General features: G+C 43.3%; 62 protein-coding genes and 2 tRNA genes (2 of these 64 cut by a window edge). 8 read left to right on the top strand and 56 right to left on the bottom strand.

Annotated features, from left to right (window positions below; translation table 11 throughout):
* The 17 genes from ACWPVL_RS08860 to rsgA form a co-directional block, all read right to left on the bottom strand.
* Positions 1–2,967 carry the 5' portion of a phosphoribosylformylglycinamidine synthase gene (locus ACWPVL_RS08860; RefSeq protein ID WP_454388362.1) on the bottom strand. 759 nt of this gene lie to the left of the window's left edge, so the window shows 2,967 of its 3,726 coding nt (coding positions 1–2,967); the start codon lies at positions 2,965–2,967; the stop codon falls past the left edge of the window.
* Positions 2,968–3,012: 45 nt separating this feature from the next.
* A complete protein-coding gene (purC, locus tag ACWPVL_RS08855) occupies positions 3,013–3,720 on the bottom strand; it encodes a phosphoribosylaminoimidazolesuccinocarboxamide synthase (RefSeq protein ID WP_454388360.1) in 708 nt (235 codons plus the stop codon).
* Positions 3,721–3,905: 185 nt separating this feature from the next.
* Positions 3,906–5,252 (bottom strand): type I glutamate--ammonia ligase, encoded by a 1,347-nt coding sequence (gene glnA / locus ACWPVL_RS08850; RefSeq protein ID WP_001122884.1) that lies wholly within the window; start codon positions 5,250–5,252, stop codon positions 3,906–3,908.
* Between the two features lie 30 nt (positions 5,253–5,282).
* Complete coding sequence (locus ACWPVL_RS08845) at positions 5,283–5,648, bottom strand: MerR family transcriptional regulator (RefSeq protein WP_061908710.1); 366 nt, start codon at positions 5,646–5,648, stop codon at positions 5,283–5,285.
* 76 nt (positions 5,649–5,724) lie between these two features.
* Positions 5,725–6,249 (bottom strand): FUSC family protein, encoded by a 525-nt coding sequence (locus ACWPVL_RS08840; RefSeq protein ID WP_005591664.1) that lies wholly within the window; start codon positions 6,247–6,249, stop codon positions 5,725–5,727.
* A 431-nt stretch (positions 6,250–6,680) separates the two neighbouring features.
* Positions 6,681–7,880 carry a phosphoglycerate kinase gene (locus ACWPVL_RS08835; RefSeq protein ID WP_038805785.1) on the bottom strand — a complete coding sequence of 400 codons (1,200 nt, stop codon included), beginning with the start codon at positions 7,878–7,880 and terminating at the stop codon, positions 6,681–6,683.
* Positions 7,881–8,125: 245 nt separating this feature from the next.
* Complete coding sequence (gene gap / locus ACWPVL_RS08830) at positions 8,126–9,133, bottom strand: type I glyceraldehyde-3-phosphate dehydrogenase (protein ID WP_005591661.1); 1,008 nt, start codon at positions 9,131–9,133, stop codon at positions 8,126–8,128.
* A gap of 239 nt (positions 9,134–9,372) precedes the next feature.
* The gene (fusA, locus tag ACWPVL_RS08825) at positions 9,373–11,451 is read right to left on the bottom strand and encodes an elongation factor G (protein WP_454388356.1); all 2,079 of its coding nucleotides are present in this window, start codon (positions 11,449–11,451) and stop codon (positions 9,373–9,375) included.
* Between the two features lie 277 nt (positions 11,452–11,728).
* The gene (gene rpsG, locus ACWPVL_RS08820) at positions 11,729–12,199 is read right to left on the bottom strand and encodes a 30S ribosomal protein S7 (protein WP_005591659.1); all 471 of its coding nucleotides are present in this window, start codon (positions 12,197–12,199) and stop codon (positions 11,729–11,731) included.
* A gap of 19 nt (positions 12,200–12,218) precedes the next feature.
* A complete protein-coding gene (gene rpsL, locus ACWPVL_RS08815) occupies positions 12,219–12,632 on the bottom strand; it encodes a 30S ribosomal protein S12 (RefSeq protein WP_005591658.1) in 414 nt (137 codons plus the stop codon).
* Positions 12,633–12,935: 303 nt separating this feature from the next.
* On the bottom strand, positions 12,936–13,553 hold the full coding sequence (locus ACWPVL_RS08810; protein ID WP_454388354.1) for a hypothetical protein: 618 nt from the start codon (positions 13,551–13,553) through the stop codon (positions 12,936–12,938).
* 15 nt (positions 13,554–13,568) lie between these two features.
* Positions 13,569–14,384 (bottom strand): pur operon repressor, encoded by an 816-nt coding sequence (gene purR / locus ACWPVL_RS08805; protein ID WP_005591656.1) that lies wholly within the window; start codon positions 14,382–14,384, stop codon positions 13,569–13,571.
* 200 nt (positions 14,385–14,584) lie between these two features.
* The gene (locus ACWPVL_RS08800; protein WP_045500508.1) at positions 14,585–15,529 is read right to left on the bottom strand and encodes a 3'-5' exoribonuclease YhaM family protein; all 945 of its coding nucleotides are present in this window, start codon (positions 15,527–15,529) and stop codon (positions 14,585–14,587) included.
* On the bottom strand, positions 15,519–16,775 hold the full coding sequence (locus ACWPVL_RS08795; protein WP_454388351.1) for a DNA recombination protein RmuC: 1,257 nt from the start codon (positions 16,773–16,775) through the stop codon (positions 15,519–15,521). The genes ACWPVL_RS08800 and ACWPVL_RS08795 overlap by 11 nt, the downstream gene beginning before the upstream one ends.
* Before the next feature lies 1 nt (position 16,776).
* Positions 16,777–17,409, bottom strand: coding sequence for a thiamine diphosphokinase (locus ACWPVL_RS08790; RefSeq protein ID WP_454388349.1), 633 nt, complete (start codon positions 17,407–17,409; stop codon positions 16,777–16,779).
* On the bottom strand, positions 17,402–18,061 hold the full coding sequence (rpe, locus tag ACWPVL_RS08785; protein ID WP_045500502.1) for a ribulose-phosphate 3-epimerase: 660 nt from the start codon (positions 18,059–18,061) through the stop codon (positions 17,402–17,404). Before rpe ends, ACWPVL_RS08790 begins: the two co-directional genes overlap by 8 nt.
* Positions 18,062–18,075: 14 nt before the next feature.
* Positions 18,076–18,954: a ribosome small subunit-dependent GTPase A gene (rsgA, locus tag ACWPVL_RS08780; protein WP_454388347.1), complete on the bottom strand. Its 879-nt coding sequence runs from the start codon at positions 18,952–18,954 to the stop codon at positions 18,076–18,078.
* A gap of 99 nt (positions 18,955–19,053) precedes the next feature.
* On the opposite strand from rsgA, the gene ACWPVL_RS08775 reads away from it, so the two are divergent.
* A tRNA-Leu gene (locus ACWPVL_RS08775) sits at positions 19,054–19,136 on the top strand.
* A gap of 117 nt (positions 19,137–19,253) precedes the next feature.
* Here the strand turns inward: ACWPVL_RS08775 and rsmA are convergent.
* The 6 genes from rsmA to ACWPVL_RS08745 form a co-directional block, all read right to left on the bottom strand.
* Entirely contained in the window at positions 19,254–20,126 is an 873-nt protein-coding gene (gene rsmA / locus ACWPVL_RS08770) for a 16S rRNA (adenine(1518)-N(6)/adenine(1519)-N(6))-dimethyltransferase RsmA (RefSeq protein WP_454388345.1), read from the bottom strand.
* Positions 20,123–20,458 carry a hypothetical protein gene (locus tag ACWPVL_RS08765; RefSeq protein WP_454388343.1) on the bottom strand — a complete coding sequence of 112 codons (336 nt, stop codon included), beginning with the start codon at positions 20,456–20,458 and terminating at the stop codon, positions 20,123–20,125. Before ACWPVL_RS08765 ends, rsmA begins: the two co-directional genes overlap by 4 nt.
* A 217-nt stretch (positions 20,459–20,675) precedes the next feature.
* Positions 20,676–21,530 carry an SDR family NAD(P)-dependent oxidoreductase gene (locus ACWPVL_RS08760; protein WP_454388341.1) on the bottom strand — a complete coding sequence of 285 codons (855 nt, stop codon included), beginning with the start codon at positions 21,528–21,530 and terminating at the stop codon, positions 20,676–20,678.
* An 11-nt stretch (positions 21,531–21,541) separates the two neighbouring features.
* Positions 21,542–22,111 carry a ribonuclease M5 gene (gene rnmV, locus ACWPVL_RS08755; RefSeq protein ID WP_454388339.1) on the bottom strand — a complete coding sequence of 190 codons (570 nt, stop codon included), beginning with the start codon at positions 22,109–22,111 and terminating at the stop codon, positions 21,542–21,544.
* Between the two features lie 14 nt (positions 22,112–22,125).
* Entirely contained in the window at positions 22,126–22,599 is a 474-nt protein-coding gene (locus ACWPVL_RS08750; RefSeq protein ID WP_454388337.1) for a hypothetical protein, read from the bottom strand.
* Between the two features lie 10 nt (positions 22,600–22,609).
* Entirely contained in the window at positions 22,610–23,392 is a 783-nt protein-coding gene (locus ACWPVL_RS08745) for a TatD family hydrolase (RefSeq protein WP_454388335.1), read from the bottom strand.
* Positions 23,393–23,626: 234 nt separating this feature from the next.
* On the opposite strand from ACWPVL_RS08745, the gene ACWPVL_RS08740 reads away from it, so the two are divergent.
* The 3 genes from ACWPVL_RS08740 to ACWPVL_RS08730 are packed head-to-tail and all read left to right on the top strand — an operon-like array spanning position 23,627 to position 25,751.
* Positions 23,627–24,103, top strand: coding sequence for a DUF2975 domain-containing protein (locus tag ACWPVL_RS08740; protein ID WP_454388333.1), 477 nt, complete (start codon positions 23,627–23,629; stop codon positions 24,101–24,103).
* An 8-nt stretch (positions 24,104–24,111) separates the two neighbouring features.
* Positions 24,112–24,330 carry a helix-turn-helix domain-containing protein gene (locus tag ACWPVL_RS08735; RefSeq protein ID WP_005591644.1) on the top strand — a complete coding sequence of 73 codons (219 nt, stop codon included), beginning with the start codon at positions 24,112–24,114 and terminating at the stop codon, positions 24,328–24,330.
* A 2-nt stretch (positions 24,331–24,332) separates the two neighbouring features.
* Positions 24,333–25,751, top strand: a complete 1,419-nt coding sequence (locus ACWPVL_RS08730) for a DUF4153 domain-containing protein (protein ID WP_454388331.1) — start codon at positions 24,333–24,335, stop codon at positions 25,749–25,751.
* 422 nt (positions 25,752–26,173) lie between these two features.
* On the opposite strand, the gene rpmH is transcribed toward ACWPVL_RS08730, so the two are convergent.
* The 12 genes from rpmH to ACWPVL_RS08670 all read right to left on the bottom strand — a co-directional run bounded on the left by rpmH (position 26,174) and on the right by ACWPVL_RS08670 (position 37,645).
* Complete coding sequence (rpmH, locus tag ACWPVL_RS08725) at positions 26,174–26,308, bottom strand: 50S ribosomal protein L34 (protein ID WP_000831905.1); 135 nt, start codon at positions 26,306–26,308, stop codon at positions 26,174–26,176.
* 139 nt (positions 26,309–26,447) lie between these two features.
* Positions 26,448–27,080: an HI_0552 family protein gene (locus ACWPVL_RS08720; RefSeq protein ID WP_454388329.1), complete on the bottom strand. Its 633-nt coding sequence runs from the start codon at positions 27,078–27,080 to the stop codon at positions 26,448–26,450.
* Between the two features lie 21 nt (positions 27,081–27,101).
* A complete protein-coding gene (locus ACWPVL_RS08715) occupies positions 27,102–27,809 on the bottom strand; it encodes a hypothetical protein (RefSeq protein WP_454388327.1) in 708 nt (235 codons plus the stop codon).
* A 56-nt stretch (positions 27,810–27,865) separates the two neighbouring features.
* On the bottom strand, positions 27,866–28,876 hold the full coding sequence (jag, locus tag ACWPVL_RS08710) for an RNA-binding cell elongation regulator Jag/EloR (RefSeq protein ID WP_454388325.1): 1,011 nt from the start codon (positions 28,874–28,876) through the stop codon (positions 27,866–27,868).
* Positions 28,877–28,894: 18 nt separating this feature from the next.
* Positions 28,895–29,710: a YidC/Oxa1 family membrane protein insertase gene (locus tag ACWPVL_RS08705; RefSeq protein ID WP_125370919.1), complete on the bottom strand. Its 816-nt coding sequence runs from the start codon at positions 29,708–29,710 to the stop codon at positions 28,895–28,897.
* On the bottom strand, positions 29,694–30,053 hold the full coding sequence (rnpA, locus tag ACWPVL_RS08700; protein WP_454388322.1) for a ribonuclease P protein component: 360 nt from the start codon (positions 30,051–30,053) through the stop codon (positions 29,694–29,696). The genes ACWPVL_RS08705 and rnpA overlap by 17 nt, the downstream gene beginning before the upstream one ends.
* A 328-nt stretch (positions 30,054–30,381) precedes the next feature.
* Complete coding sequence (locus ACWPVL_RS08695) at positions 30,382–31,023, bottom strand: DUF6287 domain-containing protein (RefSeq protein WP_454388320.1); 642 nt, start codon at positions 31,021–31,023, stop codon at positions 30,382–30,384.
* 97 nt (positions 31,024–31,120) lie between these two features.
* Positions 31,121–32,578, bottom strand: a complete 1,458-nt coding sequence (gltX, locus tag ACWPVL_RS08690; RefSeq protein WP_454388318.1) for a glutamate--tRNA ligase — start codon at positions 32,576–32,578, stop codon at positions 31,121–31,123.
* Between the two features lie 108 nt (positions 32,579–32,686).
* Positions 32,687–33,466, bottom strand: coding sequence for an alpha/beta hydrolase (locus ACWPVL_RS08685; RefSeq protein WP_454388316.1), 780 nt, complete (start codon positions 33,464–33,466; stop codon positions 32,687–32,689).
* 160 nt (positions 33,467–33,626) lie between these two features.
* Entirely contained in the window at positions 33,627–35,294 is a 1,668-nt protein-coding gene (locus ACWPVL_RS08680; protein WP_148877830.1) for a ribonuclease J, read from the bottom strand.
* 533 nt (positions 35,295–35,827) lie between these two features.
* A complete protein-coding gene (locus ACWPVL_RS08675; RefSeq protein ID WP_454388314.1) occupies positions 35,828–36,808 on the bottom strand; it encodes a helix-turn-helix domain-containing protein in 981 nt (326 codons plus the stop codon).
* A gap of 18 nt (positions 36,809–36,826) precedes the next feature.
* On the bottom strand, positions 36,827–37,645 hold the full coding sequence (locus ACWPVL_RS08670) for an oxidoreductase (RefSeq protein WP_454388312.1): 819 nt from the start codon (positions 37,643–37,645) through the stop codon (positions 36,827–36,829).
* A 188-nt stretch (positions 37,646–37,833) separates the two neighbouring features.
* On the opposite strand from ACWPVL_RS08670, the gene ACWPVL_RS08665 reads away from it, so the two are divergent.
* Positions 37,834–38,979, top strand: coding sequence for a low temperature requirement protein A (locus tag ACWPVL_RS08665; protein WP_454388310.1), 1,146 nt, complete (start codon positions 37,834–37,836; stop codon positions 38,977–38,979).
* A gap of 38 nt (positions 38,980–39,017) precedes the next feature.
* Here ACWPVL_RS08665 and ACWPVL_RS08660 read toward each other — a convergent pair whose 3' ends face one another.
* The 6 genes from ACWPVL_RS08660 to ACWPVL_RS08635 form a co-directional block, all read right to left on the bottom strand.
* Positions 39,018–40,055, bottom strand: a complete 1,038-nt coding sequence (locus tag ACWPVL_RS08660; protein ID WP_454388308.1) for a zinc-binding dehydrogenase — start codon at positions 40,053–40,055, stop codon at positions 39,018–39,020.
* A 727-nt stretch (positions 40,056–40,782) separates the two neighbouring features.
* On the bottom strand, positions 40,783–40,989 hold the full coding sequence (locus tag ACWPVL_RS08655) for a CsbD family protein (protein ID WP_005591616.1): 207 nt from the start codon (positions 40,987–40,989) through the stop codon (positions 40,783–40,785).
* A gap of 34 nt (positions 40,990–41,023) precedes the next feature.
* Complete coding sequence (locus ACWPVL_RS08650) at positions 41,024–41,623, bottom strand: Asp23/Gls24 family envelope stress response protein (RefSeq protein ID WP_005591615.1); 600 nt, start codon at positions 41,621–41,623, stop codon at positions 41,024–41,026.
* Between the two features lie 13 nt (positions 41,624–41,636).
* Positions 41,637–41,810, bottom strand: a complete 174-nt coding sequence (locus ACWPVL_RS08645) for a DUF2273 domain-containing protein (protein ID WP_005591614.1) — start codon at positions 41,808–41,810, stop codon at positions 41,637–41,639.
* Between the two features lie 12 nt (positions 41,811–41,822).
* Entirely contained in the window at positions 41,823–42,389 is a 567-nt protein-coding gene (amaP, locus tag ACWPVL_RS08640; protein ID WP_125389742.1) for an alkaline shock response membrane anchor protein AmaP, read from the bottom strand.
* Between the two features lie 45 nt (positions 42,390–42,434).
* Positions 42,435–42,674 (bottom strand): GlsB/YeaQ/YmgE family stress response membrane protein, encoded by a 240-nt coding sequence (locus ACWPVL_RS08635; RefSeq protein ID WP_015605856.1) that lies wholly within the window; start codon positions 42,672–42,674, stop codon positions 42,435–42,437.
* Positions 42,675–42,965: 291 nt separating this feature from the next.
* Here ACWPVL_RS08635 and ACWPVL_RS08630 point away from each other — a divergent pair, with 291 nt between their 5' ends.
* The gene (locus ACWPVL_RS08630) at positions 42,966–44,447 is read left to right on the top strand and encodes a M protein trans-acting positive regulator PRD domain-containing protein (protein ID WP_454388304.1); all 1,482 of its coding nucleotides are present in this window, start codon (positions 42,966–42,968) and stop codon (positions 44,445–44,447) included.
* Between the two features lie 165 nt (positions 44,448–44,612).
* Here ACWPVL_RS08630 and ACWPVL_RS08625 read toward each other — a convergent pair whose 3' ends face one another.
* The 14 genes from ACWPVL_RS08625 to ACWPVL_RS08560 form a co-directional block, all read right to left on the bottom strand.
* Complete coding sequence (locus tag ACWPVL_RS08625) at positions 44,613–45,371, bottom strand: ABC transporter ATP-binding protein (protein ID WP_125404994.1); 759 nt, start codon at positions 45,369–45,371, stop codon at positions 44,613–44,615.
* The gene (locus ACWPVL_RS08620) at positions 45,368–46,234 is read right to left on the bottom strand and encodes an ABC transporter permease (protein ID WP_454388302.1); all 867 of its coding nucleotides are present in this window, start codon (positions 46,232–46,234) and stop codon (positions 45,368–45,370) included. The genes ACWPVL_RS08625 and ACWPVL_RS08620 overlap by 4 nt, the downstream gene beginning before the upstream one ends.
* A 100-nt stretch (positions 46,235–46,334) precedes the next feature.
* Positions 46,335–46,829: a beta-class carbonic anhydrase gene (locus ACWPVL_RS08615; RefSeq protein WP_454388300.1), complete on the bottom strand. Its 495-nt coding sequence runs from the start codon at positions 46,827–46,829 to the stop codon at positions 46,335–46,337.
* 167 nt (positions 46,830–46,996) lie between these two features.
* Positions 46,997–47,692 carry a TIGR00266 family protein gene (locus ACWPVL_RS08610; protein ID WP_005591607.1) on the bottom strand — a complete coding sequence of 232 codons (696 nt, stop codon included), beginning with the start codon at positions 47,690–47,692 and terminating at the stop codon, positions 46,997–46,999.
* A gap of 72 nt (positions 47,693–47,764) precedes the next feature.
* Positions 47,765–49,132, bottom strand: coding sequence for a DNA repair protein RadA (gene radA, locus ACWPVL_RS08605; RefSeq protein ID WP_454388620.1), 1,368 nt, complete (start codon positions 49,130–49,132; stop codon positions 47,765–47,767).
* A 10-nt stretch (positions 49,133–49,142) separates the two neighbouring features.
* The gene (locus ACWPVL_RS08600) at positions 49,143–49,658 is read right to left on the bottom strand and encodes a histidine phosphatase family protein (protein WP_454388298.1); all 516 of its coding nucleotides are present in this window, start codon (positions 49,656–49,658) and stop codon (positions 49,143–49,145) included.
* Position 49,659: 1 nt separating this feature from the next.
* Entirely contained in the window at positions 49,660–50,103 is a 444-nt protein-coding gene (locus tag ACWPVL_RS08595; protein WP_313962722.1) for a dUTP diphosphatase, read from the bottom strand.
* An 84-nt stretch (positions 50,104–50,187) separates the two neighbouring features.
* Entirely contained in the window at positions 50,188–50,637 is a 450-nt protein-coding gene (locus ACWPVL_RS08590; protein ID WP_062004368.1) for an 8-oxo-dGTP diphosphatase, read from the bottom strand.
* A gap of 254 nt (positions 50,638–50,891) precedes the next feature.
* Positions 50,892–51,581 (bottom strand): gamma-glutamyl-gamma-aminobutyrate hydrolase family protein, encoded by a 690-nt coding sequence (locus tag ACWPVL_RS08585; protein ID WP_454388295.1) that lies wholly within the window; start codon positions 51,579–51,581, stop codon positions 50,892–50,894.
* Positions 51,582–51,763: 182 nt separating this feature from the next.
* Positions 51,764–52,507: a 16S rRNA (uracil(1498)-N(3))-methyltransferase gene (locus tag ACWPVL_RS08580; RefSeq protein WP_454388293.1), complete on the bottom strand. Its 744-nt coding sequence runs from the start codon at positions 52,505–52,507 to the stop codon at positions 51,764–51,766.
* A complete protein-coding gene (prmA, locus tag ACWPVL_RS08575) occupies positions 52,508–53,461 on the bottom strand; it encodes a 50S ribosomal protein L11 methyltransferase (protein ID WP_454388291.1) in 954 nt (317 codons plus the stop codon).
* Between the two features lie 143 nt (positions 53,462–53,604).
* Positions 53,605–54,075, bottom strand: a complete 471-nt coding sequence (locus tag ACWPVL_RS08570) for a GNAT family N-acetyltransferase (RefSeq protein WP_454388289.1) — start codon at positions 54,073–54,075, stop codon at positions 53,605–53,607.
* Entirely contained in the window at positions 54,072–54,524 is a 453-nt protein-coding gene (locus ACWPVL_RS08565) for an NUDIX hydrolase (protein ID WP_454388287.1), read from the bottom strand. Before ACWPVL_RS08565 ends, ACWPVL_RS08570 begins: the two co-directional genes overlap by 4 nt.
* A gap of 9 nt (positions 54,525–54,533) precedes the next feature.
* The gene (locus tag ACWPVL_RS08560; RefSeq protein ID WP_454388285.1) at positions 54,534–55,004 is read right to left on the bottom strand and encodes a DUF3013 family protein; all 471 of its coding nucleotides are present in this window, start codon (positions 55,002–55,004) and stop codon (positions 54,534–54,536) included.
* Between the two features lie 87 nt (positions 55,005–55,091).
* Between ACWPVL_RS08560 and ACWPVL_RS08555 the strand changes: the two genes are divergently transcribed.
* Complete coding sequence (locus ACWPVL_RS08555) at positions 55,092–56,360, top strand: replication-associated recombination protein A (protein ID WP_454388283.1); 1,269 nt, start codon at positions 55,092–55,094, stop codon at positions 56,358–56,360.
* A 265-nt stretch (positions 56,361–56,625) separates the two neighbouring features.
* A tRNA-Lys gene (locus tag ACWPVL_RS08550) sits at positions 56,626–56,698 on the top strand.
* Positions 56,699–56,784: 86 nt separating this feature from the next.
* On the opposite strand, the gene ACWPVL_RS08545 is transcribed toward ACWPVL_RS08550, so the two are convergent.
* On the bottom strand, positions 56,785–56,899 hold the final stretch of the coding sequence (locus ACWPVL_RS08545) for a site-specific integrase (protein WP_009659642.1). 1,025 nt of this gene lie beyond the right edge of the window; only the last 115 of its 1,140 coding nucleotides appear in the window; the start codon falls outside the window, past its right edge — the gene reads right to left on this strand; it ends in the stop codon at positions 56,785–56,787.

The following is a 56,899-nucleotide window of genomic DNA, read 5'->3' as shown; positions in this document are numbered from 1 at the left end:
TGAGTTGGTTCCTGGGAAGACTGGGATGTAAACCACAGGTTTTTCAACTCTTTCTTTGGCTTTGATGACTGCGCCAGAAGCGACAGCTGGAACTTCTGCTAGTTCTTTAGCTTGGGCAAATTCTGTTGGGTATACTGCTTCCAGTTTTCCTTGGAAAGCACTGTCAAGCTTGTGTCCATCTAACTTCACACCGTTGACAGTCAGTGTAAAGTCTACGCTTGTTTGACCGATTCTCTCCACTCCAGCGATTTCTTGAGGAGATGTGAAGATAAATCCACCTAATTGAGCTGTTAAAGAACTTTCAAGTTCAGACAAGATAACCTCTGCACCGATATGGTTCCCAAAGCTAGCAAGAGCCAAGCTTTCAACGACACCACCATATTTAACAGCTGAAGCTGCCGTCACTTTGTGGGTTGCTTGGATGGCTTCAAACTGAGCAAAGTTTGACTTGATCAAGTCAAAATCAATCTCTGCAGAGAGGGCTTGACCTGGAATGTAGTAGATGTTTTCACCAACGGTCTTGAACTCAGGAGAGAGTACCTTACGGCTATCTGCCGTCGTCACCCCAAAGGCAACCAAGGTTGGCGGTACTGTCAATTCTTCAAAAGTACCAGACATAGAGTCCTTACCACCGATAGATGGCAAACCAAGCTGAATTTGTGCTTCAATAGAGCCTAGAAGAGCTGCTACTGGCTGACCAAAACGCTCTGCCTGTTTGTCCATGCGCTCGAAATATTCTTGGTATGAGAAACGAGCCTTAGACCAGTTTGCACCAGCAGCCACCAAACGAGCAGTCGCTTCGATAACCGCATAAGCAGCACCATGGTATGGAGACCATTCTGCTACATAAGGGTTGAATCCTTGAGCCATGACTGACGCAGTGTGCGTTACACCGTGCTGAACTGGCAATTTCTGCACAGATGCCTCAGTTGGTGTGAGTTGGTAGCGACCACCAAGTGGGTGATTGACCGTTGAACGACCGACCGAGCAGTCAAAGATGGTTTGCAAACCTTTTTGACTCGCATGGTTAAGATCAGATAGAACCGCAAGGGTATCAGCTTCAAGTGTGTCAGCGCTTGTTGTGCGCTCTTCTGGAAGCTCGACATCCTTGTCTACAACCTTGGCATCGACGACCACACGCACACCGTTTGTATCAAGGAAACGACGTTCCAAGTCGACAATTGTTTCACCATTCCAGTGCATGACAAGATTTGGTTTTTCAGTCACTGTCGCAACCACAACCGCGTCAATATTTTCTTTATTACATTCTGCAACGAAGGCATCTACGTCCTCAGGACGAACCACCACAGCCATCCGTTCTTGTGATTCAGAGATGGCAATTTCTGTCCCGTTCAACCCTTGGTATTTAAGAGGAACCTTGTTGAGGTCAATTTCAAGACCGTCTGCCAATTCACCGATAGCTACACAGACACCACCAGCACCAAAGTCGTTGGATTTCTTGATAAGACGAGTGACATCGCCATTACGGAAAAGGCGTTGAATCTTTCGTTCTTCGATGGCATTCCCCTTTTGAACCTCAGCACCAGCAGTCTCCACAGACTCAACCGTTTGAACCTTAGAAGACCCTGTCGCACCACCGACACCATCACGGCCAGTCTTACCACCGAGCAAGATAATCACATCGCCCGCTTCCGGTTTTTCACGGACAACGTTGCCCTTAGGAGCTGCACCAACAACGGCACCAAGCTCCATGCGTTTGGCTACAAATCCTGGATGGAAGTATTCACGAACGTAGGTCGTCGCAAGACCAATTTGGTTACCATATGAAGAATAACCATGAGCCGCTGTTTTCGAAATGACTTGTTGTGGTAATTTACCAGCGCGAGTTTCCGAAATCGGAGCTGTAATATCACCAGCGCCTGAGATACGCATAGCTTGGTAAACGTATGAACGGCCTGACAACGGGTCACGAATGGCGCCACCGATACAAGTAGCCGCTCCACCAAATGGTTCAATTTCCGTTGGGTGGTTGTGGGTTTCGTTTTTGAACATAAGGAGCCAAGTTTCCTTGACACCATCAACGTCCACTTCGATTTCAACCGAGCATGCATTGATTTCATCTGACACTTCCATATCGTCCAAACACCCATTAGCACGCTCATAACGACCAAAAATAGTCGCCATATCCATCAAGGTTTGTGGTTTCTCCGAACGCCCCAACTCCTCACGCATGGCAATATACTTGTCATAGGTCGCCTGCAATTGCTTTTGGAATTTAGAAGCTGAGAAGTCGATATTTTTCAGCTCGGTCTCAAAAGTCGTGTGACGGCAGTGGTCAGACCAGTAAGTATCCAAAACTTTGAGCTCTGTTTCCGTTGGCACGCGCCCGATTGACTTGAAGTAGTCTTGGATAAAGAGCAAATCATCCACTTCCATGGCCATCCCTTGCTCGGCCTTGTAGCGAGCAAAGTCTTCTGCCGTATAGCTTTCAAAGAAAGTCAATTTCGGAATGGTCTTGTCTGACTCTGAAAATTCCTGCTTGGCAATTCCTGTCGTGATGTCCTTGAAACGAGAATCAACTGGATTGAGCAGGTAGTTCTTGACCGCTTCCAACTCATTCGCATCAATATCTTTATTCACCAGGTAAAGTTGAGCCGTGTTGACTGTCACATCACTAGAACTTCCCAGCAAAAGCAAGGCTTCTTGCGAAGATGCTGCACGTTGGTCAAACTGTCCTGGCAGGCTTTCAATGGCAAAGAAAGCATAGTTAGCAAGGTCCGCCTGCACGGCCGCTTCGTCCAATACATGGTCTGTCACCTGCTCAGAGAAAATGTGCTTCTCTGCAGGCGCAAACAAGCCCTCTGCCAAATCAAAGACATCATAAACTTGCACGATGCGAATACTTTTCAGAGTTGAAAGTCCCAAGTTATGCTGGAGCTCTCTTACCAAACTCTCTGACTTGACCTGAAAATCAGCCTTTTTCTCAACAAAAATACGTTTATCCATCAATTCTTATTCCTCTATTTCAGCTCTTGCAATGTTCCCAACAAGCTATTTCAACTCTTGCAACTTTTCCCAGACAACCTCATAAACGTCTGTTAGTTCTCCCAATCCCCTACGGAAAACATCCTTGTCCATGTGGTTGCCATCTGCGTCCCACAAGCGGCAATTATCTGGTGAAAATTCGTCTGCCAAGATAATCGTGCCATCCTTGTCAAAACCGAACTCTAGCTTAAAGTCAATCAATTTAAGACCAATCTCAGCAAACCAGGCTTTCAAGAGTTCATTGATACGACGCGTTTCCTCCTTCAAGTAGGCAATCTGCTGGTCATCTGCAATTTTAAGGAATTTCACATGCTCATCATTGATGAAAGGATCATCCAAATCATCATTTTTATAGTAAAATTCAACGATCGGCTCTTCCAGCTCGATTCCTTCTTCCACACCGAAACGTTTTGAAAAGGAACCAGCTGTATAGTTGCGGAGCACAACTTCCAAAGGAATGATATCAACTTTTTTATTGAGCTGATCTGTATCTGAGATTTTCTCGATAAAATGCGTTGCTACACCGGCAGCGTTCAACTTTTCAAAGATAAAGGCTGAAATCTGATTATTTAACACTCCCTTGCCCGCAATCTGCTCCTTCTTGACACCGTTAAAAGCAGTCGCCTGATCCTTGTAGCGGGACAAAATCACCTGCTCATCTTCTGTCGCAAAAATATCCTTTGCTTTTCCCGAATATAACAACTTGTTTGACATTTTATTATTCGCCTTTCGTGCTTTTATGCTTTAAGTTTATCACTTTTAAATATATTTTACAAGCATTTCCCGTACATTATAGACGCAAACAACATGAAAAAGGTTGGAAATACAACAGTTAAAAACTGAAAATATCTTGTTTCCATACAAAAACAGGACTTTTTCAAGTCCTGTTCTAGAATTCATTAATATAAGTCCAAATAATTATCAACTTCCCATTGTGAAACGAAGGTCGCATAGCTAGCCCACTCGATACGTTTAGCCTCAAGGAAGCTAGTATAGATGTGGTCACCTAGGGCAGCCTTGACCACTTCGTCCTCAGTCAAAGCTTTCAAGGCGTTGTGAAGAGTTGATGGAAGGTCTGTGATTCCAGCTTCCTTACGCTCTTCAGCTGTCATGATGTAGATATTTTCTTCGATCGGAGCTGGTGCTTCGATTTTGTTTTCAATACCATGCAAACCAACTTCCAAAAGAACTGCCATAGCGATGTATGGGTTTGCCATTGGGTCCACTGAACGCAACTCAAGACGAGTTCCCATACCACGTGAAGCAGGCACGCGCACAAGTGGCGAACGGTTACGACCAGCCCAAGCAATGTAAACAGGCGCTTCATAACCTGGAACCAAACGTTTGTATGAGTTAACTGTTGGGTTCATGATGGCAGTATAGTTATAAGCATGCTTGATCAAACCACCAAGGAAATGGTAGGCCGTTTCAGACAACTGCATTCCTTTTGGATCGTTCGGATCAAAGAAGGCATTATTCCCTTCTGCATCAAACAAGGACATATTACAGTGCATACCTGACCCAGCGATACCAAATTTTGGTTTTGCCATAAAGGTTGCGTAAAGACCATGTTTACGAGCAATAGTTTTTACTACGAGCTTAAAGATTTGAATCTTGTCACAGGCACGGAGGACTTCATCATACTTGAAGTCAATCTCATGTTGTCCAACCGCAACCTCGTGGTGACTTGCTTCTACTTCAAATCCCATTTTGGTTAAGACATTAACGATTTCACGACGCGTATTGTCTGCAAGGTCAGTAGGTGCCAAATCAAAGTAGCCACCCTTGTCATTTACCTCAAGAGTCGGATCCCCATTTTCATCGAGTTTAAATAGGAAGAATTCTGGCTCTGGACCAAGGTTGAAGGATTTGAATCCCACTTCCTCCATATGGCGAAGCGCACGCTTCAAATTACCACGAGGGTCACCTGCAAATGGTTCACCTTCTGTTGTATAGACATCACAGATCAAACCTGCAACACTTCCATTTTCATCTCCCCAAGGGAAGACTGTCCATGTATCCAAGTCTGGGTACAAGTACATATCTGACTCATTGATACGTACAAAACCTTCAATAGAAGATCCATCAAACATAGCTTTATTTGACAAGACCTTGTCTAACTGTTCATCTGTAGCAGGAATTTCGACGTTTTTCATCGTCCCCAAGATATCTGAAAACATGAGACGAATAAAGGTAACATTTTTTTCTTTTACTTCGCGACGAATATCAGCTGCTGTAATGGGCATGGGTAACTCCTTATAGTTTTAAAAAATAGTTTATGGCCGACGCATGTGACCAAAGGTTGGCAGAGAAGAGCCAAAACGACCTTGCTGTAAAATATCATTGTGGAGAGCTCGACGGACTTCCTTTTCACTAATCGTTTTGTGGGATTTAGCTTCACGCTCAGCATATTTCTTTTTGATGGCAGCGATATTATAACCTTCAGAAATATAATCCTTAATTTCCAAAAGTCGGTCCATATCATTCAGGGAATACATTCGGCGATTGCCCTCATTCCGAAGGGGAGTAATGAGGCTTTGCTCCTCATAATACCGAATCTGACGGGCAGATAAGTCCGTCAACTTCATAACGCTACCTATGGGAAAGACTGCCATATTTCGGCGAAACTCTTTTTCCTTCATTTTTTTCCTCTCTATGCACTATTATAACTAATTTTTTTTGTATGTCAACAATCAATGTGAGATTTTCTTACACATTTTAATTTATAGACTTAAAGAAATTCTTAATTCTATCCACATCCGAATTTACCACTATTGCAACAAAGACACCCATAAAGGTTTCAAAAACTCTAGCAAAAACGTATAAAATAGTATCTTCCGGACTAATGGAGAGAGTGATAATCAGCATAGCTGAAACACCACCAATCACCCCAGCCTTATTGTTCATAGCAACATTGGTCATGATCGTCAGCATCGTACAGATTGGCACAAATACCAAAGTCACCCAAAATTGGCCGTTCAATAAATTTCCCAACAGATAGAATAGCAAAGCATAAAAGCCCCCGACACTATTTCCTAAAATACGAGAAGTTCCGAAATGAACACTTTTATCAAAATCTTCTCGCAGGCTAAACACCGCTGTCAAAGCCCCAATTTGGAGCCCCTTCCAGCCAAACATACCAAAAATAAGTAGGACAATAAAGACTGCTATCCCTGTTTTCATCGTCCTCATACCCAAGCGAAATTTTGATTTATCGAATTTATACTTACTAAAATAGCTCATGCTTTTTCCTTTTTAAAAGTAAACTATCTTTATTCTAACATATTTTCTAACAAAAAGGCTCTGTCCATCCAGTTTATTGTTTGTATCCTACAAGAATGCATAGCCAGCTTCTACTGTATTTCTAACTACATTCCCCATTATTGATTACTCGCTAGGAAAATAGAAGCCAAAAATCCATTTTCTCAGAAGCCTACGCGTACAAAAGAAAAAGAGTTGGTCTCCCAACTCTTTCCGTTTCAAAGATTATTTTTCAGTCAAAGCTGCAAGCCCTGGAAGAACTTTACCTTCAAGGAGTTCCATTGAGGCACCACCACCGCGTCACAAATACCTCCACTAACACAAAAAGGTGACATAGCCACCTTTTTGTTAACGTTTCAGTTTTGTTCCTTTTTCTACAAAATCAGGATTTTGTAGAGACTAACGGGCTGATATTATTTTTCTGTAAGTGCAGCCAAACCTGGCAATACTTTACCTTCAAGAAGCTCCATAGAAGCGCCTCCGCCCGTACTAATCCATGAGAACTTGTCTGCACGACCAAGATTGATGGCTGCGGCGGCTGAGTCACCACCACCGATGATTGATTTCACACCTGGTTGTTTCACAATAGCGTCCATGACACCGATTGTACCAGCTTGGAAGTCAGGGTTTTCAAACACACCCATTGGTCCGTTCCATACAACTGTTTTCGCACCAGTCAAGGCTTCGTCGAATTTAGCGATAGATTTAGGACCGATATCCAAACCAAGGAAGCCTGGATCTACTGCTTCACCTTCAGTATCTTTTACTTCAGTGTAGTCAGCAAATGCGTTTGCTTCTTTTGAGTCAACTGGCAAGATCAATTTGCCGTTTGCTTTTTCAAGAAGAGCTTTGGCAACATCTAATTTGTCTTCTTCTACAAGTGAGTTACCGATTTCGATACCTTGCGCTTTGTAGAATGTGTAAGTCATCCCACCACCGATAAGGACTTTATCAGCTTTTTCAAGCAAGTTTTCGATAACACCGATCTTGTCTGAAACTTTTGAACCACCAAGGATAGCCACGAATGGACGTTCTGGAGCTTCAACTGCTTCTTGGATGTAGGCAATTTCGTTTTCAAGAAGGAAGCCAGCAACAGCTTTTTCAACATTTGCTGAGATACCAACGTTAGATGCGTGTGCACGGTGAGCTGTACCGAACGCATCGTTTACGAAGATACCATCTCCAAGAGATGCCCAGTATTTACCAAGTTCTGGATCGTTTTTAGACTCTTTCTTGCCGTCAACATCTTCAAAACGAGTGTTTTCAACCAAAAGAACTTGTCCGTCTTCAAGAGCGTTAACAGCTGCTTCCAATTCAGCACCACGCGTAACGCCTGGGATAAATTTAACTTCTTGTCCCAATTTAGCAGCCAAGTCAGCAGCTACAGGAGCAAGTGATTTACCAGCTTTATCTGCTTCTTCTTTTACACGTCCAAGGTGAGAGAAGAGGATTGCACGTCCACCTTGCTCAAGGATGTACTTGATAGTTGGAAGTGCTGCAGTGATACGGTTGTCGTTAGTAATCACGCCATCTTTTACAGGAACGTTGAAGTCAACACGAACGAGAACTTTTTTCCCTTTCAAGTCAACGTCTTTAACAGTCAATTTTGCCATTAGATATGACTCCTTCTTTTTTTATACGTGTTAATTATATCACAAAATCTACAAAAGTGATAGCAAAAATTCATGGCTTTTCCTTTTCTCCAATCAAAGATAGATGAAAGACTACACGATTCTCATTTTTCTGATAAATGCTAATGCTGCTGGGTGAGCGAGTTGATTTCCAATAGCCACTCCTTCAAGCTGTTCTACAAAACAAAAAAAGAGATCCATTCGGATCTCTTCTTCATACAATTGAATTATTTAGCGATTTTTGCGAAGTATTCAAGAGTACGTACAAGTTGTGCAGTGTAAGACATTTCGTTGTCGTACCATGATACAACTTTAACCAATTGTTTACCGTCAACGTCAAGAACTTTAGTTTGAGTTGCGTCGAACAATGAACCGTAAGACATACCTACGATATCTGAAGATACGATTGGATCTTCTGTGTAACCGTATGATTCGTTAGCTGCTGCTTTCATAGCTGCATTTACTTCATCAACAGTAACGTTCTTTTCAAGAACTGCTACCAACTCAGTAACTGATCCAGTTGGAGTTGGAACGCGTTGTGCAGAACCATCAAGTTTACCGTTCAATTCTGGGATTACAAGACCGATAGCCTTAGCAGCACCAGTTGAGTTAGGAACGATGTTAGCAGCACCAGCGCGAGCACGACGAAGGTCACCACCACGGTGTGGTCCGTCAAGGATCATTTGGTCACCAGTGTAAGCGTGGATAGTAGTCATCAATCCTTCTACAACACCAAAGTTGTCTTGAAGTGCTTTAGCCATTGGAGCCAAACAGTTTGTAGTACATGAAGCACCTGAGATAACTGTTTCAGTACCATCAAGAACGTCGTGGTTAGTGTTAAATACGATTGTTTTAACATCGTTTCCACCAGGAGCAGTGATAACAACTTTCTTAGCTCCACCTTTAAGGTGTTTTTCAGCAGCGTCTTTCTTAGCAAAGAAACCAGTTGCTTCAAGAACAATTTCTACACCGTCAGTAGCCCAATCAATTTGTTCTGGGTCACGTTCAGCAGAAACTTTAACGAATTTACCGTTAACTTCGAATCCACCTTCTTTAACTTCAACAGTACCATCGAAACGACCTTGAGTTGTGTCGTATTTCAACAAGTGTGCAAGCATAACTGGATCTGTAAGGTCGTTGATGCGAGTAACTTCAACACCTTCTACGTTTTGGATACGACGGAAAGCAAGACGACCGATACGACCGAAACCGTTAATACCAACTTTAACTACCATTAGTGATTTCCTCCTTATGAAAATCAAAAAAAATTTTATGTGAAAAGAGTAACTTGAATCACTACAAATCACCTTTCAACATATCTATTATATACCTTATTGAGCAAAATTGCAACTGATTTCATTATTATTAACAAGTAACAAATTTTCTTTCATGTATTTTCGATATTTTTCATAAATTTCATATTTTGATTCCAAAAAGAAAAAACGCCCGCTAGAAGCGAGCGTCATGTAGTGAATTATTCACCACGGTGTTTCTTAATGATTTCTTCTTGTACTGATTTAGGTACATCTTCGTAGTGGTCAAATACCATCATGAAGGTACCACGACCTTGTGTTGCAGAACGAAGAACAGTCGCATAACCAAACATTTCAGCAAGTGGAACATAAGCACGAACGATTTGGCTGTTACCATGTGCTTCCATACCGTCAACACGTCCACGACGAGCTGTTACGTGACCCATAACATCACCAAGGTTTTCTTCAGGAACAGTGATGGTTACAAGCATCATTGGCTCAAGGATAGCTGGTTGTGCAGTCTTAGCAGCTTCTTTCAAAGCAAGTGAAGCCGCAACCTTGAAGGCTGTTTCAGATGAGTCGACATCGTGGTATGAACCATCGTAAAGTTTAGCTTTCACGTCAACGATTGGGTAGCCAGCAAGGACACCATTCGCCATTGACTCAATCAAACCTTTTTCAACCGCTGGAATGAATTCACGAGGAACCACACCACCGACGATAGCATTTTCAAACTCGAAGCCTTTTCCTTCTTCGTTTGGAGTAAATTCAATCCATACATCACCAAATTGACCTTTACCACCAGACTGACGTTTGAAGAATCCACGTGCTTGAGTAGAAGCGCGGAATGTTTCACGGTAAGATACTTGAGGAGCACCTACGTTTGCTTCAACCTTGAACTCACGACGCATACGGTCAACAAGGACATCCAAGTGAAGCTCACCCATACCAGAGATAACTGTTTCACCAGTTTCAACGTTTGTTTCAACGCGGAATGTTGGATCTTCTTCAGCCAATTTTTGAAGGGCAATCCCCATCTTGTCTTGGTCTGCTTTAGATTTTGGCTCAACCATCAATTGGATAACTGGTTCTGGAACGTTGATTGACTCAAGGATGATTTTAGCTTTTTCATCTGTCAATGAGTCACCAGTTGTAGTATCTTTCAAACCAATAGCAGCTGCAATATCCCCAGCATAAACGGTTTCGATTTCTTGACGACTATTGGCATGCAATTGCACAAGACGTCCGATACGTTCACGTTTACCTTTAGAAGTGTTCATTACGTAAGAACCAGATTGAAGTACACCTGAGTAAACACGGAAGAATGTCAAACGACCTACGAATGGGTCAGTCATGATCTTGAAGGCAAGAGCTGCAAATGGCTCTTCGTCAGATGCTGGACGAGTTTCTTCTTCATCTGTATCTGGGTTGATACCTTTAATCGCTGGGATATCAAGTGGGCTTGGAAGGTAGTCGATAACCGCATCAAGCATCAATTGAACACCCTTGTTCTTGAAGGCAGAACCACACAATACTGGGAAGAATTCAACGTTGATAGTTGCTTTACGGATAGCAGCTTTCAATTCTTCGTTAGTGATTTCTTCACCTTCAAGGTATTTCATCATCAATTCTTCATCAGTTTCAGCAACTGCTTCCACCAATTTTTCACGGTATTCTTGTGCTTGTTCAAGGTATTCAGCTGGAATATCTTCTTCAAGGATATCTGTACCAAGGTCGTTGGTGTAGATTTCAGCTTTCATCTTGATCAAGTCAATGATACCACGGAAGTCATCTTCAGCACCGATTGGCAATTGAATTGGATGAGCATTTGCTTGAAGACGGTCGTGAAGTGTGCTTACTGAGTAAAGGAAGTCAGCACCGATTTTGTCCATTTTGTTAGCAAATACGATACGTGGAACTCCGTACTCAGTTGCTTGGCGCCAAACTGTTTCAGTTTGAGGCTCAACACCTGATTGTGAGTCAAGAACGGTAACCGCACCATCCAATACACGAAGAGAGCGTTGTACTTCGATTGTGAAGTCCACGTGTCCTGGTGTGTCGATAATGTTTACGCGGTGGTTGTTCCATTGAGCTGTTGTCGCAGCAGATGTGATAGTGATACCACGTTCTTGCTCTTGCTCCATCCAGTCCATTTGTGACGCACCTTCGTGAGTTTCACCGATTTTGTGGATTTTACCAGTATAGTAAAGGATACGCTCAGTTGTAGTTGTCTTACCAGCATCGACGTGAGCCATGATACCGATATTACGAGTTTTTTCAAGTGAAAATTCGCGTGCCATGAGGTTAGTTTCTCCTATTTTTTTATTTTACAATCTATTATAACATTATTTAGAAAAAACGGATAGGCAGGACCTACCCGTTCTAAATGTTTATCTTGTTTTTTTGTTGGTTTCAACTTACGAAATGGTAAGTTGAATGATACTCGGGCTAAAGTTAATTAGCCGATTTGAGCCGGAACGGGATGCTGTGTGAAAAAGATAACTTCCTTGTATTCGTCGAATACTGCGTCAGTTTCCTATTTTCTCTGGGACTTTCTTAACGCTTTCGCATCCTATATTACCAACGGAAGTGTGCGAAGGCACGGTTAGCTTCAGCCATACGGTGAGTATCTTCGCGTTTCTTAACTGCTGCACCAGTGTTGTTAGCAGCATCCATGATTTCTTTTGCAAGACGATCTTGCATAGTGTGTTCACCACGACCACGTGAAATTGTTACCAACCAACGAAGTCCAAGTGTAGTACGACGTTCTGGACGAACTTCAACCGGTACTTGGTAGTTTGAACCACCGACACGGCGTGCACGTACTTCAAGAACAGGCATGATGTTTTCCATCGCTGTTTCAAATACTTCAAGTGCATCATTTCCAGTAGCTTCTTTGATTTGCTCAAAAGCTCCGTAAACGATAGAAGCTGCTGTACCACGCTTACCATCAAGCATAACGCGGTTGATAAGACGAGTAACTAATTGTGAATTGTAAAGCGGATCTGGCAATACTTCGCGCTTAGGCGCACGGTTTTTACGACTCATTTATCTTTATCCCCTTTCTTTATGCTTTTGGACGCTTAGTACCGTATTTAGAACGGCCCTGCTTACGGTCAGTAACACCTGCTGTATCAAGTGCACCACGAACGATATGGTAACGTACCCCTGGAAGGTCTTTTACACGTCCACCACGAAGAAGCACTACGCTGTGCTCTTGCAAGTTGTGTCCGATACCTGGGATGTAAGCTGTAACTTCGATCAAGTTGCTCAAACGTACACGGGCAAATTTACGAAGGGCTGAGTTAGGCTTCTTAGGTGTCATAGTTCCGACACGAGTTGCAACACCACGTTTTTGTGGTGAAGATACGTTTGTTTGAACTTTTTTGTGGCTGTTGTAACCAACGTTCAAAGCTGGTGATTTAGATTTTTCTACTTTTGATTTACGCGGTTTGCGAACCAATTGGTTAATTGTAGGCATCTACATTCTCCTGTATTTTTTTAATTTTGGTGATGATACACTTGGTGACAGCTACCATCTGTGTGTACTTTTGCAACATTTGTCAGCACGTCTCTGTACACTTTTGAGAGACCAAAAGTAAAAAGTACCGTTTATCATTGTAACACAGAAGCATCTCCTCGTCAATAGCTTTTCTTAATTTTTGACTTATCTTCACTTCTTAATCAACCTTTTGCTTGATTATTGTCATCTTAAAGATCTGAAAATATGCTACAACAGATTGTTGATAAACACTTAAATACTAATCAAAATATGTATTCAATTCTATTTTTCACTTGAAGTCTGGGAAGGAACCACCGTATTTGAAGAGGCGCCCGAAGTATCTGAAGACGGGCTTGGTATCTCCGAAGATGGACTTGGGGTAACTTCTGGACTAGAGGATGGTGCAGGAGTCGAACTTTCTTGTGGCTGTATTCGTGGTTCGATGGAGATGGCAGGTGTTCGATAAGCTGGCGCAACAGGCGTAGGAGAGAACGACTGCTGCTGGTCTGAATCAGGTTCAGTGGATTCCTCAGGTGTCTTCATTGCATCTTTTACGGCTTGAATTCGACCTTGGAACTTAGCTTTGGCTTCCTCATCTTTTACCTTGTCAACCGCTGCTTGTGCTTGAGTCAAACTTTCATCGGTACGCTCTTCTTCTAACTTTTTAACAGCTACTTCAGCATCCTGAATCGTATTATCTTCTGACGATGCTTTCTTAGTAGAACTAGCTTTACTGGAGCTTGAACGTCTACTATAACTGACTGTTTTGGCGGAGCCCGTATTCTTCTGAGCTGGTTTTAAAAATATAAGTCCAGAAACCAAGATAAGCAGCATTATTGCCAGGATCCCTAAACGAACAAGGTTAGAAGCTCTCTCTAATTTATCAAAAATATTTCTCATAATTTTTTCCTAAAGTTAATCAAATATATTCCCAATCTCAACATCAATCGTATTTGATTTAACATCGATATTGGTCACCTTTAACAGCGATTTGTATTCCAGATGATCGCGATTGGCTTGCGCATTGTCTGCAAAGACCGCTACTCCTGCTAACTCCGAATCAAACTCAGACAGAAGACTAATCATCCCATTAACCGTTCCACCTCCCTTTAGAAAGTCATCAACAATCAGTACCCGACTGCCAGCCTTGAGGCTACGTTTTGAGAGGAACATTTTCTCAATCCGATCTCCGCTAGAGCCAGAGACATAGTTGACACTAACCGTAGAGCCCTCAGTGATTTTCAAATCGCGACGGACAATAACAAAGGGAACATTCAAGACATTAGCGACAGCATTGGCCAAGGGAACACCCTTGGTCGCCACTGTCATAACGGCATCAATCTTTTGATCTTTAAAAGCTTTGGCAATGATGCGGCCAATATTATTGAGGATAGATGGCGTACTGAGCAAATCTGACAAGTAGATATAGCCGCCAGGGAGGATTCGATTACTCTCAGACAGCTGATCGCGGAGATCTTGAACGATAGCCTTTGCCTCCTTTTCTGAAATAGAAGGAGTAAAGACGACACCTCCCCCAGCACCAGTAATTGTCTCAATCGTACCAATTTCGATTTCTTCAAAGGCGCGTTTGATAATCACGATGTCTTCTGAAATAGAAGACTTGGCAGATTCATATTTTTCTGCAAATGTATTTAAACTTGTTAATTGGTAAGGATGGTTAATCAAGTAATTGGAAATAACCACCATGCGCTCACTTCTTCTTAATTTCATTTTTTCACCAATTCAACTCCATCAAAATCAGCCACAAACTAATCTATGAGCTAGGATCTTCTCGCACAGAGCACAAATCAGCTCTTCCGATTCCAAAGTTTGGAGTGATTTCTTTGAATATTTATTTTATTTTTTTTATTATATCATACTATATCAAAAAAACGAACATTATACTAAATATAATGCCCATTTTTCGTATTTTACTTGTCAATTTTTGGTTTATAGAAGGAACGATTTTCCAGCGCAAATATTTTATTGGTCATTTCCCCTGGAGCAACGAGAGACAGAGCCGTAGTCATCATCATCATTTCCGCATCCAGATTGTCAATCATGTGTAGGATTTCTGCTTCCATAATCTTTGGACGAACGGGACTGCCGTATTCAAGGAGACCGTGATGACTGAGGAGGACGTGGCGCAAAACGATGACATCTTCCTTGGTATCATCAATTTTCAGCTCCGCCAAGGTTTTAGTCAGTTCCTCATCAATCAGTGCAATATGACCAATCAGATTGCCTCGGACAGTATATTCCGTATTTTCTGGACCGCTCAACTCAATGACTTTGGCCAAGTCGTGCAACATAATCCCCGCAAAAAGAAGGCTCTTATTAAGCTGAGGATAAATGTCACCAATCGCATCCGCTAGTTTGACCATGGTAGCTGTGTGAAAAGCGAGTCCCGATTCAAAAGCATGATGATTGGTTTTCGCTGCGGGGTAAGAATAGAATTCCTTATCGTATTTGCTGTAAAGGGAACGCACGACCCGCTGCCAGACTTGATTTTCAATCTTGAAAATCATTTGCGCCAGATATTCCCGCAGTTCTTTTTGGTCAACGGGTGGTTTTTCTTTGAAATCAGCAGGATTGTTGGGCTCGCCGGCCTTTGGCAGGCGCAGTGTCAGCTGATTAACCTGAGGGGTGTTATTGTAGACTTCGCGACGGCCTTGCATGTGGACGACTTTCCCCGCTGTAAATTCCGCCACATTATGGGGCTGGGCATCCCATAATTTCCCTTCAATCACTCCAGTGTCATCTTGGAAAGTAAAGGCGAGGTAATTCTTCCCAGCTCTAGTCTGTCGGACTTCTGCTGACTTAATCAGATAAAAGCCTTCAAACATCTCATCTTTTTTCATTTGATTAATTTTCATAGTCTTCCCTTTCATCTGGAATATCGAGCAAGTGTAAATGAAGGTCTTGGTCAGACAATTCAATATGCCGCAGCGTTCTTTCAATGGCATTGGTTCGTCGAGTCAGTAGCTCATCAATGCTGCCAGAAGCGTTCTTAAGGTGCTTCTGAGCCTTGGCTAGAATACCGCCAAACTTATTGAATTCCAGCTTGACACTGCCCAGAACCTTGCTGATGTCATCTGCGCTACGCTGGATGTTTAGGGTTTTAAAGCCAACTGAGAGAGAGTTGAGCAGGGCTGACAAGGTAGACGGTCCAGCTACGACAATCTGCTCATCTCGCCGCAAACCGTCGAAAAACTCTGGATTGCGAACCACTTCGGAATAGAGTCCCTCCGTTGGCAAAAACAGAATCCCAAAATTCGTCGTAGCTGGCGGAGCCAGATATTTACTCTTAATATCCTTGGCAAAGCGCTTGACGCTAGCCAATAGCGACTTACGGTAAAGTTCAATTTCTTCCTTGTTGCCCGATTCATAAGCCTCTTCCAAGCGGTAGTAATCCGCCAGAGGAAACTTAGAATCGATGGGCAGGTAGACATAGTCCTGCTCTGTCTGCCCGGGCAATTTGATAGCATACTCCACGCGCTCACTAGAACCTGCCACTGTGGCAAATTCTCGCTCATACTGGCTGGGCGTCATGATGTCTTCGATAATTTGTCCCAGCTGGAGCTCGCCCATAATGCCACGGGTCTTGGTATTGGAAAGAACCTTATTGAGACTGCCGACATCCCGAGCCACTGTCTGCATCTCTCCTAAACCACGATTGACAGACTCTAGCTGCTTGGACACCGTCTCAAAGGAGGTCTGCAGACGACTCTGCAAAGTCTTCTCCAATTTTTCCTCAACGGTCTGGCGCATCTGCTCCAGCCGCAGGTCATTGGACTCCTGAATCTGACGCATCCGTTCATCGGTTTTGTCTCGATTTTTGCTGAAACTCTCCGCCATTTCGGTTCGCAAATCCGTCAAATGAAGATGCAAATCTGTTCGAACTTCTGCCAGCCGATCGCCCAGGACCAGTTCCAACTCTTTTTGCCGAAGAGCCTCCTGCTGCCTTTCCTGCTCAAAGCGGTAATCCAGCTGGTCGGACAAGTGATCCTCCTGCTCTTCTAGCAAGACTCTAATTGCCTGCTCCTGTTGCCCCTGTCTCTGCCAGAAGAAATAGAGAAAGACCAGATTGATGATAAGCAGGATGATGATGATATATTCCATATCAACTCCTATCTTTACTGTAAATAACAACCGTATAACCCTTGTCAAAGGATAAAAATACAGGTCTATCTATAAATTCGTTAGAAGCATAGACTTTTTTAAAGAAAAAATTCGTTTCATTTAAAGGATATTTAGCTCCTTCAATCGTCAACGGAACATCCTCTGTCGGCAGAAAGGCCAGATAGTCCATGCCTTCCACTGGCTTGATTTCATGACGGCCAGAGGGCACATAGCGGATGCAATTCTGGGTATCCACTAAGATCAGCTGCTCCATATAGGGGGCGATTTTATCGTTGCTGGGCAAGAAAACATTGGCCAGAGCATGGTCTAGACGACCGCCAAAGGCGCCGAAAATCGTCAGATAAGCATCTGGATAGCGCTCAAAGCAAGCCAGAACAGCCAATTCCAAGTCCGTATCATCCTTTTCAGGCTGAGCCTGAATGACTTCCTTGGCGCCAGCTTTTATGCGCAGCAATTCTTCATCAGAAACAGAATCAAAATCGCCAACCGCTAGATCTAGAGGCAAGCCCTGCTTTAGCAAATAAAAGGCACCACGATCAACTCCGACAAAAAGATCAAAATCCCGATTGACCGCAATTAAATCACCGCCAGCAAACAGAGCAATCCTAGGCATCTAGTGCATCCCTCAAGGTCTGAACTTGATGGCTGACATCACCTTTGAAGACATAGCTACCGGCCACAAAAATATTGGCGCCAGCTTCTCTAGCCATCTGAATCGTCTTATCGTCAATCCCACCGTCCACTTCAATATCAAAGTTCAGCTGATTGGCCTCTCGCAAAGCGACCAGTTCACGAATCTTACCCATGGTTTCGGGCAGAAAAGCCTGACCGCCAAAGCCTGGGTTGACTGTCATCACTAGGACCTGGTCCACTAGATTCAAGACATTTTTAATCGCTTCGACTGGAGTTCCAGGATTGATAACCACACTAGGCTTGACACCTGCCGCACGAATCTTCTGCAGAGCTCCATGAATATGCGGCGTCGCTTCCACATGGATGCTGATAATATCCGCACCTGCTCGAGCAAATTCCTCAATATGATGCTCAGGATTGGATACCATGAGATGGCAGTCAAAAACCATCTTGCTGTGGGGACGCATACTGGCCACAACCCCAGCCCCAAAGCTGATATTGGGTACAAAATGACCATCCATGACATCCAAATGGGCATACTCCGCTCCGCTAGCTTCTAGCTTTTTCAACTCTGTCTCAAAATTAGCATAATCCGCACTCAGAACAGAGGGAGCAATTTTAAATGTTTTCATGATAGTTCCTTTCTCTATTTAGGAAGTTTTTTAGCCGTCTTTTTATAAGTTTCACGACGATTTTCGATTTCACTGAGAAATTGCAGGTAATTTTCAAAACGAAAAGCAGCAATTCGCTCGGCTTCTACGGCTGGTTTGACAGCACAAGCCGGCTCATGTGTATGGGTACAAGTGCGGAATTTGCAGTCCCGACTGATTTCGGCAATTTCTGGAAAGGCGGCGTTCAGGTCTTCTGCCTTGTCTACTTCATAGTCTAAGGAAGAAAAGCCCGGAGTGTCCGCAATTTTTCCGCCATTCAGGTTATAAAAGCTAACCGCCCGTGTCGTATGGCGACCCCGCCCCAGACTTTCAGAAATTTCTCCTGTTTCTAAGTGCAAGTTTGGTGCAATTTTATTGAGCAGGGTGGATTTCCCAACACCAGTCTGACCCATAAAAACAGTGATTTTCCCTGTCAGAAGTGGCAGTAACTCCTCAGTGGTTTTAACAACCTCATAGCCGATGGCCTGATAGGCCTGTACATAGACATCCAAGCTCTGCTCATCTTCAAGCAGGTCTAGCTTGCTGATGTAGATAATAGGATGGATCTGCTTATGCTCTAAAAGCACCAAAAAACGATCCAAGAGATTGGCATTGAAGTCTGGCTCCTTGGCACTCATGATGACAACTGCCTGATCAATGTTGACAATGGGTGGCCGCACCAAACTATTTTTACGCTCGGCTATTTTTAAAATGTAGCCTTCAGAATCCTTGTCCGCTGAAAATTCGACATGGTCGCCAACATAAGGCGTCTGACCTTTTTTACGGAAATTTCCACGCGCTCTCGTCTGATACACCTGCCCATCTGACTCTACATAATAAAAGCCAGCCAAGGCTTTGATAATTATTCCTTGCAAGACTGCTCCTTTAAAGTTAATACAATTATTATATCAAAAAAACATATATTTGGCTTTTACTATTGGCATTTTCGAAAAATATGTTATAATAAAAAGCAAGCGGAGGTGGTGGAACGGCAGACACGCATGCTTCAGGCGCATGTGCCCGTACGGGTGTGAGGGTTCAAATCCCTTCCTCCGCATCGAACAGGAACTCTTGTCCAAGTTGACAAGAGTTTTTCTTTTGAAAAATTATGAAATCGTCTTGAAATTTCTTTCAGAAAAACCAGCCCTTTTCAAAAAGGCTGGTTTTCATCATCTTATAATCCTTGTTCCTTCAAGGCATCTGCCAGACGGGCAAAATCTGCCAAAGTCAAGGCTTCTCCCCTGACACTTGGAGACAATTCAGCTTGCTCTAAAGCAGCTGTTAGCTTAGCCTTGGTCTCCTCAGACTTTCCAAAATGACTGGTCAGATTGTTCCAGAGCGTCTTGCGACGGTGGACAAAGCTAACCTTGGAAACCTTGAAAAAGAATTTCTCGTCTTGGACTTCAACTGCTGGCTGGTCTCTACGTACCATCTTGAGAATGGCCGAATCCACATTTGGTGCTGGCACAAAGACTGTCCGCGGCACAATGAAAGCAACCTTGGCCGTCATGTAATACTGGACCGCAATCGACAAACTGCCGTAAGCCTTGGTATTTGGCTGAGCCGAAATCCGATCCGCCACTTCTCTCTGCATCATCACGACAAACTCACTAAAAGGAATCCCGCTCTCAATCAAATGCATGAGAATCGGCGTCGTGATGTAGTAGGGAAGATTCGCCACCACCTTGATAGGCAGGTCTGGATTCTTAAACTCTGCTATGTACTGAGCCAGATCAACCTTGAGAATATCCTGATTGACCACCGTCACATTGTCAAAATCGCGGAGAGTATCCGCCAAAATCGGAACCAGACGATCATCAATCTCAAAGGCCATGACCTCGGCGGCACTTTCCGCCAAAAACTCTGTTAAAGCCCCAATACCAGGACCAATCTCGATGATATTGACCTTTTTGTCAATCTCAGCCGTATCCACGATCTTCTGGAGGATGTTGGTATCCGTCAGGAAATTCTGACCGAAAGATTTTTTAAAGGTGAAACCGTGACGCTCCAGAATGGCACGGGTCACACTATAATCTGCAATTCTCATGTTTTCTCTTTTCTATTATAGTAAGCTTCTGGAGTATAATGATAGAGCAAAACAAATAAGGGTGTTCCATCAAATCCTTCCACCATATCTTTTAGGAGTGCATCTGGATGAATGATTTCTCGTGTTTTGGTGAAATAAACTCCGTGTTCCCCGTTTCTATTACGAAGTTCCCAGGCAACATTATTCCCTTGGACAGAAGGTAGGTAACGTTCCATTTCTAGAAAGTCAAAAAATTCTTTCACCGTCATATCTTCAGGAATCTCAAATTCCACCTCATGAGGCAGTACATCGTCCCCCATACACACAGAATCTCTATCAACTCGGATTTTCATTTTGCTCTCTCCTTATAAGTTTCTATTTGAACGCTATCAAAATAAATCTAAGTACCTCTATTGTAACACATTCTCCATGCATTTTGAGGTCTGCTCAACTATTATCATAAGATTTCATAGCTTCTTCCACTTCTGCCAAGATCACTCCAAACAGATTTAGATATCTGAATTTCCTTCCACTATTGAAGTAAGCATAAAAATTTATTTTTCTAAATCTTTATAGATTGTCTCTTGAAAAGGTCAGTTGTTCAAGTAAGTAATAGAGTCTTGCTTGCTCCTCTTCTTCGTAAGCAGATCTATTTGCTTTTACTTCCCTGCATTTCTCGTCATACAAAAAACCGTCATATCCATCTTCTGTAGATAAAGCAATATAGACTTTCGCCATTTCTTCAGGATTTATCGAAAATCTTGACTTAATTTTATACAGATTTTTCATAAAAGCGCTGAGGTGATCGTAGCGGCGCATATCTACTTTGACATTGGTTACACGGATAGCCTGAACCTTGACACCTTCCCAATGTTTCCGCATATAAAGCGACAGCATCAACAAGGCCAGTTTATTCTGATAATAGGTCTTAGCAGGACTGTAATGTTTTTGGTCGGATAAATTTTCAAAATCAAGCTTCATGAAAGGATAAAGCACCAGTCCTTGGGAAGAAATATTAATAATCCGACCACTTTCTGACTTTTCCAACAAGCCTCTCAACAAGGTAGAAAGCAAGAAGGGAGCTACCACATTGGTTGCAAACTGCTTCTCCAAACCGTCTTTAGTCAGAATCGGCTTTTTGATTGATAAGTCAAAATCGGCCGCATTGTTAATGAAAACATCTAAAGTCTGTTCTTTTTGGATGTACTGTTCTACTGCTTTCCTGACGCTCTTCATATCAGATAAATCAACCAAGATGTAATCTACATGCGGATTTCCTGTTTGTTGACGGATTTTCTCACAGGCTTGCTCAACTGCTTCTTTTCGCCGGCAAAATAGGGTCACTGACCACTCTTTTTCAGCTAACTGTTTAGCAGCTTGGTAGCCAATACCACTATTGCCGCCTGTAATAATTACTTTTTTCATTTCTGACTCCGTTAGACTGAATATTTGAGCATGGCTTCTTCCACTTCCGCTAAGGTCACCCCAAACAATTCCAACCGCTTGAGCAGCTGTTTGCCATTGGAATAGCCGATACGGAGTTGCTCACCTAGATACTCTCGGCGCTGACGGCTGTCGCTTCCTAGGAGCAATCCCAGCCGCATGAGGTCATTCTTTGTTACATCAAAATCACTGCTTGACTCAAAATGGCTGGTTACCCCAGCGAGGGCTGTCTTTAAGTCTTCAAAACTAGCGTGCTCAATACCTAGCGAGCACCCTTTAGTCTTGGACTTGGGAGCTGCTTCGTCACGCTTGAGGAAGGCATGTTGGACAGTGGGAATTTTCGTCATAATCAGACGGCGAATCCGCTCGCCGTTGAAATCAGGATCTGTAAAGACAATAACTCCATGCAAATCATGCAGGCGCTGAATGCGTTCTATATCCTGGTCATTTATTGCGGAACCTCGTGTCTCATATGTTTCCACGTCAAAGTAACGCTTGAGATTGGCCGTATCATCGCGACCTTCAACCACGATAACTTGGGAAATTTTTATTCTATTTATCACTATCGTACTCCATTTTAATCATAACCTGACAAAGTTAAAAGAACGATTTCTTCTGGAAAAACCAACAAGCGAACACTGCCAGTCACGGCACCTGATTCCAAAAACAAGAGTTCCCCATTTTCCTCTTTTAAAGAATAAATAAGCGGCTGCCTCTCTTTAATTTTTTGACATAATTTCTGAAATCGTACCTCTAATTCAGGAACATTGATGATTAAATATTTGAAAAAATTCAGCAAATTTTTTTCTGATATTAGATTATCTTCATAATTGATTTCTCCTAATTCATTTAAGAGGCAGATTGTATCTGGCAGATTTTTCAAACTGTATCCAAGTAATTCAAAAGTGAGAGGAGAAATCAAAATCTCACATAAATTCATTTCTTGAAGCAAGTCATTGAAGGCAATAGTTGATGTTTTATTAATCTTTGCCAACATGTCTTCGGAAATACCTCTAAAATAATATCTATCATTACTTTGTATGTCAGACAATTGTTCCCTCCTATTCATCTATGTCTCTCAGCCTAAACACCTTCTTTGCATTTTCATAGGTCGCTTGCGCTACTTCTTCGACAGTCAGCCCACGCAGCTCCGCAATTTTCTCCACCACATAGCGGGTATAGGCTGTTTTGTTTTCTCGGCCACGTTTGGGAACAGGTGCTAAGTAAGGCGCATCCGTCTCGACGAGGATTTTGTCCAAAGGCAGGTTCTGCGCAGCTTCTTGAATATCCGTCGCTTTTTTAAAGGTGACGACTCCAGAAAAGGAAATCATCATCCCCAACTCGATAAAGCGCTCCGCCATTTCCAAAGAACCTGAATAAGAGTGCATGATACCGCCCCGAGGGCCTACACCCTCACTCTTGATAATCTCATAAGTGTCTTCTAGCGCATCACGAGTGTGGACCACAAAAGGCAAATTTAAATCCTTAGACAGCTGAATCTGACGACGAAAAACCTGCTCTTGTACTTCCTTGGGCGCTGTCATCCAGTGATAATCCAGACCAATCTCACCCAGAGCCACCACTTTTGGATGATCAAGCTTGTCTAGCAGATAGGCTTCCACTGACTCATCATAAGTCCCAGCCTCAGTCGGATGCCAGCCAATCGTAGCATAAATCTGCTCATAATTGTCGGCCAACTCCAAGGCGCGCTCAATGGTCGGCCGGTCAAAACCGACAACATTCATATTGCGGACGCCCATTTCTGCAGCTAGCTGGAGCTCTTCTGCCTCTCGACCAGCAAATTCTTCCACATTTAAATGCGTGTGTGTATCAAAAATCTTCATGCTTTACTTCCTCGTATTTCCTGCCTTTCATTATACCAAAAAAGTCAGATAAAGGGGCAAGAGCTTTACTTTCTTTCCATCTACTCCAGCAAGTATTTATCGATCCTCTATTGCCTATCAAGAGCGATTTTACTGTTTTTTGATAATTTTTTATTATTTTTCGATATTTTGTTATTGATTATCGATATATTTTGTGATATAGTAAATAAAAATAGAAATTATTTGGAGGAATCCATGTCAAAGACAAGACAAAAAACAGCTGAAGATATAAGCATTGTGCTTACAAAAATCAGCCTCAGCATTTTATTTATGGCTTCCATTGTCCTGATAGCCATCGGACCTTGGGTGGTCAGCTTGATCATCGAATTTCCCTCTCCTTTCTTTCAAGGAGAAAGTCGCTATTGGATACTGTTGCTCCTAGGCTATGTCTTGGGCTGCCTGGCTCTGACCTGTATCGTGCATCTCTATCGGCTCCTCAGCCGCATCGGGAAAAACCAGGTCTTTATCAGACAAAATGTACAGTATATGCGCTATCTGGGCTGGGAAGTTGGAATGGTCGCCCTCATTTCTTTCTTTATGGGCTTGACAGTCTATATGCCCATGCTCCTCGTAGCCGTTTCTTGCTGCATTTTAACCTTGATTATTCGGGTTATCCGCAATGCTTTTGGCAAGGCCATTGAGCTGCAAGAAGAAGTAGACTACACGATTTAGGAGGGACTATGATTCAAATAAATTTAGACCTTGTCATGGCTCAAAAACGGATTAGTGCTGGACGCTTAGCAGAATTGATTGACCTCACCCCTGCCAACTTGTCCATCTTGAAAAATAACCGAGCCAAGGCAATACGCTTTTCAACACTTAATGCCCTTTGTCGGGAATTGGACTGCCAACCCGGCGATATTCTTGAATATATCACAGATGAAACCGAGGAGGAATAAACATGGAAACACCATCACAAGAACAGATGACGGGGCAACCCTACCTTCCTTTTGAAAAAGACCAAGAACGAAAAAACATCTTCACAGCTTTAAACACAAAGGAACTGAAGAATTTTAGAATCAGCTCTCTCATTCTCTATTTTTTAGCCTACTTTTATACAGTTGCCATCGACGGTAACAAAACTATTTACTTTTTTCCTATTGCGATCGGTTTGATTAGCCTGACCGAGTGGTTAGTAAGAAAAATGCCGACAAGCTTGCCTCAAATCGAAAAGGATGCTTCTACTGGGCTCGAGTCCAAGCTTTTCCTGATTCTCAGCCTGACTCAGGCACTGGCTCTCAGTATCTGGGGCTTTCACCCACAATTAGAAATTTTTCAGACTTTGGCTCTCCACATCTCCTTTTCTTTTTATATCCTATCGCGGACGGGTTGGCTCAATCAAGGCCGCTTGGGAATCATGGTTTGGTACGATAGCATTCAGGCCTTTGTGATTCTACCTTTTAGAAACTTTTTCGCTGGTCTTCAGGTCTTTGCTCTAAGTGATAAGGCTTCAGATGCAACTACTGAAGACAGCGATTCTTCTAAAAAAGCACTCCAAAGTACGATGATCGCAAGTAGCCTTCTCATTGCTGGTATGCTGGTCTTCTTCGTTTGGTCACAACTCAGTCAAGTCTCTGATCGATTTGCTCTTTTCTTTAGCGATACAGCTGATGCCTTGCATCTTTTCTTTGACTTGATCTTTTCAAATCTTGATACAGACGCCATCGCTCTTCGCCTCTTCTTGGCCCTACCTATCGGCCTCTATCTCTACAGTCTGATTGTTGGCAGCTTACTGAATCAAAAAGATATCAAAGTTACCTATCAAAGCTTCCAAAATAAAATTCAGCCACTGCGAATGTTTCCTGCTTTTACAGCCTATATCATCATCGGCAGCCTCTGCCTGACCTACGCTCTCTTTTTCTTCGTTGGTTTAGGAGAATTAAGCGAACTCCTTAGTGCTGGCACTAGCCTCCAAACTATTTCTCCACAAAATGCCTCAACCGTTGCTGTTGCCGGCTTCTGGCAACTCGTTCGTGTATCACTTCTAAATTTCGCTGTCCTAGCCGCCTTTTATTTACTGGCCCAAAAACCTCTCTGGGACCAGAAAGGCACTCGACTAGCCAGCACTATCCTCTTTATTTTCGCCTTTTTACTGGCCTTGCTTGCCGGCTGGAAACTCTTTGGCATCTATATCTATCTTTATGGTCCAACACCATTGCGCCTGATTTCAGCTTGGTTTATCCTTGTTCTACTGGTCTGGTGTATCCTGACCCTAATTCGTTTCTACAAGCCCATCCAAGCGATCCGAATCGGTATCTTCTACGCCCTTATTAGTTTCACGCTGCTCTGCTATCTCTATCCTCTGCTCTTAGCTGCTTGATAGAGAGCGTACTTACATGCCAATATAATTATCAAAAAGAGGCTGGGACAAAAGTTCTAGCCTCTCAATTATCTTTGGATTGTCGAGCAAGGCGCAGGGGTTGAGTGGGCTCTACTACGCTGATTTCATCAGCTTTTACAACCCTACTCAACTGTGCGGAGGTGGGACGACGAAATCGAATTCTAACGAATTACCGATTTCTGTCCCACTCTCTTTTCTTTTATTCAAACTAGATAAGATACACCTAGAAACCACCTAGACTAGCCCGTTTACCTTCCATTTCATGTAAAGTTCCTATTCTGCACGGACTCCTTCATAGCAATACTAGCCACCCTTAAACCATAGAAATCTATTTTATCAAGAGCAATAGAAAAACCAGCGGTCTCGAGTCTCCACTGGTTTCTTTATGGTAATCGTTTGGATTATGCAGCCAAAACTTTGCGTCCTTTACGACGACGAGCTGCCAATACGCGACGACCGTTTTTAGTTGACATACGGTTACGGAATCCGTGTTTGCGCGCACGACGAAGTTTACTTGGTTGATAAGTACGTTTCACGATGAATACCTCCTCATAGATTTTGTATTCGTTTAGCCGGCTATAAAGTGATCAGTTACTAAACATACTTTACCATTCTATCTGATTCTCTCTTGTTTGTCAATAGTATTGGACGAATTGTTTCTTTTTGGAAACGAAATCATTCAAATCGTGTCGCTTCATAGAAGGGAATCAAGGCAGTCATAGCCTGCTCAAGCTCCGACAGAACTTCCTGCTTACTTGCGGCCTCGGAAAGATTGACATCATATTTGATCAAAACCTTGCGGACTAATCCTGTAGCCACCTCCTGACTTAAATACTGCCTATTTACCTCAGTAGCCTCGAAGCGTTGACTCTGGCCGTCTATCTGGGCAAAATAGTAAGCTGGCGGTTGAATGGGCAGATTCAGTACCCGATTTTGCTTGCTGAGGCTGTGCTCGTCTTTCTTACGCTCCATAAAGCTCACCTCCAGCGACACTCCAAAATCTTCTGCAGTTCCATACAAGCGCAGAGCGAACATGGGCTCTGTGATTTCCCCATAGCCTCTTAGATAATTCCAAAAGTGTGGGCGTAAAATCTGAGCCTGATTCAGCCAATTGCTGGTCCGCTCCAGACTCAGCTTAGGATAGAGAGCCTGAAAGTCCCGAACCAAGTTCGCAAACTCTTGCCGAGCAGCCTGACCTCTAGTTTTCAAATCCAACATTGTCTCTCGCAGATCCCCTGCCTTATCTGGTGAAATGTATTTACTTCCTTGAACAGTCAAAAATGACTCAATAGCTGGAAAAAGTGACATAGAATTTTCTCCTTTCTTCTATTAGTAGTCTCGCGAGTAGGAGGAAATATCCTTCCAAGTTAAAGTTGCTAGGTCTAAAGGAGTTTTTGAACTCAGACCAAAAACAGAATCTGCACTGCGTTCATCATTCGACTCTACCCCAAGGATATGAAATTCTCCCTCTTTTTCTATATCGAAGCCTGTATTATCACTTCTTAATCTATACATATAACCCTCAGCCTCTGGGCGCAATGCATGCCAACGAGCGTAGAATACTGTTCCATCTGTGTATATAGTAGCGCCTTCTCTACTTCCACCCACCTGAGCAACCTTCGATTGCGCTAAATAAGTCGAAACTCCTTGATTCAAGTAATAAATAGCCGCCAAATAATAATCTCCATTCGTAGACATATGCCCTGTCAACAATTCTGGTGTCCCATTCTGATCAATATCATAAAATGCATATAATTTAGCATGTCCCTCAGACTGATCAGCCTGTAATTTCTCAAGGGTTGAAGAATATGAAAGCTCATCTTTCCTCAGCTTGTCTGCCGTCTCCATCGACGAGTTTGTCTCTTGATTAGAAGAACTTGATACGCTTTCTTTACTTTCCGAAGTCTTTTTCCCCTTGGCCGACGCCTCTGTCCTCTCTGTAGTTGATGAAGAAACATCCGACTGATTATTAATCCCTTGACTGCAGCCTACCAGCATAAAGAAAGTAAGCAACACAAGAATAGCTCGTTTTTTCATAAATATCTCCCGTCATTTATATAGTATAAAAAACCAGCTGAGCAGCTGGTTAAGATTTATTCCGAATCAATATCTACAACAACGTAGCGGTTAGGCTCATCGCCTTCTGAATAGCTAGTCACACCATCAATTCTTGAGATGATCCGGTGGATGATTTTACGCTCACTATTAGACATAGGATCCGTATGCTGGCTGCGACGGTCTTCTAGAGCACGCTGAGCCAATTTTTGCGCATAGCTTTGCAAAACTTCTGCACGATGCTCCACATAGTCATTTACATTGATAGAAATGTAGAAGCTCTTAGAATATTGATTGTAAAGATAATTCTGAGCCAACAGCTGCAAGGCTTTCAAGACTTTACCGTGGTAACCAATCACGCGTCCTGGCTCATTGGTATCAATTTGCATATTGATTGTTCGGCGATTGTGGCTACTAGAAAGAGTCGCTTCAACATCCATTTCATCCACAATCTTTTGCACATATGTGGTCACACTTGCGACAACTTCCTCAATATCACAATCATCCTCAACCTGGATTCCCAAGTCAAAGAAGGACGACTCAGCTGTCTCTTGCTGACTAGGTACCACTTCTGATAAAGAGCTATCTTCCTCTGAATCTTTCAGAGTCTGTGCTTCATCAACCGATTGACTGGTCTTTAAGAAATCAATTGCACCTGTTTCTTCCAGAATGGTACTGGCATCTTTATCATTTTTTAGAATTTCAGCCTTGACTTTTTCTGAAACAGCTTCACCTTCGTCTTCGGCCTTCTTGATAGCCGTCACCACTCGCCCTAAGTCGACTGTTGCTTCACTAACACTCTGTACCGGCTCGTTTTGTGCATTGATTTCCTCAGGAACTCCTTTTACCGCCTGTTGGTTGGCCTTGGCCACAGTCGTTTCAGCAATCGGCTCCACATCTACCTGCGCAGGTTTCTTGCCAAACAAACCGAGAAAACCTTTCTTTTCACGCGAAACAACGGTAATATGTGCTCTCATTCGTGGGATATCCAGCGTTTTTAGTCCATTTTGAATCGCTTCTTCAACACTTGCTCCTGTAAAAATAACCATCTGCAAGGGTCCTCCTTTTTACTTTTTCTTTTTCTGTGCTTTTTGAAGGGCACGTTTTTTCTTCATTTCCAATTGGCGCTCCGCCTTTGCCTTTGCTTCACGTTCAGCAATAATCTTAAAAGGATTGCTCAAAAGCAAGGTCTGACCGACTTGATAGGCGTTAGAAACTGTCCAGTAAAGAGCGACCCCGCTGGCTGCATACACCGCAAAGAAGAAAATCAATACCGGCATCAGGTAGGTCATCACTGCCGTCCCACCATTTTTTTCTGGCAAGGCTTTATTGGATAGCCAAGTGCTAAAGAAAGTAAAGAGAGCAGCGAGAATAGGTAGGATAAAGGTCGGATCTGTTGTTCCTAGATTGAGCCAGAGGAAGTGACCTGTTTTCAAAAATTCAACCCGTGTCAGAGCTTGAAAAAGTGCTACAAGCACTGGCATTTGGATAAAGAGCGGAAGGAATGCAGCATAGGGATTGACTCCCATTTCTTTATAAAGCTTGCTGGTTTCTTCTGCTAAAGCAGTCTTACTATCCATATCCTTGCCCGGATATTTTTCCTGAAGTTTCTTGATATGAGGCTGAACTTCCTGCATCTTTCTAGATGAGGTCGTCTGAAATTGAAAGACTGGCAACAAGACTGTCCGAATAATCAACGTAAAAAGAATAATCCCGATCCCTGTACTTCCATTAAAGGACAAGAATTGAATCATCTCCGCAAAGAAATAGACTAATTTCTCCCAAAAATCACTTGAATTAGCGGTCACTTCGCTGGTGCCACAAGCCGTCAGAATGAGCAGCGAAGCCACTAAAAGAAATCCTATTTTACTCTTCTTTTTCACAAATAAATCCTTCCTGATAAATTCTTGCAACTTTCAAGACATGCAATAAATTTTGTTCCACTTGGTGGTAGTCCAAAGTTTCAACTCCCTTGCGGGCAATAACAACAAAGTCATCCTTGGTCAAGTCCGCCCGATGCTGGATCAAGACATGACGAATCTTTCTTTTGATACTATTGCGGACAACTGCATTGCCCAGCTTTTTACTGACTGAAATCCCCACTCGAAAATGACGCTGTTCTTTTTCTAATTTATAAACGACAAACTTTCGATTGGCAAAATTCTGCCCAGCTTTAAAAATCGCCTTGAAATCTTTTTCGCTCTTGACGCGATAGTTTTTTCTCAAAACTCAACTCCATCCACCAAAATTAACTCTATTATACCATATTTTCCCAAAAAGCCAATAAGGGCTAGGTGCGAGACGAGCCCTCTTTTTGAATAGTTTTACCGAATGAAAGAAGCTGTTCGGAAAGAAGAGATCGGCAGTACAGCTCCAAAAAAGAGTCCGGGACAAAAGTCCTAGCCTCTCAATTGTATTTGGATTATCGAGCAAGACGCAGTGGTTGAGTGGACTCTATTACGCTGACTGCATCAGCTTTTATAGCCCTACTCAACTGTGCGGAGGTGGGACGACGAAACCGAATTCTAACGAATTACCGATTTCTGTCCCACTCTCATTTTACACGGTAAAAAACGTCTGGGTGCTCTGAGATACCTTGGGCAATAATGAAGCGATCTCGACTGCTATCAGTCGGATCCTGCCCGCTAACAGTCTCTCCAGCTGGCAACTTTTTCCCTGCTGGAATAATAGATAAGGCAGCACCTGTAAGATTATGCCAACGAATATTTGTACGATAAATTCCATTTTCATCCAGACCAGCGTAAACCAGCTCCAACTTGGCAACATCTGACACAAGTCCCTTGGCATCAAAGGTATAAGTGACGCCATTGGCATCCCACCAAGTACCAGCCATGCTAGAAAAGTCCCCAGAAGCAATGGCCTGCATATCTAAATTAGAGGTTGCGGCAGGCTCTCTTTCCCCCTTGCTTTCTAACTTGGCAGAAGACTCCTTAGTTGCTGGCTCCGAAGGCTCCTGACTGCTAGAGATAGAAGTGTCCGAACTACTTACTTCAGTAGACAGCTCTGTCGAACTTTTGCTCGTCTCAGACTTTTTGGAAGAAGCTGAGCTGGTCGAGGTCGAGCTAACTTTGGAACTGCTAGAAGGTGATGTCGGTTTTTCTTTCTTTTGACCGCAGGCCACTAACACAGACGATGCCACCAGAGTTCCAGCCAAGCGAATCATCCATTTTTTCATCTTTAGCACCTCGCAATATTTTCCTGTTCTTGTAACATTATTGTAACATAAATACAGCTTTTTAGAAAGCAAAAACCAGCTCGAAAGCTGGCTTATCTTATTGAATTTTTTTCAACATATTGTCGATATGCTGGATGGATTTTTCACGGCCTAATAGATAGATGGTATCTGGCAATTCTGGACCGTGCATTTCACCAGAAACAGCGATACGGATTGGCATAAAGAGGTTTTTACCCTTGATACCTGTTTCTTTTTGGACTGCTTTGATTTGTGGGAAGATGTTTTCTGTCACAAATTCTTCATCTGTCATTGCTTCCAGTTTTGCTTTGAAAGCTTCCAAAACGACTGGAACTGTTTCGCCGGCCATCACTTCTTTCTCTGCTTCCGTCAATTCTGGGAAATCTGAGAAGAAAAGATCTGTCAATGGAACGATTTCATCCACTGACTTCATTTGTGGTTTGTAGAGCTCAACCAATTTCTCAGCCTTGTCAGTCAAGCGTCCTGCTTCTTCCAAAAATGGTTTGGCCATAGCAAAGATTGTCTCAAAATCTGCATTCTTGATGTACTCATTGCTCATCCAGTCCATCTTTTTCTGGTCAAAGGCAGCTGGAGACTTGCTGAGGCGATTTTCATCAAAGAGCTCAATCAATTCTTGACGAGAGAAGATTTCATGCTCGCCACCAGGATTCCAACCAAGAAGAGCGATGAAGTTAAAGACTGCTTCTGGTAGGTAGCCTTTTTTACGATAATCCTCGATGAACTGGAGGGTATTGGTATCGCGTTTTGACAACTTTTTACCAGTCTCAGAGTTGATAATCAGGGTCATGTGACCAAACTCTGGTGCTTCCCAACCAAGCGCTTCATAAACCATAAGCTGTTTTGGAGTGTTGGCAATGTGGTCGTCTCCACGAATAACATGGGAAATTTGCATGTCGTGATCATCGATGACAACGGCAAAGTTGTAAGTTGGGTAACCATCTTTCTTTTGGATCACCCAGTCACCACCAATATTGCCACCTTCAAACTCGATGTCGCCCTTGACCATGTCCGTCCACTTGTAGATACCAGCTTCATTGACAGCCAGACGAACCGTTGGAATGATACCTGCTGCTTCACGCTCTGCGATGTAAGCCGCTTTTTCATCTTCGCTCATGCCAAGGTATTCGTTGATGTAGCGAGGTGTTTCACCAGCTGCTTCTTGGCGCTCGCGCTCAGCAGCCAATTCTTCTTCTGTAACGTAAGATTTGTAGGCCTTGTCTTCAGCTAGCAGTTGGTCGATGTATTTCTGATACAATTCCAAACGCTCTGACTGGCGGTAGTTCTCATGAGTTTCTGGACTTTCATCCCAGTCCATGCCCAACCAACGGAGGTTTTCAAGCTGTGAACGCTCACCATCTTCGACATGGCGTTTGCGGTCTGTATCTTCGATACGGATGATAAAAGTTCCACCATGATGGCGTGCGTAAAGGTAGTTAAAGAGCGCAGTACGCGCATTTCCGATGTGTAAAAGTCCCGTTGGACTTGGTGCATAACGCACTCGAATATCTTTTGTCAATTTTCGATCTCCTATTTGGGAATAGCAGGAGTGTCTTGCCCCTGCTTTCGTATTCAAACGTTATTATATCACATTCTCGACCCAGAATCCGCTGAATCGTATGATTTTTTAAGACAGTCTTTCTTCGAGAACAAAGTCAATCGGCAGCCAAGCTAAAACCTGCTCCATCTGCTTTTCCCAGTAGTACCATTCATGCATACCTGGGCTATGACTGTAGGTGATATCCATGCCTAATTCTCGCAAATTTTTCACAGCCACCTGATTGGCCTCGTAGAGAAAATCCTCTTCACCGCACCATGCCCAAAGCTTAGTCTTTTTATCAGATTGCTTAGCTATGCTCTCCAGAGAATGAGGACTGCTGGTCCAGTCTTTATATTCTCCAAAAACTCCCCGCCAGTAGGCTGGTGTTGCTATTTCAACATCGTCTGGATGACTATCAAGAAAGCTCAAAGCCCCTGAAAGACTAGCCGCGTATGAAAAACGGTTAGACTTAAGAGCCAGCTTAAAGGCTCCGTATCCGCCCATGGAAAGACCAGCGATAAAATTCTTCTCCCGTTTGTCAGACATATTAGGGAAAAAGCGTTTGAGCACCCGTGGCAGCTCCTCAGCGATAGCTTCATAGTAATGATAGCCATACTGGGTATCAGTGTACCAGCCATTGTTGGTATTTGGCATCACAACAATCAAGTTAGTCGAGCGAACCAGACGTTCGATATTTGAGCGCTTAAGCCAGCTATTGTGATTACCGTTCATACCATGAAGCAGATACAAAACAGGAATATCCTTATCATCTGGCTTGTCCACGCGCGACGCATCTGGATAGAGGACATTGACTCCCCACTCCATCTCCAAGGCTTCTGAATAATATTCTATCTGCATCACTGCCATCTTTTTTCTCCTCTTGTAAAAACTACTGTTCTTGACCAGACAGCACAGCCAGCCACACTCCGAAAGCAAAGCCTGTTCTGCAACTGCCAAAAGATAAGAAAAAGCCGATATCCGACTTTCTCTCTACAAAACACTGGGAAAGTTACTCCCTCGAGTGACTCTAGCGAACTTCCATGACAACTGGAAGAATAGCCGGCCGTCGTTTGGTTTGCTCGAAGAGGAACTTGGCCAAACTATCACGGACGGTTCCCTTGAGCTCGCCCCAGTCAAAGTTATCCTGAGCCAGATAGTCTTCCACTGTCTTATTGATCAGATCAGTGCTCTCCCGCAGGATGTCACGACTCTTCTTAACATAGACAAATCCACGAGTATGAACCTTGGCTTTGGAAATGATTTTTTTCTCCTTGCGATTGACTGTAAGTGCCACGATAAAGATACCGTCTTCAGAGAGAACCTTACGATCACGCAGGACGATATTGCCCACATCACCGATGGCATTTCCATCAATCATGACATCGCCTGCTGACACTGCTCCAGATGGCACAAAGTCGCCATTTTCGTAGGACATGACGCTACCACGCTTCGGTATCAAGATATTCTCTGGTAAAATCCCGACTTCCATGGCTGCCTTAGCATGGGCATCCAGCCCACGGTATTCTCCCTGAATCGGGAAGAGGTACTTGGGTTGCAACAAATTGAGCATGAGCTGCAAGTCACGCGCATTGGCATGGCCAGATACACGCAAGTTTTGGGTAATCAGCTTGACCACGCCACCAGCTTGGTAAATCATATTTTCCACACGCGCTACGACTGCTTCCTTGGCAATAGATGGCGTTGTAACGATGTAAACCAAGTCTCCGTCTTTGATTTCTACATAACGGTGACGACCGATGGACATCTTGCGTAGACCATTAATAGGCTCGCCCATCCGACCCGTCTCCAAGATAATCAGCTCGTGGTCCTCAAACTTAGACATTTCCTTAGGCTTGATCAACAGGCGCTCATCCGCCAAGGATAATTTCTTGAGGCGGATAGCCGTACGGACGATATTTTCAATATCAAAGCCTGTCAAAACGACACGACGACCTGTTTCTGCAGCAGCTTCAAAGACCTGCTGGATCCGAGACAAGTTGCTGGCAACCGCTGCCACGATGACACGCCCATCCCAATCAGAAATCGTGTCCGTAATCTCACGTCCAACCTCGCTTTCACTAGCCACTTGCACGGTGCTGTCAGCGTTGGCTGAATCACTCAGCAAAGCTAAAACGCCCTCACGGCCGATCTCAGCCAAACGGCCGAAATCCGTCGCATAAGATTCGCTGGCAGATTGGTCAAACTTGAAATCTCCCGTATAAACAATATTGCCTTCACGCGTCTTAACAACAATTCCCAAGCTCTCTGGAATCGAGTGGGTCGTCCGGAAGAAAGAGACAACCGTTTCGCCAAATTCAATTTCTGTATTTTCATCGATAACATGAAAATCATTGAATTTCTTAACAGCGTCATTGTTTTTAACAAAGAGCTTAGCTAGCTCAATCGTCAATTCCGAACCAAAGACTGGTACCTTAGCTTCTGCCAAAAGATAGGGCAGTGCACCGATGGCATCCGCATGACCGTGAGTCAGAAAGACACCCGCAATTCGGTCTTTATTTTCAAACAAATAATCCATGTTGGGAATGACTACATCTACTCCCAACTGCTCATTTTCTGGGTACTTGAGCCCAGCATCCAATACAAAAATGGAATCATCCACTTCGGCGACGTAGAGATTTTTCCCATTCTCGCGGACGCCGCCCAAAGTAATCAGCTTAATCGTGCTTTTACTCATTTTTACTCCTATCGATTTTAGAATCTCATTTGTCAAAGATTCCTTGATTTTATTACTAACGGTCCTTGGCAAGCCAAGTCGAATTACAGTTTTGCAAACAGAGTTTGCATATCTTAGTCATTATAGCATTTTTTCACGCTTTTTTCAAAACAAAGGAAACTCATAGAGCAAGCTAGAAATCTCAGAATAGGTATTTGATACAGCAAGTCTCTGGTCACTTCTTCCTTTCTAATTCAAAATGCGAAGAAAGGCATCCCTCCCCGTTTCATTTTAGAAGATAGCTTTTAGAAACTAGATCTACTCACAAGATAAAAAATAATAGAACCTAGTCTGAGACTAAATTCTATTATCCGAGCAGGATACCCTAAGCTGATCTCCTGAAATCGATCAGAAGGTTAGTTGGGAAGCCGCCCTATCTTATATAGGTCGAATGGATGAACGGACTTACTCAAAGCCATTGTTTTGGCTTAATTCTTTGAACCAGTGCCCTGATAAGTATCTCTCTTCTCAATTCTGAAAATCATACCTTCCATTTATCGTAGCGCTTTATTTTCTTCTCGGTACTCCGAAATAGTCTTTCCTGTCCACTTTTTAAAGGCTCGTGAGAAGGAAGAGACTTCGGAATAGCCCAGTAGATAGGCTACATCATCCGTTGTCATGTCAGGATTCTTGAAATAACCAAAGGCTAGAATCTTCTGCACATTTTGCAATTCTTGGTTAAACTTAGTGCCTTCTGCCGTCAGGTTTCGTTGCAAGGTTCGGCTGCTAATGCCGAGGGTCGCTGCGATATCTTCGATACCAAAGGTACCGCTTGGGATAGCTTGGTAGAGCTTTTGCTGGACGAGACCTGTAAAACTCTCACTAGTCGTGGCTTCTGCCAAACGCTCCTTGAGCTGAGGTTCTAGGTAATCCAACATGACATTATTGGCTGTCAGGAATGGCTTCTCTAAATCCGACTTTTTAAAGACAACTTCATTGCCCTCCATCTCTTCCACGTGACAGCCAAACACTGCAAGGCTGGCTTCTTCATATGTAAACGGAGTCCCCACGTGCACGGGAGTGATAGCTTCTCCTGTCCCTGTCCGAATCAAATCCACCAATAAAAGCTGTTCATTGAGAAGGGCGAAACGAGGCAAGTCGAGACCAGGATAGTCATAACGGTAGTTGACACGGACTAAATCATTAAAAGTTTCGATACTGACAACAATGGGACCTGTGATTTTCTTGTATTTGGCAAAATGCTCAATCGCTGCGAGACCATTTTTCGACGAAAGTGCCGCAAAGAAAGGAGGCATGAACATTTGAATGTCCTTGATACGGCTCACGGCGATAATCTGCTCATCATTAGCTACTTTGTCAAAAGCGGTCAACAGACGGTAGTAATCAAGGGTTGAGAGGTTCAGTTCTTCCTTCCAGGTGGTATCTGGAAGATTGGCCAGTTCCAGAATCATGTTCAGATTTAGGCCAATCAGTTTTAAATTGTCAATATATTGCTGACTGAGACTCAGACGCATAGGCTTTCTCCATTTCTATTAACGCATAGACATAAGCATCATGCGGTCGAAGAATTTGTCACCAAAGATCCGGCGAATACCAACCAAGAGTTTCCCTCCACGACCAACTAGATAGCGTGTTTTAGGGTTGCGAGCGTTGATAATTTCGAGAACAGTACGTGAAATCACTTCTGGGTTTGAACCTGGTGCTGGGTTGTTTTCCATGGCTTTAATGTAGCCATTGACCAAACGGCTGTATGCTCCGTTCTTGGACTCGTAGGAGAAGTTTTGACCAACTGTTGCGTTGAAACCAGTGTTGATCATACCTGGCTCTAAGACAACGACCTTGATACCAAATTCTTTGACTTCCATACGAAGGCAGTCGCTAAATCCTTCAATGGCATGTTTTGATGCATGATACCATGCTCCAAGTGGTGTGTAGATTTTTCCACCCATGGATGATGTATTGATGATGAGCCCATCTTTTTGAGCACGCATGTAAGGCAAGACTTTCTTGGTCAAGCGAGCGACACCATAAACATTGACTTCAAATTGTTGTTGGGCTTTTTCCATGGACAAATCTTCCACTGGACCATAGAGACCGTAACCTGCATTGTTCCAGAGAACATCGATACGCCCTTGTTCAGCGATGACTTGCGCTACGACTTTCTCAATATCTTCTTCATTGGTCACGTCCATCTTCATGATGTGACCACCGATAGCTTCCAAGTCTTTCATTTTATCTACGCTACGAGCAACTGCGTAGACTGTGTGACCTGCTTTAATGAGATCTTGGGCTGATAATTTTCCCATACCTGATGATGCACCTGTGACTAAAATAACTTTTTTGTTTGACATAATCATTTCCTCTTTTGTTTTATTTGATTGATGAGACTATTATACGATACAGAAACTGACAGGTAAATGACAGTTTATGTCAATAGAATGATAATTTACGCCAAAAATTCTGATAAAAAACAAGTTTTCTAATTCTATTTATTTTCTGTTATAATGAATTGTTAGAAATTGCCACGAAAGGTTTTACAATGATAAATCTTATCAAACACAAACGGGTGGAATTTAGCGAGCTTTTTTATGACCTGGTCTTTGTTTACGCCATTTCCAAAACCACTGCCCTTATTCATCACCTTCACCATGGTGTCTTATCATTAGACGCCATCTTTGGTTTCCTGATGTCCCTTCTAGTTCTGGTCAATTCTTGGATGATTCAGACTGTCTACACGAATCGTTACGGAAAGAATTCTCTTTTCAATATGGTCGTCATGTTCGTCAATATGGCCATGCTACTCTTGATAGCAAACATGATTACTAATGACTGGCAATCCTATTTCCATACCTTCTGCTGGACGATTGGGACACTGACCTTGACCTTATTTTCCCAATATCTGGTTGAATATCTTCGAAAATCTACCACGCCGGCCAATCGTAAAAGCATCAAGGGGTTTCTTTGGATGACTGGTCTCAGAACTGTCCTGGTCTACCTAGCTGCTCTCTTGCCAATTCATCTTGGAATTCATGTCTACATAACTGGGATTCTCCTGACCTTTATCATGCCCGTCCTATTGACCCGAAAAGTTTCCCATTTCCAAATTAATCTTCCCCACCTAATTGAACGCATTTCACTTTTAGTTATCATCACTTTTGGTGAGATGATTATGGGATTAGCGGATTTCTTTACCCTTGAACACTTCTCCATTAATTCTATCCTTTACTTTATCATCATGATCAACCTCTTTATGAACTACTTTGGTCAGTTTGACCATGCTATTGATGAAGAAGGTAATAATAAAGGAATCTTCTTGATTTATAGCCACTATCCGATTTTTATTGGTTTGATTATGGTGACTGTGTCTATGAGTTTCTTGGTAAACCCTGAAGCTCATCACCTCTTTGCGACTAGCTTCTTCTATACGGGTATCGGCCTCTTTCAAGCTGCTATCCTTGCAAATGGCTATTTTAACAAGAGTTACCTCAAGTATGACAAGCTCTATTATGGCTTACAAGCTGCATTCTTCTTTATCGGACTGGTTCTTTCCCTGCTTTTCTCAGCCAATCCTAACATCGTTATTACGATTGCAACCTTGATGACTTTAGCAATGGAAATCCATTTCACACATTTTTATATGACCCAAACCAAGAAATTCTCAACACCGGATTGGGATTTGTATTAAAAAAATTCTAGTAGATGATGTCTACTAGAATTTTTGTTTTAGTCAATCACAATCATAGCCTTAATGGTCTTCCGTTCGTCCATATCTTTATAGGCTTGGTCAATCTCTTCCAGTTTATAGCTGGAAGTAAAGACACGGCCTGGATTGATGTCGCCATCAAGGACTGCTTTCAGCAAGACTTGCTTGTCGTAGGTTATGACAGAGGCTGCACCACCTGCCACTGTGATGTTTTGAGCAAAGGTGGAACCAAGGGCACGATTATTATAGTGGGGAACACCAACAAAGCCTAATCGGCCGCCGTTGTGAAGGACTTCAAGCGCTTGGTCAACAGCCGCTTCTGTTCCGACACATTCAAGAGCAGCGTCGGCACCGCCGCCGAAGATTTCGCGCACCTTGGCAATGCCTTCTTCGCCACGTTCAGCGACCACTGCTGTTGCTCCTGATTCAAGCGCCATCTTTTGTCGGTCTTCGTGACGGCTCATGAGGACGATTTGGGAAGCTCCCCGCATCTTAGCCGCGATAACAGCGCATTGTCCAACAGCGCCATCTCCGATAACGACTACCTTGTCGCCTGATTTGACATCTGCCACACGCGCAGCATGGTAGCCTGTCGGCATGACATCAGCCAGCGCCAAGAAGGACTTAAGCATCCCCTCTGAATAATCTGACGGCTGACCCGGAATCTTCACCAAAGCCCAGTTGGCATACTCAAAGCGCATATACTCCGCTTGCACCCCATCTGACCAGTTATTGCCAATATGCCGGTCACAAGTCCCGTCATATCCTGCTCGGCAAGCGTCACAGTCCCCACATCCATGAGTAAATGGAGCAATGACAAAATCGCCTGCTTTCACAGTCGTTACTGCACCACCGACTTCCTCGACAATCCCGATCGCCTCGTGTCCACTGTTCATGCGCCCAGGCTTCACCTGCTCATTTCGATAACTCCACAGGTCAGAGCCGCAGACACAGGTCCGAACAATGCGGATAATGGCATCATCTGGGTCTAGAATTTGCGGATGATCCATTTCTACTAGTCCAACTTGACCAGCCTTGAGATAAACTGCTGATTTCATTGCTTTTCTCCTTGTGTTTTGCTAACTATATTATATCACTTTTCAGAGACCTAGCCTAAGGGAAGGTAAAAGAGTTGCGTGACAATTTTCTTTCCCAGCAAGCCCTACCCATCACTTTTTAAAGCCGCTTTCTTAGTCCTCACTAGCTGAGGCCATACTCCAGCAATAGCTGCTGAATCCATCAAAATGACCTCTAGCGTGACTCGGCTAGAGGTCTGATTCACCTTGCTGATATGGGAGCAATCAGTTTATTCCATTCGGAACTGACTAACAACAATTGTTGATTATTAAATTTTTAATTCCTTTAAGCGCTAATGATTTTCTTTTATCTTAGCATTAGAAATATTGATCACAAAGCAACTATCGGTTAACATCTCGAAGACTGAAAACCATCTAAAAGCTTCTACTTTCTATCCCACTGTCATAATCAGATAGGCTAAGCAGGCCTACCCAATGATTTAACCAATAGTCCAGTAAAGCAACGACTTATATGTTACAAATAAATATATCAGCAAAGCAAATCGAATGCGAAATTAATTTTTTCCTTTCCCTATCTTTACTTATATTATACTCCTCCCACCAAAATATTGCAAGCGTTTACACTATGAAGTTTGGAAAAATTTAACTAAAAAGAATGAACATAAAAAAGTAAAGGAGACCCTAAAATGAGGTCTCCTTTAGACTGTAGTTGATTTCTATCAGCTACTATATATAATATAGCATAACCTTATTTCTCGTCGTCTTTATGAAGCATGTTTTTAACACCTTCAATAGCGCCTTCAACTGCATCTTTTGCATCTTCAGCAACTTCTTTGACTTTAGAAACAACTTTTTCAGCTGCTCCTTCTTTTTCAAGTTTTTCGTCACCGATTACTTTCCCAACACCTTCTTTGACAGCGCCTTTAGCTTGGTTGAATTTTTCTTCTGTTGACATAACTATGTCCTCCTTTATTTCTTTTTGTTTTTAATTAATGTACGCGAGCTTTTTCACTTGATGAAGCAGCATCTTTAACAGCTTCTACACCTTCACCAACTTTTTCTTGAACGGCTGAAAAACCACCGCTAAGACCAGATTTTGCTTTTTCGAATTGCTCTGAAGCAAATTCTCCTGTTGATTCAGCAACATCTGTCACTCGATCTTGAAGGCTAACTGAGTCAGCTTCATGTTGTTCTTTCGTTTTAATATCAACAACATTGACATTTACTTCAACAACTTCCAAATCAGTCATCTTAGAAACTTCCGCCACAACAACATCTTTAATTTCCTTGTACAAGGCAGGAACATTCTTTTGATATTCCACTACTACGTTCAAGTCAACAGCCACTTGTTCTTTCCCAACTTCAACATTAACACCATTCGTTACGTTATCAGTGTTAATCAATTTATCTGCTAAATTAGAGAAGAAGCCACCATCAACAGCTAGCAAACCTGAAACTTTCTCTAAAGAGAGACCAATGATTTTTTGAATGACTTTATCTTCGTAAGTCAATTCACCTTTTACTTCATGAGTTGCTTGCGCAACTTCTTTTTTAGCAACATCTTTAAAATCTTTATTTGTATTTGACATAAGAAACTCCTTATTATTTATTTAATATATTTTTTTGTTGTATATAATATCCGATTCCTGCTCCTATGGCAGCGCAAATCAAGACAAATAGTGTCTTAAAGAAGCCAAAGGATAGGATAAAGCAGGCTAGAACACCGCCCGCTAATCCAGATAGGATTAGATATTGATATTTTTTAAACCATTCCATTTTGGTACTTCCTTACTTTACACGACTAGTATTTTTTTTAGCCTGCGATTTTGGTTTGAAATCTGATACAGAGATTTCAAGCTTGACATCATGATTGAGACCGAAGAATTCTGTTAATCCAGTAGCAATTTCATCCTGAATCAACTGACTTCTTTTGATGATGTTTTCTGACGGAACAATTGCTCCTTTAACAGAAACCAGACATTTGTTTTTCCGGCTATTTACGGAAACTGTAGGATCTTTAATAAAATCATGGTCTGTCACCAGACTACGAACAAATCCTTCTATCGCTGAATTTTTCAGCATTAGTTTACCATCCGCATCAGCTAACTGAATTTCCAAACGTCTCTTAGGATAAAAAAGTATCACTAACATCAGCAACAATATTAAGCTTGCTAAAACCAGTGTCCCCCAGAAAACATATCTAGATAGATAGTACCCTACAAACGGAATCTTTTTCCAAGTGAATAACTGGAGGCCTAAACCGCTAACTTTATGAAAATCTAGTAAAACAGGAATCAAAATCGTCAAGATTAAAATACAGAAAATAAGGGAAAGTATTTTTCTTGATTTTGACATATTGAATCCTTTCATCATTAAATTATATTTGTACAAAAAGCAATTCTATGCTTTCTTTCCTACAAAAAACGATACAACTGCAACTACAATAACTGCGCCGATGATAGAAGGAATCAAAGCCATGCCAGCCAAACTAGGTCCCCAAGTTCCTAAAAGAGACTGACCAACAGCTGAACCAACTAAACCTGCAACAACGTTGGCGACAATTCCCATAGAACCGCCTTTTTTTGTTATTGATCCAGCAACCAGACCAATAAGCCCACCGATAATAATTGACCACAACATAGTGATTCTCCTTTCTAATTTTTCTGAATCAAAATGTCTTAATAATATTTTTATATTATTTTTTGATTAATATAATTATATAATTTTCCAAATTGGAAACATAATAATTCAGCTTGGTTTTCTTACCGTTTATCTGTACTATAGATACAAAAAGATAAGAATTCCTTGTTCTACAGGCTTTTACAAGCATTTTTAGATATATTTCAGAGTTATTAAACGAGATTAAATGTATAAAAATATGGTATAATTTCCTGATAATAAAAACACTATATAAAGAAAGATAATATTTTAATGCGAGAATTACTGTCTAAAAAGAGTCACAGGCAATTAGAACTATTAGAACTACTATTTAAAAACAAACGCTGGTTTCATATTTCTGAACTGGCTGAACTATTAAATTGTACAGAACGTTCAGTAAAAGATGATTTATCCCATGTTAAGTCCTCTTTTCCTCAATTGATTTTTCACTCGTCCACTAATGGCATACGTATCATTAATACTGATGATAGTGATATTGAGATGGTCTATCATCATTTCTTTAAGCATTCAACTCATTTTTCAATTTTAGAATTCATCTTCTTTAACGAAGGATATGAAACTGAGAATATTTGTGAAGAGTTTTATATAAGCTCTTCCTCACTCTATCGTATAATCAGTCATATTAACAAAATCATAAAAAAACAATATAATTTTAAAATTAGTCTCAATCCTGCTCGAATCATTGGAGATGAGATTGATATCCGTTATTTTTTTGCACAATATTTTTCGGAAAAATATTATTTTCTTGAATGGCCCTTTACAGATTTTTCAGTAGAACCTTTGTGTAAGCTGTTAGCACTGGTCTACAAAGAAACTGCATTTCCTGTCAATTTCGCAACTCAACGAATGTTAAAATTGCTCCTCGTTACGAATTTATATCGAATAAAGTTTGGCCATTTCTTGGAAGTTGAGAAAAATTCTTTTAACAATCAATTGTTAGAATCTTTCATGCAGGCAGAAGGAATTGAAGACATTGTAGCGAGCTTTGATTCTGAATATCATATCTCTTTGAATAAAGAAGTGATCGGTCAACTATTTGTCTCCTATTTTCAAAAAATGTTTTTCATTGATGAAAATCTATTTATGAGCTGCGCAAAAACAGATAGTTATGTAAAAAATTCGTATCAATTATTAAGTGATTTAATTGTTCAGATAGAAAGCAAATATAATCTTAAAATTGACAATAATGATAATCTTATTTGGCATTTGCATAATACAGCACATCTGCACCGTCAGGAACTATCTACAGAGTTTATTCTGTTTGATCAAAAAGGGAATACAATCAAGAACTTTCAAAATATTTTCCCTCAATTTGTTTCAGATATTAAAAAAGGGATTGAACATTACCTAGAGACTTTGGATATCCATAGCACACCAATGAAAGTCAACCATCTATCCTATACCTTTATCACTCACAGCAAACATTTAGTGCTGAATCTTTTACAAAATCAGCCTAAATTAAAGGTTTTAGTCATGAGTAATTTTGATCAGTATCATGCAAAATCAGTAGCAGAGACACTTTCTTATTATTGCAGTAATAATTTTGAACTTGAAGTTTGGAATAAATTAGAGCTATCAATTGATTCTTTAAAAGAATCACCTTACGATATCATCATTTCTAATTTTATTATTCCACCCATTGAGAACAAGAGACTGATCTATTCCAATAATATTAATACGGTCGCACTCATCTCCTTGCTTAACGCAATGATGTTTATTCGGATAGATGAGTGATTTAGACTATTTTGATAACAAAAAAACCGCAATCTAGCGGTTTTTATTCATTTATCTGAGCAAATTTTTGAAAAACGGATACGCCCCTGTGAAGACAGAGATATATCCGTTTAATAATTATTTACTGCTTATTCATTTTTTTAGCATTCCAAAAAATGGACAAGCCTATTCAAACAAACCATAATAGTCCGCTATGGTCATCTTGGCTTTTTCTTCCTGCTTGAGGTCTTGGATGATTTGCCCTTCCTTCATGACAATCAGCCGGTTGCCGTATTTGAGAGCATCCTCCATGTGATGGGTAATCATGAGGGCCGTCAGCTGGTCTCTGCGAACAAAGTCGTCAGTTAGCTCCATAAGAGCCACACTGGTCTTGGGATCCAGCGCAGCTGTATGCTCGTCCAAGAGAAGCAGTTCTGGACGCTTGAGTGTCGCCATGAGCAGACTCAAAGCCTGTCTCTGACCACCTGATAGAAACTCAATCGGCGTATCCAAGTGTTTCTCCAGACCATTGCCAATCTGATCAATGGTCTCCTGAAACTCCTGCCGATAGCTATTCAGCCGACGAGGGACTAGGCCACGGGATTCGCCACGAAACTTGGCAATCAGCAGGTTTTCCGCCACTGTCATCCGAGGAGCCGTTCCCATCTTGGGATCTTGAAAGACGCGCGATAAATATTTGGCTCTCTTTTCAGGTGAAAAGTTGGTCACATTTTCGCCCAAGATGTAAATGCTGCCGCTGCTCAGAGAGAGCGTACCGGCAATGACATTAAAAAGAGTTGATTTCCCTGCTCCATTGCCACCCAAAATCGTGATAAAATCATGCTCATGAATCTCCAGCGACACATCGTTTAGGATGACCTTTTCTTCATCAAAGCCGTTATTGACCCGCTTGCTGGCATTTTTTAATTCTACAATCGCTGTCATTTGCTTAACTTAGCTCCTTTAAAGAATTTATTTTTCAAGGTCGGAATCATGAGGCAGACCGCCAAGATAACCGCACTATAAAGACGGAGATAGCTCGTGTTGAAGCCAAGAGCGATGACACCCCAAATCAGAAACTGGTAGGCAATGGCACCAACCACAATGGTAATCAGGCGCTCAGCCAAGGTCAGACCCCTAAAAAGCACTTCTCCGATAATCAGACTGGCCAATCCGACGACGATAACCCCAATCCCGCGGGACACATCCGCATAGCCTTCCTGCTGGGCAATCAGAGCACCAGACAAGGCAATGACGCCATTAGACAAGATCATGCCCATCAATTCCATGCGGCCAGTATTGATACCGAAACTACGCGCCATATCAGGATTGTCTCCAGTCGCGATATAGGCCTGCCCTAGCTTGGTATCTAGGAAAAAGAGCAGGGCTGCAATGACTAGACTGACAAAAATCAAGCCTGTCAGGAGATTGTTAATCTCCCCCGAGAAAGGCAAAAAGTCCTGAATCTGCCGAGTTCCCAGAAGACCTAGGTTAGCCCGCCCCATGATCATGAGCATGATGGAATGGCAAGAAGTCATGACCAAAATTCCTGACAGCAGGGTCGGAATCTTGCCCTTGGTATAGAGAAGGCCTGTCGCCAAACCTGCCAGACAGCCTGCCAACACCGCAGCTGCCGTTGCCAAAAAAGGGCTCACCCCTTTGGTAATCAAGGTGACGGCTACCGCCCCACCCAGAGGAAAGGAACCTTCCGTCGTCATATCTGGAAAATTCAAAATCCGAAAAGTCATGAAAATCCCCAGACCCAAAATGGCCCAGACCAGACCTTGTGAAATAATGGAAAGAATCATCTTATTGTCCTAACTAAATTAAAATCGTATTCTATTTTAACATAAAAAAGCAGCCAATTTCAATGCCGAAATACCGACAAACAAACTGGCTTCCTAATAGTCACTGAACGATGGTCATCCGCCCTGTATCTACGTCATAAACTGCTCCCGAGATTTCTACATCGGCTGGGATCAGGGGTGATTGGCGGAGAAGCGCCACGTCTTCCCGCACACTTTCCTCCACATCTGTAAATGGAAGAAAATCCTGACCGCTGACATCAACGCCCAGCTCTTTGTTGAGATAGGCTACAAACTCTTCATTTTTGAAAGTTTGTGCGCCACAATCCGTATGGTGCAAGACTACAATTTCCCGTGTGCCCATCTGCTGCTGTGAAATAACCAGCGAGCGAATCATGTCCTCTGTCACCCGACCGCCAGCGTTGCGCAAGATATGGGCATCTCCCAGCGCCAAGCCCAGAGCCTGAGCCACGTGTAGCCTAGAGTCCATGCAGGTCACGATTGCCACCTTGGTCTTGGGCTTAATCGGCAGGTGGGAGGTCCCATGCAGGTCCACATAGGCTTGATTGGCCTTCATAAAATTTTCAAAATAGGACATTCTTTCCCCTTACTAGAATTTATTTGATAGTCAAACCATTTCCTACCATCTTATCATCTTTTGGATATTTTGTCAGTTTTCAGATTTAGATAAAGCAAAAATGTCCGTTTTTTATGAAGAAATGAAAGAAAAATGCAAAAAAAGTGCGGAAATTCATCCACACCTTTCTATGAACCTTTTGCGATATAGCGACTGAGTGAGCCTGCAAAGCTTTGAAGATTGAGACTTTGAACATAGATTTCCCCGGTACCTCGGAAGGTGTTGACAACTCCCTCTCCCGTTCCGATCGACTGCCAGAAACCATTTTCTAGATGGATATTATAATCCAAAGACTGACTCCAAGCTACGACATGGGCATTGTCAATGGTTACTTCTTGGTTATTTAGCTCAATTTTCCTAATCGATCCATAGGCATTGGCCAAGAGAGTGCCCTGACCTTGAGTCGTCATGACGAAGAGGCCACCTTGACCGCCAAATATCGCCTTGCCAACAGACTGGCGCTCCATCGTATAGTAAGCTGTACCATCCAGAGCCAGAAAGGCACCGTCATTGAGCCGGTACTGTTTTTCTCCCAGATAGAGAGGGATAACTTGGCCGGGAACTTCTGGTGCTAAAGCTAGGAAACCATTATCGGACTGGGCGACAGCTTGGGTAATGAAGGTACTTTCACCCGACACCATGGAACGGCCGACTGCCTTAACAAAGCGGCCCAAACCTGAACCGTTAGCATTGAGCTGAGTGTTCAAGGTTACATTAGGCGTGTGATAGACCATACTGCCACGCTGGATAAAGACTGTCTCTCCTTGATTGAGGTAGAGGTCAACGAGTGGAAATTGCATGTTGCTATCCATGGAAAATTGCATAAGAGTTCCCTCCTTGTTTTTAAGAAAATTATGGCAATAATAAAATATTTTTGCAATCTAAAACATAGAAAATCATCCAGCAAAGACTTTTTTCAAGACTTCTCCAATCGTTGTCACACCGATGACTTGGATATTGTTTGGAACCTTGAGGCCATTCAGAGAGTTTTTGGGAGCATAAATCTTGGTGAAGCCCAGTTTTGCTGCTTCGTTGATGCGCTGCTCGATGCGGTTGACCCGACGGATTTCACCAGTCAGGCCAATTTCACCGATAAAGCACTCTTGAGGATTGGTCGGCAGATCCTTGTAGCTGGAAGCAATGGCTACTGCTACTGCCAAATCAATAGCCGGCTCATCTAGCTTGACGCCGCCAGCAGACTTGAGGTAGGCATCTTGATTTTGCAGAAGGAGTCCTGCCCTCTTTTCCAGAACTGCCATGATGAGGCTGGCTCGGTTAAAGTCCAGTCCAGTCGTGGTTCGCTTGGCATTGCCGAACATAGTCGGTGTCACCAAAGCCTGCACCTCAGCTAAAATCGGCCGCGTTCCTTCCATGGTCACAACGATGGAGGAGCCTGTCGCGCCGTCCAGTCGCTCTTCCAGAAAGACTTGGCTTGGATTGAGCACCTCGACTAGCCCGCCAGACTGCATTTCAAAAATACCAATCTCATTGGTCGAGCCAAAGCGGTTCTTGACTGCTCTCAAGATACGGAAAGTGTGCTGGCGTTCGCCCTCAAAATAAAGCACGGTGTCCACCATGTGCTCCAATGTTCGAGGACCAGCTAGGGTTCCTTCCTTGGTCATGTGACCAACGATAAAGGTCGCGATATTATTGGTCTTGGCCAGCTGCATGAGCTCCGCTGTCACTTCACGGACCTGAGAAACAGAGCCTTGAACACTAGAAATTTCTGGTGACATCACCGTCTGTATAGAGTCGATAATCAGAAAATCTGGCTTGATTTTCTCAATCTCCGTGCGGATGTTTTGCATATTGGTCTCGGCGTAGAGATAAAATTCACTGTCAATATCACCGAGCCTCTCCGCCCGCAGCTTAATCTGCTCAGCTGATTCCTCCCCGCTGACATAAAGGACTGTGCCCTGATGAGAAAGCTGGGTGGATACCTGTAGAAGTAGGGTGGACTTTCCGATACCAGGATCCCCGCCAATCAGGACCAGACTGCCAGGCACTACGCCACCACCCAGCACACGATTGAACTCGTCCATGTCCGTCTTGGTCCGGTTGACATCAATCGAAGTGACCTCAGCCAGCTTCATAGGCCGAGTCTTTTCACCCGTCAAGGAAACACGTGCATGCTTGACCTCAGCAGCCTCTACCTCTTCAACAAAAGAAGACCAAGAGCCGCAGTTAGGACAGCGGCCTAGGTACTTGGGCGAATGGTATTCACAATTTTGACAGACAAAGGTCGTCTTTTTCTTAGCGATGATAAACCTCTTTCTATATCTCTATCTCACATTCAATCACTTGGCAAAAACCAATTTGCTCATTTGGCACAAACTGACGGATGAGCATGCGATGGGCTACAAGGACTACTGTCTGGTAATCTCGATACTTTGCCATACAGTCTACAAAACGAGCCTTCATCTCCGCAGCTGTTTCATACTGAAGAGAGCTATGGGGGAGCAAGGCTCCATTATTTTCTAAAAACAACTCCCGAGCCTGCTCAAACTTTTCTATCCCACTCTCATATACCTGCCATTCGTGTAGCAAAGGCTCCACTCTCAAAGGCAGGCCAGTGGCACAAGCCACATAAGATGCCGTTTCTAAAGCTCGCGTCATTGCAGAAGACACCAGCAAATCAGCTGAACGCAGTAAAGGATGCTGGCAAAGTTCCTGAGCCTGCCGTCTTCCCTGCTCAGATAAAGGCGCCAAATCCAGACCAAAGCCAGTATAAGAACGCTCCTCTAACTCATGGTAATCAGGCTCACCATGGCGCACAAAAATCACTTTCATCTCAATGCCCAGTAGAGCCAAATCCGCCTGTCCGCACACCGTCGGCTACATCCCCATCCGCAATTAAAAATGGTGCAAAGACAGCCTGCACAATGCGGTCACCCACTTCCAGTACAACCTCTTGGTCTGTGATGTTCTGCATCTGAGCAAAGATATGCCCTTCATTTCCAGGATTGCCGTAGTAGTCGCCGTCAATAACCCCAACGGAGTTAATCAAAACCAGACCTTTTTTACGAGGATTGGACGAGCGGTCATAGAGGTAAAGCACCTCACCGGGCTGCATATAGGCCTTGACACCAGTCGGCACTAGCTTAATCTCCCCTGCCGCAATGATGGTGCGCTCTGCCACTTTCAAGTCATAGCCCGCTGCGTGAGCCGTCTCTCTCTTGGGCAACAAATCTTCATTTGGAAAGCTGGAAACCAGCTCGAATCCACGAATTTTCATACAGTTCTCTTTTCTATTTTTGCTGTCCCTATTATACTAAATTCGCAAAAAACAAGCAAAAAAACCGCCGATTGGCGATTCTCCCTAGTATAGGCCTCTGATAATCTCTCCATCCTCTAGGTAGGTAAACTGCTCCGTCAAATCTGACGTGAAAACCTGATACATTTCCTGAAAGCTCACGGCCAGCGAGTAGCGGTCAAGGTCTTTGCGGTCAATCCAGAATACCTCGCCTTCTTCGGATGAGACCAGTTCTCCCTCAAAACGATTGGTCTTGTAAAGAAAAACGATATAGCGCTCATCTTTTTCAGTGTAAAACTGCTTGACACCACACAAGCGAGGCTCATAGATCGTCAGGCCCGTTTCTTCCTTGATTTCCCGTATCACTGATTTGACAAAGGACTCACGATGTTCAACATGACCGCCTGGAAAGCAGAGGCCGGTCCAATCATCATTTACTTTGTTTTGCACTAAAATGCGGTCTCCATCATAAACCATACACATATTTGTTAAAATAACTCGCTCCGCTCTTGACATCTCTGCTCCTCCATCTACCGACTGATTCGCTCGGCCTGCTGTGATTCATTATAACATAAAAGGCATCAAATTGATGAAAATCCAGATTTCTCAGCCCTTCCAGCAAAAAAACCGCCGATTGGGCGGTTCTTATAGGGAGATTATTATGAAAAAGAAAAGTTTTAGGATTTCATCAAATAAAGTTAGGAGGTCTTCATTTGATGGTTATATTATATAAAGCTTATCTTAAAATTAGCTAAAAATAATTTTAGATTTTATAATTCTTGCAAAAGATATTGAAATAGCTCTAAGTTGCCCTTTTCTTCGTTGATCAAAAACTCTGGATGCCACTGAAGGCCGATGATACGACTGCCATCCACAGCCTCAATCGCTTCGATGGTATTATCCCTTGGGTCAAAGGCAGTTGCTCGGAAATTAGGCGCCAAGTCCTTGATGCTTTGGCGATGGACAGAATTAATCTGGCTGCCCTGACCAAATAACCGCTCCACAACACTGCCTTTCTCTGTACGAATGGAGTGCGAAGTCCCAAATGGTTGCCCCTGCCAATGATTGTCAATCTGCTGATTAAGCGTGCCACCAAAAGCGACATTGACCAGCTGCAGACCACGGCAGATGGCCAAGACCGGCTTATCCTGACGAATAGCTTCCTTTAAGAGTGCCAGCTCAAACTCATCCCGAGGCAGATTGTAATCATCGCTATCGATGGCCTTTTCCTCTCCATAAAACTGTGGATGAACATTTTGACCGCCTGATAGAATGAGCTTATCAATGGTTTCTATATAGTCCTTGACCAGACTTTTATCCCCAACAGGAATCACCATGGGCAGACCGCCGACCAGCTTGATGCTTTCGGCAAATTTGCAGGATACAGATGAATGAATATTTTTGCCCGCCTGATCCACTGGACAAAGATTAGCCGACACTCCAACAATTGTTCTGCACATAGATGATCCCTCCTTAACTTGATATAGAATATCTTACCATTCCACCTCTCCGCCGTCCAATAGTATTTTTTAAAGCTGTCCATAAAAATTTTTTATGTCAAGAACAGTTTGCCACAAAAAGGGATCACAAAAAGGGATATAGTAGCGACAGACAAGAAAAAATCAGCAGAAGTCTGCTGATTTCATTTTTCTAATTCAAGCATGACACTGACTGCCGTCAAGGCATAAAGCGGAGCAGTTTCAGCCCGCAGGATACGTGGACCTAGACCTGCTGATACAGCACCAGATTTGCCAAAGGCTGCTATTTCCTCTGGCGAGAGACCACCCTCCGGTCCAAAGATAAAGAGCACTTTTGCGCCAGCTGCCAAGCCCGACAGAGCTCGGACCAGAGCTGCAGATTCTCCTGTTTTTGCCGATTCTTCATAAGCCACGATGATGGTGTCAAATTGAGCCAGCTGAGCCAGAAAATCTGCCTTTTTATCAAAGAGCCGAACCTCAGGAATCAGATTGCGCTTGCTCTGCTCTGCTGCTCCCTGAGCAATTTTCTCTAGTTTTTCGCTCTTTTTGGCCAGCTTTTTGCTATCCCACTTGGCCACCGACCAGTCAGCTGGAAAGGCCCAGATAGCATTGGCTCCTAGCTCTGTTGCCTTTTGAGTGATAAATTCCAACTTATCACCCTTGGGAAATCCTGAAGCAATGGTCACTTGAACCGGCAACTCGGTATTGTCCGCCAGCTCCTCCAAGATTTCCAAGCTCTGCTGACTGGGGTCCAACACCCGAGCCAGTCGCTTCATGCCATCATCAAAGACCAGTGTGACTTGGTCGCCCTCTTTGAGTCGCATGACTGAAAACATATGTTTGGCCGTGTCCTTATCCGTGACCACCAGAGGAGACTGAGGACTTCCTTTTATAAAATACTGCTGCATCTAACCACCTATTACGCCTGAAATATCCTGCGTTTTCTTAAAGACACAGGCATTCCATTCGCCCTGAATCATATGCGTTTCCAGGAAAAATCCTGCCGCTTCTGCTGACTCGCGCACCATTTCCCACTTCTCAGAAATAATCCCACTCATAATCAGATAGCCCTCATCCTTGACCAGACGGTAGGCATCCTCTGTTAGATGGATGAGAATATCGGCCAAAATGTTGGCAACAATGACATCCGCCTCGATTTCTACGCCTCGGAGAAGATCCCCCGGCGCCACATGAATGTTCTCCATACCAGGGTTGAGCCCAATATTTTCCTGCGCCACTCGCACCGCTACCTCGTCTAAATCATAGGCGTAGATGTCCTTAGCCCCCAAGAGAGAGCTGGCAATGGAGAGAACGCCGCTGCCCGTGCCTACATCCAACACCGTTTCTCCGCCCCGCAAGACCTGCTCCAGCGCAAAGAGGCTCATCTTGGTCGTCGGATGAGTGCCTGTACCAAAGGCCATACCAGGATCCAGTTTGATAATCTTCTCACCAGCAGTCGCCTCATAGTCCGTCCAGGACGGCACAATGGTCAAGTCATGGGTAATCCGAGCTGGCTCAAAGTACTTCTTCCAGTTATCCGCCCAGTCTTCCTCAGCCAGTTCCTGCCGAGTCAGCTGAATATCGCCCGTCTCCAATCCGAATCCATCCAGCTCAGCCAGTCGCTCATTGGCCTGGGCCGCAATGGCCTCTATATCCACTGAATCCGGGTAGTAGCCCGTAATCTTGACCCGTTCGCTCTGCTCAACTTCTGGAAAAAGCTCACCGTATTGGTCAACCTGCCCCAGATAATCTGCGCTGTCATCAATAGCCACACCCTGACTGCCCAGCTCAATCAGAATATTTGAGGCCGCTTCCTCCGCCTCACGCTTCACTTCAATCGTTAATTCCTGCCAAGTATCCATTATTAAAATACCAAGCCCGTAAAACATAAAGCCAAAATAGGAAATTCTCTGACGACGCTTGCGTCTAAGAGAACCTTATCTTTTTAGCACAGAGTTTAGGGCGGGTTCAGTTTAGAAATTTAACTGAACAATCCTTTCTTTGTTTATTTCATTGTTTTCGTCATGTAGACCATATCCATGCCCTCTTTTTCAGGCTCAGTATGGGTCTGATGATAGCCGTTTTTCTCATAAAAAGCGACCATGCCTTTATCTTGGAAAACCGTACACAAATCCCATTGCCTAATGGTGGAGAAGGCCTCCTCTATCAGACCAAGCCCCTCAGAGCCATATCCTTTGTTCTGGTACTCTGGCAAAATCGCCACTGTCCCAATCCAGCCTGCTGTCTGTTCATCATTTGTATTCAAGCGGATAAAACCGATAAGCTTATCGGCATCTTTGACAAAATAATAAAAACTATTTGGGCGCTCGACCAGTTTCCAGCGAATCCGCTCTCGCTCCTCCAGATAGGGGTCGTATTGATCCTGATATTTCTCATAAACGGCCTTAAAACTCGCTCGCTGAATGGCAATAATGGTTTCTAAATCCTCAGCTCGCGCCCGTTCAACATAAATCATGCTCGCACCTCCAAATAATCGCTCAACCTGTCCTGCAGCTGTGGAATAACCTTGTCATCTGATAAGAACTGGCTTACATCCATCATCTGATAAGTCTGCCCCTCATCGCCAAAGGCAATACTGGCAAAATCTTCCTGAGTGATGGTTCCCACCATAAAAATAGAAGTTTCGTCTGGATCAAGCATTCCTTGATATTCCTTAGCCCAGACAATGGAAGCTTCTTCAAGCTTCAAACCAAGCTCTTCAAAAACCTCTCTTTGGACGCATTCCAAAGGTGTCTCCTCGCCTTCGCGGCCACCGCCCGGCAGCTCCCACATATTGGGCCAAGGAATGGTTGAAATATCGTCTCGCAAGATAGTCAGCAGCCTGTCATCACAGAGTAAGGCGATCTTGCAGCCAGAAAATTCCATCTGTGTGTGCAGCAAATCTAGTCCTTCTGCATTTTCCATAAGCGCCTCCTAATACCTCGGATAAGGATAAAAGTTCGTCTCAGTCAACTCAGCTCTGCCATTTTCAAAAGCCTCAGCATTCCAAGCCATCTCAAACTCTGCTGCCTCTGGATCTGCTAAGAAGTCCATGAGCGCATCGAGGCCAGACTCAGCTGTTTGGCTTAGGAAATCCACGAAATAAGCCAGAAACTCCCGTGACAGCCCCTTCTTAGGCTCATAGGGCAGGGCTGCCAGATAGTCCTCGGCATCAAAATGAGACTTGGCTGGATTGTAGAAAAGCACAGCCTCCTCAAAGTAAATATCCTCAGCCGAGGCATTGCCCTCAGCATCAACTGTCTCAACCCCTCCTGGATTTTGCACCTCAAGGAGAAAGGCCACTTCCACTGCGTGATTTTTCTTGTCCCAGTTAATCTCATAGTCAAAAGGAAAGCTCTTCCCCATTTCCTCGTCCAATATCTCCAAAAAACCGTACTTAGCCATGATTTCCTCTTTTCATTGTGATAAAATATTACTATCTACAATAGTAACACAAAAAGCCAAGAAAAACACTTGCAGAAAGGAAATCTTATGCCAGAAAACCTCGCCCTACGCATGAGACCGACCAGCATTGATCAAATCATCGGCCAGCAGCATCTGGTCGGACCTGGGAAAATCATCCGTCGCATGGTTGAAGCCAACCGCCTGTCCTCGATGATTCTATATGGACCACCCGGCATCGGCAAAACCTCCATCGCCTCGGCTATTGCCGGCACAACCAAGTTTGCCTTTCGGACCTTTAACGCCACCGTAGATAGCAAGAAGCGCCTGCAGGAGATCGCTGAAGAAGCGAAATTTTCCGGCGGACTGGTTCTCCTGCTAGATGAAATTCACCGCCTGGATAAAACAAAACAAGACTTTCTGCTGCCACTATTAGAAAGCGGGCTAGTCATTATGATTGGGGCGACGACGGAAAATCCTTTCTTTTCTGTCACTCCCGCTATTCGCAGCCGGGTTCAGATATTTGAGCTTGAGCCCCTCAGCAACGACGACATTCGGACAGCCATTCAGTTAGCCTTGACAGATAAGGAACGAGGATTTGATTTCCCAGTGGAGCTAGACGATGAAGCTCTAGACTTCATTGCTATCTCTACCAACGGAGACCTGCGCTCTGCCTATAATTCACTGGACCTAGCCGTACTCTCTACCCCAGAAGATAGCAAGGGCATTCGCCACATCACGCTCGATGTCATGGAAAACAGCCTGCAAAAAAGCTATATCACCATGGATAAGGACGGAGACGGCCATTATGATGTCCTCTCTGCCCTGCAGAAGTCTATCCGTGGCTCCGATGTCAATGCCAGTCTCCACTACGCAGCTCGCCTTGTTGAAGCTGGAGACCTACCTAGCCTAGCTCGACGCTTGACCGTTATCGCTTACGAGGATATTGGCCTGGCAAATCCTGACGCCCAAGTCCATACCGTTACAGCTCTAGAAGCTGCCCAACGGATCGGCTTTCCTGAAGCCCGCATCCTTATTGCCAATATTGTCATTGATTTGGCGCTGTCGCCCAAGTCCAACTCAGCCTATGTGGCTATGGACAAGGCCTTGGCTGACCTACGGAGGAATGGAAACTTGCCCATTCCCCGCCACTTACGAGACGGCCACTATGCCGGCAGCAAGGAATTGGGCAACGCACAGGACTATCTCTACCCTCACTCCTATCCTGGCAATTGGGTCAAGCAAGACTATCTACCTGATAAGATAAAAGATGCCGATTATTTCACTCCCAATGAAAATGGCAAGTACGAGCGAGCCCTTGGGATGACCAAGGATAAGATCGATGACTTAAAAAAATGATGGCATCGTTTGCAAAAAATCACATTTTTCTCTTGAATTTTTCAAAATTTATGGTATTATAATTATAGAAACGCTGTGGTGTACGACTTCACACTTAAGTGTTGACCGACTATTTTTTGTATTATTAGGGAAACAAAAGACTTCTAACAGCGTGCAAGCCGTGTCACGCGGAAGCAGCTTCAGTTAGAGCGAGTTGCCCACCTGCTTAATTGCGCGGGTTCAATACAAATCGTGAAGGTCCGGCACCAATACAGCTTTTTCTCTTGCCTCCTTAGCTCAGTTGGTAGAGCAGTAGACTCTTAATCTATGGGTCGCAGGTTCGAGCCCTGCAGGGGGCATAGAAAGTATGACTAAGAAAGCCTATTCTATAGGCTTTTTTACTTGCTCTGAAATCATTCTGCCCCATCATTTGCCCCACATTTTTTTATGAGCAATCTTTCCAAACATCTCTTATTTGATTAAATTCTTCAAAAATTTTCTCTTCTAAAGTGTGTCCATACACTTCTACCAACATCGAAATATCTCTATGCCCTAAAATT

The organism is Streptococcus sp. Marseille-Q8145, assembly GCF_965112035.1.
The sequence above is the reverse complement of the archived record's forward strand: the minus strand, read 5'-3'. Positions and strand labels throughout refer to the sequence as shown.

Excerpts from the sequence above, each read along its gene's own strand:
- purC (WP_454388360.1), bottom strand. The coding sequence starts at position 3,720 with ATGTCAAACAAGTTGTTATATTCGGGAAAAGCAAAGGATATTTTTGCG.
- glnA (WP_001122884.1), bottom strand. The coding sequence starts at position 5,252 with ATGCCCATTACAGCAGCTGATATTCGTCGCGAAGTAAAAGAAAAAAAT.
- ACWPVL_RS08845 (WP_061908710.1), bottom strand. The coding sequence starts at position 5,648 with ATGAAGGAAAAAGAGTTTCGCCGAAATATGGCAGTCTTTCCCATAGGT.
- ACWPVL_RS08840 (WP_005591664.1), bottom strand. The coding sequence starts at position 6,249 with ATGAGCTATTTTAGTAAGTATAAATTCGATAAATCAAAATTTCGCTTG.
- ACWPVL_RS08835 (WP_038805785.1), bottom strand. The coding sequence starts at position 7,880 with ATGGCAAAATTGACTGTTAAAGACGTTGACTTGAAAGGGAAAAAAGTT.
- gap (WP_005591661.1), bottom strand. The coding sequence starts at position 9,133 with ATGGTAGTTAAAGTTGGTATTAACGGTTTCGGTCGTATCGGTCGTCTT.
- fusA (WP_454388356.1), bottom strand. The coding sequence starts at position 11,451 with ATGGCACGCGAATTTTCACTTGAAAAAACTCGTAATATCGGTATCATG.
- rpsG (WP_005591659.1), bottom strand. The coding sequence starts at position 12,199 with ATGAGTCGTAAAAACCGTGCGCCTAAGCGCGAAGTATTGCCAGATCCG.
- rpsL (WP_005591658.1), bottom strand. The coding sequence starts at position 12,632 with ATGCCTACAATTAACCAATTGGTTCGCAAACCGCGTAAATCAAAAGTA.
- ACWPVL_RS08810 (WP_454388354.1), bottom strand. The coding sequence starts at position 13,553 with ATGAGAAATATTTTTGATAAATTAGAGAGAGCTTCTAACCTTGTTCGT.
- purR (WP_005591656.1), bottom strand. The coding sequence starts at position 14,384 with ATGAAATTAAGAAGAAGTGAGCGCATGGTGGTTATTTCCAATTACTTG.
- ACWPVL_RS08800 (WP_045500508.1), bottom strand. The coding sequence starts at position 15,529 with ATGAAAATTAATCAAATGAAAAAAGATGAGATGTTTGAAGGCTTTTAT.
- ACWPVL_RS08795 (WP_454388351.1), bottom strand. The coding sequence starts at position 16,775 with ATGGAATATATCATCATCATCCTGCTTATCATCAATCTGGTCTTTCTC.
- ACWPVL_RS08790 (WP_454388349.1), bottom strand. The coding sequence starts at position 17,409 with ATGCCTAGGATTGCTCTGTTTGCTGGCGGTGATTTAATTGCGGTCAAT.
- rpe (WP_045500502.1), bottom strand. The coding sequence starts at position 18,061 with ATGAAAACATTTAAAATTGCTCCCTCTGTTCTGAGTGCGGATTATGCT.
- rsmA (WP_454388345.1), bottom strand. The coding sequence starts at position 20,126 with ATGAGAATTGCAGATTATAGTGTGACCCGTGCCATTCTGGAGCGTCAC.
- ACWPVL_RS08765 (WP_454388343.1), bottom strand. The coding sequence starts at position 20,458 with ATGAAAATCCGAGTTGATAGAGATTCTGTGTGTATGGGGGACGATGTA.
- ACWPVL_RS08760 (WP_454388341.1), bottom strand. The coding sequence starts at position 21,530 with ATGAAAAAAGTAATTATTACAGGCGGCAATAGTGGTATTGGCTACCAA.
- ACWPVL_RS08745 (WP_454388335.1), bottom strand. The coding sequence starts at position 23,392 with ATGAAGATTTTTGATACACACACGCATTTAAATGTGGAAGAATTTGCT.
- ACWPVL_RS08740 (WP_454388333.1), top strand. The coding sequence starts at position 23,627 with ATGTCAAAGACAAGACAAAAAACAGCTGAAGATATAAGCATTGTGCTT.
- ACWPVL_RS08735 (WP_005591644.1), top strand. The coding sequence starts at position 24,112 with ATGATTCAAATAAATTTAGACCTTGTCATGGCTCAAAAACGGATTAGT.
- ACWPVL_RS08730 (WP_454388331.1), top strand. The coding sequence starts at position 24,333 with ATGGAAACACCATCACAAGAACAGATGACGGGGCAACCCTACCTTCCT.
- ACWPVL_RS08720 (WP_454388329.1), bottom strand. The coding sequence starts at position 27,080 with ATGTCACTTTTTCCAGCTATTGAGTCATTTTTGACTGTTCAAGGAAGT.
- ACWPVL_RS08715 (WP_454388327.1), bottom strand. The coding sequence starts at position 27,809 with ATGAAAAAACGAGCTATTCTTGTGTTGCTTACTTTCTTTATGCTGGTA.
- jag (WP_454388325.1), bottom strand. The coding sequence starts at position 28,876 with ATGGTTATTTTTACAGGAGCAAGTGTTGAAGAAGCGATTCAAAATGGA.
- ACWPVL_RS08695 (WP_454388320.1), bottom strand. The coding sequence starts at position 31,023 with ATGAAAAAATGGATGATTCGCTTGGCTGGAACTCTGGTGGCATCGTCT.
- ACWPVL_RS08685 (WP_454388316.1), bottom strand. The coding sequence starts at position 33,466 with ATGGCAGTGATGCAGATAGAATATTATTCAGAAGCCTTGGAGATGGAG.
- ACWPVL_RS08680 (WP_148877830.1), bottom strand. The coding sequence starts at position 35,294 with ATGAGTAAAAGCACGATTAAGCTGATTACTTTGGGCGGCGTCCGCGAG.
- ACWPVL_RS08675 (WP_454388314.1), bottom strand. The coding sequence starts at position 36,808 with ATGCGTCTGAGTCTCAGTCAGCAATATATTGACAATTTAAAACTGATT.
- ACWPVL_RS08670 (WP_454388312.1), bottom strand. The coding sequence starts at position 37,645 with ATGTCAAACAAAAAAGTTATTTTAGTCACAGGTGCATCATCAGGTATG.
- ACWPVL_RS08665 (WP_454388310.1), top strand. The coding sequence starts at position 37,834 with ATGATAAATCTTATCAAACACAAACGGGTGGAATTTAGCGAGCTTTTT.
- ACWPVL_RS08660 (WP_454388308.1), bottom strand. The coding sequence starts at position 40,055 with ATGAAATCAGCAGTTTATCTCAAGGCTGGTCAAGTTGGACTAGTAGAA.
- ACWPVL_RS08655 (WP_005591616.1), bottom strand. The coding sequence starts at position 40,989 with ATGTCAACAGAAGAAAAATTCAACCAAGCTAAAGGCGCTGTCAAAGAA.
- ACWPVL_RS08650 (WP_005591615.1), bottom strand. The coding sequence starts at position 41,623 with ATGTCAAATACAAATAAAGATTTTAAAGATGTTGCTAAAAAAGAAGTT.
- ACWPVL_RS08645 (WP_005591614.1), bottom strand. The coding sequence starts at position 41,810 with ATGGAATGGTTTAAAAAATATCAATATCTAATCCTATCTGGATTAGCG.
- amaP (WP_125389742.1), bottom strand. The coding sequence starts at position 42,389 with ATGTCAAAATCAAGAAAAATACTTTCCCTTATTTTCTGTATTTTAATC.
- ACWPVL_RS08635 (WP_015605856.1), bottom strand. The coding sequence starts at position 42,674 with ATGTTGTGGTCAATTATTATCGGTGGGCTTATTGGTCTGGTTGCTGGA.
- ACWPVL_RS08630 (WP_454388304.1), top strand. The coding sequence starts at position 42,966 with ATGCGAGAATTACTGTCTAAAAAGAGTCACAGGCAATTAGAACTATTA.
- ACWPVL_RS08625 (WP_125404994.1), bottom strand. The coding sequence starts at position 45,371 with ATGACAGCGATTGTAGAATTAAAAAATGCCAGCAAGCGGGTCAATAAC.
- ACWPVL_RS08620 (WP_454388302.1), bottom strand. The coding sequence starts at position 46,234 with ATGATTCTTTCCATTATTTCACAAGGTCTGGTCTGGGCCATTTTGGGT.
- ACWPVL_RS08615 (WP_454388300.1), bottom strand. The coding sequence starts at position 46,829 with ATGTCCTATTTTGAAAATTTTATGAAGGCCAATCAAGCCTATGTGGAC.
- ACWPVL_RS08610 (WP_005591607.1), bottom strand. The coding sequence starts at position 47,692 with ATGCAATTTTCCATGGATAGCAACATGCAATTTCCACTCGTTGACCTC.
- ACWPVL_RS08600 (WP_454388298.1), bottom strand. The coding sequence starts at position 49,658 with ATGAAAGTGATTTTTGTGCGCCATGGTGAGCCTGATTACCATGAGTTA.
- ACWPVL_RS08595 (WP_313962722.1), bottom strand. The coding sequence starts at position 50,103 with ATGAAAATTCGTGGATTCGAGCTGGTTTCCAGCTTTCCAAATGAAGAT.
- ACWPVL_RS08590 (WP_062004368.1), bottom strand. The coding sequence starts at position 50,637 with ATGTCAAGAGCGGAGCGAGTTATTTTAACAAATATGTGTATGGTTTAT.
- ACWPVL_RS08585 (WP_454388295.1), bottom strand. The coding sequence starts at position 51,581 with ATGTGCAGAACAATTGTTGGAGTGTCGGCTAATCTTTGTCCAGTGGAT.
- ACWPVL_RS08580 (WP_454388293.1), bottom strand. The coding sequence starts at position 52,507 with ATGCAGCAGTATTTTATAAAAGGAAGTCCTCAGTCTCCTCTGGTGGTC.
- prmA (WP_454388291.1), bottom strand. The coding sequence starts at position 53,461 with ATGGATACTTGGCAGGAATTAACGATTGAAGTGAAGCGTGAGGCGGAG.
- ACWPVL_RS08570 (WP_454388289.1), bottom strand. The coding sequence starts at position 54,075 with ATGATTTATGTTGAACGGGCGCGAGCTGAGGATTTAGAAACCATTATT.
- ACWPVL_RS08565 (WP_454388287.1), bottom strand. The coding sequence starts at position 54,524 with ATGGAAAATGCAGAAGGACTAGATTTGCTGCACACACAGATGGAATTT.
- ACWPVL_RS08560 (WP_454388285.1), bottom strand. The coding sequence starts at position 55,004 with ATGGCTAAGTACGGTTTTTTGGAGATATTGGACGAGGAAATGGGGAAG.
- ACWPVL_RS08555 (WP_454388283.1), top strand. The coding sequence starts at position 55,092 with ATGCCAGAAAACCTCGCCCTACGCATGAGACCGACCAGCATTGATCAA.